Consider the following 43808-nt stretch of genomic DNA (forward strand, 5'->3'; position numbering starts at 1 on the left):
TCTGATCCATTCGGGCATAGACCCTGCACATGAGCTTGGCTGGCCTCCACCCTTTCGATAGGCCGTACGAAGGACTGCTTGGGGCACAGACCCTGTGAGACATGAGAGGGTAAACCACGAAAGTGTTTGGTGGAGATCCGAGGTGCGTACCAAAATCTAGAAGACGGTGCTACACCGTCTGGTTTGGTACACCCTCAAACGGGTCCGCCCACTCACATCACACATTTTGCGGTCTGGGTACGCAAGGAGTCAAATGCGAAATCGTGCGATTGAGTGAGAAAAACGAAGAAAAACCTACTTTCCCTGAGAGAGGATGTTCATGCGAGGACTCACGTCCGGCGCGGTCAAGATGTAGCTCCACCGATTCAAACCACTGCGCCGATGGCAGCACCCATCAACAAGGAGGCGATTGCAAAGTGCCGAGGAACAAACCCAATCTGTTGCTTTTGGGAATCGACAGCTTGCGCGCAGACCACATGAGCCTGTATGGCTACCAGCGGCTGACGACACCGCACATCGACCGCTTTGCCGAGGGCGGCGCCGTATTTGCACACCATTTTAGTCCGAGCATTCCGACAACACCCGGGTACGCGTCGATGCTCACCGGTATGGACTGTTTTGGAACGGACGTAGTGGCCCTGCGCCACGGCGGACCGCTGGGCAACCATGTGACAACGTTGGCAGAACTTCTGGCTTTGCACGGGTACAACACCACTTGCGTCGGATTCACCGGTAACCCGGCGGCGCGCGGTTTCCAGAAGTACCTCGACTACGAGGCCTGGATTCCCGACGAGAGTGGACGGTGTCCGAAAGCCGAGAACCTGAACGAGATCGCTATCCCGGAACTAAAGCGGTTGGCCGGGAACGACGAGCCGTTCTTCCTGTTCATCCGCCACATGGACCCGCACTCCCCGTACCTCCCACCACGACCGTTCGAACGGCTGTTTTACGGGGGAGACGAGTACGACCCGGACAACCATTCGCTGGAGCCGGTGTACAACTTCAAGCCGTTCGCGGACTTCTTCAAGTCCTGGATGCCGGAAGGCTGCACCGATAGTCGTTACATCGACGCCCAGTACGACGGTGCGATTGCGTACATGGACGCATGCATCCAAAACATTTTCAGTGCGCTAGCCGAGCTTGGCATTGAGGAGGACACGCTCGTCGTGGTTACCGCTGATCATGGAGAGACCCTCAACGAACACGACTGCTACTACGACCACCATGGCCTGTACGAGTGCACTCTCAAGGTGCCCCTCGTGTTCCGTTGGCCGGGGAAGATCCCGGCGGGCCAGCGCTACAACACCACCTCGCTGATACAGGACATCATGCCTACCATCGTTGATTTGCTCGACATCGATACGGACATCGCCTTTAACGGACGGAGCCTAGCGCCTTTATTCCGGGGAGAGGCGAGAATTCCGGACACCGAGTTTTATATCACGGAGTGCACTTGGATGCGCAAGCACGGCTGGCGGACACCGGAGTGGAAGCTGATTCGGGCGTTGGAGCCAGACTTCCACTTCAAGCCCGAGGTCGAGTTGTACAACTTGCTGAAAGACCCACTGGAGCTGCATAACCTTGCCGACGAGGAACCGGAGATACGGGCCGTTCTCGAGGCGAGGATGAATGATCACATCGCCAGGCGCGAGCGGGAGACCGGTCGCACCAATCCGATGTACGTGAACCTGGGCTGGCACGGCCTCAAGCGCGGGCCGTTCACCTCGTCGCAGGAAGCGTACGACACACTGTACATCGGATCCATCAAGACGGCACAGTCGCTGCAGGCCAAGTCGAGGTAGCAATGACTTTGTTTTAGCCTGTCGCAAGCGGCGTAGAACGGAGGCGTTGCCCGGTGTCGGTACAGTCCAATTTTCTGCTGATTGTCGTGGATCAGCAACGATACGACTGCATCGGATACGCGGGGCGTTATCCGGTCCAGACACCCGCCATCGATCAGCTCGCTCGTGAAGGGATTTGGTTTTCATCGGTATACAGCCACATTCCGCTCTGCAGTCCGGCTCGGCAGTCGCTGATCACCGGCCGCCGGCCGGAAGCTTTCGGGAACTTGTGGAACTACGACAACGGGCTGAAGGTCGGGGCCCTCAATCCCGCAGAGTATGCGTGGCCGCGCGCGCTTGCGACGCTCGGGTACCGGACCGGTTACATTGGCAAGTGGAACGTCCACCCACACTATGCGCCGACCGAGTACGGGTACAGCGAGTACCTTGGTCTCGGCGAGTACGAGCGGTATCGAGGAGGAGAAACGATGAAGCTAGGTATCAACACAGTGCTGTTCGGAGGATACGACCTTGCAACAGCTGTTCGCTACATCAAATTCACCGGGTACCAGGGCGTTGAGTTGGCGTCCATTCCGGGAATGGTCGAACACCTTACAGATACGGCTACGGACGCAAACGTGCGGGAGATCCGCCAACTGGTGGAGGACGCGGGCCTGGAACTGTACGCCGTCGAGGCAGCGACTGACATCTTGGTGGCAGAAAACCGGGAGCGGTCGCGGCAGGTGTTTGAACGAGCCCAGAAGCTTGGCATTCCGGTGGTCACCATCGGCAGCAGCGGCGTTTCCGACGACGAGGCGAAGTTCGAGGCGTCGCTTCGCGCCATCGAGGACCTGGCTCAGGCTGCGGGGGACCTTGGGGTCAAATTTGCGCTGAAAATCCACTATGGGCAAAGCGTGTACAATACCCAAACCGCGCTTCGCTTAATGGAGGAAGTTCGGCATCCGGCCCTCGGGCTGAACTACGACCCGACGCACATCGGCCGTGTCGGCGACGATCCGGTTGCGGCGCTCTTGGCCCTTAAGGACCACATCATTCACATTCACATTCGCGACACGTTGATCGAACAGTTGAAAATCGCGCCGCCGCCGCTGCAGGTACCCGGTCGCGGTACGACGCCGCTTACGGAAATTGTGCGGACCGTGGTGGAAATCGGGTACCAGGGCGCGGTGGACCTCGAGATCATCGGTGCCAACCGTCTGGAACTGCCGGAAGTCGTCGCCATCGCCGCAGAGAGCCGCGGATATCTGTCACGTCTGTTCGAGGAAGTAGAAGCGCAAGTAGAAGCACAAGTCTAGTAAAAATGGAACGGTGGGGGATCTATGACACTCAAAGTGGCCGTCGTTGGGGTCGGGAACATCGGTTCGATTCATGCGCGCGTCTATCACGAGAATCCGAAGACAGAGTTGGTCGCGGTGTGCGACGGCATCCGCGAGCGAGCGGACGCGGCTGCGGCGAAGTATGGAGCGCGGGCGTTCTACAGCGTAGAGGAGATGATTGCGAGCGGCATTCACCTCGACGCCGTGAGCGTCGCCACCAAGGGCGTGGAGAACGGGAGCGAACACTTCACGCCGACGATGCAGCTTTTACGGGCCGGCATCCCAGTGCTCGGCGAGAAGCCGATTTCCAACCGGATCGACGAAGCTGAGCAGATGGTAGAGTTCGCGAAGAAAAACCGGATTCCATACGCCATCAATCTGAATCACCGCTTTACCCCGGCCGCGGTGCGGGCCAAGGAATGGGTGGACGCGGGTCGACTAGGCAAGTTGCACATGATCAACATGCGGATGTGGATCAACAACCCGGTGGAGACTTCACCGTGGTTCCATCTGCGGGCCCTGCACCCGCACTCTTTTGACGTGATGCGCTACTATTGCGGCGACGTGGCTCGGGTGGCCGCCTTCATGATGAAAGGTGAAGGGCGGAGCATCTGGTCGAACACGCAGGTTTTGCTGGAGTTCAAGAGCGGGGTCATCGGCCACCTGGTCGGCAGCTACGACGCGGGAGCGAGTTACGGTCTGGAACAGTGTGAAGTGGTCGGGGCGAAGGGCCGGTTTGTGCTCGAGGACGCCTGCGAGGTGTTGACTTTTTACCCACGCTACAGCATCGAGACGGAGACATACCGCTACTTAGGGGGCATGCGCTCGTTTAATGAGACGTTCAAGAGCCGCATCGATGCCTGGATTGAACAACTGGATCAAGGTGTCTCCTCTGAAGAGGTGGACGGCTCGGCGGCGGATGCGCTGGCGGCTCAATACATCATTGAGGCGGCCATCCGCTCGTTTGAAACGGGCACGATTGTCGAGTTGTAACGGTTGTCCGAAAGAGGGGCCAGGTCGTCGACGTCCGACCGGTCACTTCGCACGGCTATGGAGGGAACCCCTTGTGAAAATCATCTTTGTGTCATTGGACACCACGCGGGCCGACCGACTGGGGTGTTACGGCTACCCGAAACCCACCACACCACACCTTGACCGCATCGCGTCGGAGGGGGTGTTGTTTGAGTCTGCCTACGCGGCCGATATCCCAACGGAAGTGGCGCACACCGACATCTTTACCGGAAAAGTGGGCCTCACCACCGGCGTCGTCGCACACGGAGCGAGTTTGCACCGCTTGCCAAAGCACACACCCTGGCTGCCTGCCTTGTTGCGCGACGCCGGGTTTTTAACCGGCGCGGTCGACAACCTGTACCAGCTTAAGGAGTGGTTTGCCCGCGGCTATCGTTATTACATCAACTCGGCTGGCCCACAGCGGTGGATTGACAGGCGGACAGTCAACGACCTGGCCATGCGGTGGATTCGCGAGCACCGGTCGGACGATTTCTTTCTTTTCCTTCATTACTGGGACCCGCATACGCCCTATCTGCCGCCGGATGGATACGTGGAGCGGTTTTACGACGGGCACGATCCGTACGACCCGGCAAACCACAGCATGGACGCGGCGTACAACCACCGCGCGTACCCGTTTTTTAAGCACCATCACTACCGTCTCCTTGGACCGGTCACGGACGCCGAGTATGTGAGTGCCCTGTACGACGCCGAACTGCGCTACCTGGATGGCCTGCTGCAGGAACTGGACACGTGTTTGGTGGAGGAGGGTTTGTTCGAGGACACTCTTCTGGTTCTGTTCGGAGACCACGGGGAGAGTCTCACCGAACACGACATCTTCTGGGACCACTGCGGCCTGTATGAGACCACGGTCCACGTGCCGCTAATGCTGCGCTGGCCCGGGCGAATCCCGGCTGGTCGGCGCGTCAAGGGCTTCGTGCAGCAGGTCGACCTAATGCCGACGATACTCGAGGCCGCGGGTGTCCCGGTACCCACTGACCTCGACGGGCGGAGCCTTTGGCCGAGCATCGAGGGGCGGGCGGATGGCATCTGGGACACTGTGTTTCTCAGTGAGTGCGCCTGGCAAGCCAGCCGCGGGATGCGTACGGGGGAGTACAAGTTCATCCGGACGCTCGACGCGGGTCCCTTTGTCCGACCGCCGCGCGAACTGTACAACCTGCAGAGCGACCCGGGCGAAGAACACAACCTGGCCGATTCGCTGCCCGATGTCGCCTCAGAACTGGAGGGGTTGTTGGACGCGTGGGTGGCCGAGAAGCTCGCGGGGCGCGCCGATCCGATGGAGATTGTCCTGCGCGAACAAGGCCTTCCCTTTCGCCGCCGGATCGAACAGATTCTCCTTGACGTCGGCCTGACATGGGAGGAGTGGTCGGCCGCACCCGACAGGGACCGCTTCGACGGAGCGTATGCAAAGGCGAGGAGGCAGTGACCGACATGAAGCACAGGGGAGTGACGGTTTGGTTGACCGGGTTGAGTGGCGCCGGCAAGACAACCCTCAGCCAGTGCCTGGCGCACAAACTGAGGCTTTGCGGCTGCAAGGTGGAGGTACTGGACGGGGACGCGGTCCGCAAGACGTTGACGAAAGGACTTGGGTTTAGCCGCGAGGACCGCGTCGAAAACGTCCGCCGCATCGCCTACGTGGCGCACCTGCTCACACGCAACGGGGTCATCGTGCTGGTGTCAGCCATATCGCCCTATCGGGTAGCGCGGGACGAGGCGCGGCAGCTGATTGGCGACTTTGTCGAGGTGTATGTCAACGCCCCGCTTAAGGTCTGCGAACAGCGAGACGTGAAAGGGCTGTACAAACGGGCGCGTGCCGGCGAGATCGCCCACTACACCGGCGTTGACGATCCGTACGAGCCTCCGCTTCACCCGGACGTGGAGTGCAGGACTCACTTGGAATGTGTCGAAGAGAGTGCCGAGAAGGTGCTGGCCAAAGTGCGCGCTCTCGGATACCTTGAGGGAGTGCACGAAACGGTGTCCTGTCAAGAACCGTAGGATAGACCAGGGGGCGGGGCGTTCTGGCGATGCCGATGCACGAGTGGCTTGGTTTTCCGAACAAAATATCTGGTGCAACTCACGCATAAACAAACACAAACAAAGAATATGTGGTATAATAGGACACATATCACGTAGGGATCCGTGCATCGGCAGGCTTCTCTGTTGGCTCGTGGGGTTTCTCGTAGGCTTTATAGACACGTCGCCACTCAAGGGAGTGTTGAACGACGATGATGAGTGATCACAATTCCAGCAAGAACAAGGACGGAATGGTTAGGGTCTCTGAAAACACGTTGGATTCCATCAAATCCAGACTCAAAGCGCTCATAATCGAAACCCCATCCTGGGGATATGCCAACAGCGGGACTCGCTTTAAGGTGTTCAAGCAACCCGGGGTCCCGCGCGATCCGTACGAGAAGCTGGAAGATGCGGCTCTCGTTCATCGATTGACCGGTGCCTGTCCAAAGGTGGCCATCCACATCCCGTGGGATAAAGTGGATGACTACCAGGGCCTTAAATCGTATGCCGAGGATTTGGGCTTGCAGATTGGTGCCGTCAATCCGAACCTGTTCCAGGATGACGAATACGCGCTCGGAAGTCTCTGTCACCCGCGCAAAGAGGTGAGAGACAAAGCCATCGGCCACATGCTCGAGTGCGTGGACATTATGAAGGCCGTCAATTCGGATGTCCTGAGTCTGTGGCTGGCCGACGGCACAAATTATCCTGGGCAGGACGACTTTCGCAAGCGCAAACACTATTTAATGGAAGCTCTCCAACAAGTGTACTCCGAATTGCCGGAAGGCGCGCGGCTGCTCATCGAATACAAGTTTTTCGAACCTGCCTTCTACCATACCGACCTTCCGGACTGGGGAACGGCCTATAGCTTGAGCCTGAAGCTGGGCGACAAGGCACAGGTCTTGGTGGACCTGGGGCATCATCCGCAGGGTACAAACATCCCCTACATTGTGGCAACGTTGTTGGACGAGGGCAAACTGGGTGGCTTCCACTTCAACAATCGCAAATACGCGGACGATGACCTGATGGTTGGCGCGATTGATCCCTATGAACTCTTTCTCATTTGTCTGGAGTTGGTCAGTGCGGCCGAGGACCCCAGGACGGCAGCTGGCGCAGCGCAGGTGGCGTACATGATTGACCAGTCTCACAACATTGAACCGAAAATTTCGGCGATGTTGCGCTCGGTGGAAAACATCCAGACCGCGTTTGCTAAAGCACTGTTGGTACCGCGGGACGAGCTCGCGGCAGCGCAGGCGGAAGGCGACGTGATTCGCGCGGAGAAGATTGTCTCGGATGCCTTTCAGACGGACGTCCGGCCGCTGTTGGTGGAGGTTCGGGAGGAACTAGGTGTTCCGGCCGATCCGCTGGCCGCCTACCTGGAGAGTGGTGAAGCAGAGAAGCGGCTGCAGCGGGGGACCGGGGGGCAAGGGTGGACGTGAGGGCCAGGTGGCGCGGATTTGCGGCGGATTTGGGAGCGAGCAACGGACGTACAGTGCTCGGCGAGTTTGACGGGAAGGTGCTCTCACTGCGGGAACTGACGCGGTTTGCCAACCATCCCGTGACGCTGGGGGATACGGTGTACTGGGACTTCCCCAGATTGTTCCACGAGGTTTGGCAAGGCCTCTTGAAAACGAGGCTTACGGGTGGGGTGCGGACGCTTGGCATTGACACCTGGGCGGTTGATTTCGGTCTGTTGGATAAACACGGTGAGCTTCTGGCCAATCCCCGTCATTACCGCAATCCGCACTTCGCCCAGGCGATGACTCGTGTATTGGCGCATACGTCGAGACAGGAACTGTTCCAGCGCACTGGAATTCAAATCCTACCTATAAATACCATATTCCAATTGGCCTATTTGGCAATTGAGCGTCCGCAGCTTCTGGCCGCAAGCCAGCATGCGGTGTTGTTGCCGGACCTGTTCACCTACTACTTGACCGGGGAGTTGGCGAGTGAATTCACGAATGCCACGACGACACAGCTATTGCGTCAAGGAACAGCGATGTGGGATGCGGAACTGCTCAAGGCGGTCGGGCTTCCATCCGGACTGTTCCCGCCGGTGGTGCATCCCTTGCACCGACTCGGCCAGCTGCGTTCTGAACTTCGCGAGCAGCTCGGGACGGATACCATTGAAGTCGTCAATGTGGCCGAACACGACACCGCCTCGGCGATTCTCGCACTGCCGTGCGAATCGGAGAACGTGGCATACATCTCGAGCGGAACCTGGTCGTTGGTGGGAACGCTGGTCGGGCGGCCGCTCATCACGGAGCAGACCGAACGCTTCAACTTTACCAACGAAGGCGGCGTGGGTAACTACCGGCTGTTGAAAAATGTGATGGGGTTGTGGTTGCTGCAGGAGGTGCGGCGCATCTGGCAAACGGAGGGCCGGGAGGTTTCGTTCGCCGAGATGGCAGCCTTGGCCGAGACAGCCCCTCCGATGACGTGCGTGATAAATCCGGACGCAGACGTGTTTCTCGCTCCGGACCACATGGTGCGCGCCATACGCGCCTACGCGGTACAATCCGGGCAGCAGCCCCCGGCGACGGAAGCGGCACTCCTGCGCTGTATCCTCGAGAGCCTGGCGCTCAAGTACCGTTACGTATTGGAACACCTGGAGCAGGTGACCGGGCGCCGCTTTGACGCGATTCACGTAGTCGGTGGCGGGGTACACAACGCCACCCTCTGCCAATGGACCGCAGATGCTACCGGGAAGACGGTGATTGCGGGACCGGCCGAAGCGACGGTGGTCGGCAATCTTTGTGCGCAGCTGGTGGCGGACGAGGAATTGAGCGGTCTCAACGAGGTTCCCGCGTTAATCCAGCGTTCGTTTCAACAGACAATTTACACGCCTAGCGCCGAAGACGGACGCTGGGACAGCGGGTATGAACGGTTATTGGCGCTGGTGAATGAGGAAAACGCTATGCCGACCAGCACCCCATTGGGACAGGCTGGCAGGACGAACCGTTAACAGGTAGTCCGGAAAGGTCTTTCCGGACACGCAGTTGAAAGGAGATCATCTTTCATGACGGCAACCTTTGTTCAGACTTCCTTGCGGGAATTAGTAGAACGATCCAATCGGTTGGGGTCGGATCGATCCGTTTGCAACTGGGGCGGTGGCAACACGTCGATGAAAACGGAGGAGACCGACTTCCGCGGGCGTTCAGTGAAGGTCCTGTGGGTGAAAGGGAGCGGATCGGACTTGGCCGAGGCGACGGAAAAAAACTTCACCGCGCTGCGCCTGGATGACGTCCTGCCGCTTTTGGAGCGGGACGCGTTGAGCGACGAAGAGATGGTCGAGTACCTGTCCCATTGCATGTTGGACGCGCGCCATCCGCGTTCTTCCATTGAAACGTTGCTACACGCGTTTCTGCCGTTCCCTCACATTGACCATACTCATCCGGACAGCATCATTTCGTTTTGTTGCGCGGATAACGGCCGTCAGCTCGCAGAGGAGCTGTTCGGCTCGCGCATGGTCTGGGTGCCTTACGTACGGCCCGGGTTTCAACTCTCCAAGATGATTGCCGAGGCGGTGGCCGCAAACCCCAACTGCGAGCTGGTGCTCATGGAGAAGCACGGTCTCATTACGTGGGGCAATACGTCCGAGGAGTGCTATGAGAACACCTTGCGGGTGATTCGCGAGGCGGCGGATTTCATCGCAGCCCGGATAAACCCGGAAACGGTGTTTGGTGGCGCTCGGCACGAGGCGCTGCCAGAATCGCGGCGAAAAGCCGTGGTCGCCGAGGTACTCCCTGTGGTGCGCGGGCTCGTCTCCGAATCGCAGCGGATGATCCTCACGTATGACGACGGCGAGGACTTACTGCAGTTTGTGAACAGCCAGGACGCCCCCGCGTTGTCGCAGGTGGGCGCGGCGTGTCCGGATCACCTCGTGCACACTAAGCGCGTGCCGCTGTTTGTCGACTGGCGGCCGGACGAGGAGACGGTGGAGCAACTCCTGGACAGGCTGCGCGAGGGTATCGCTGCCTACCGCGCCGCCTACACCGTATACTTTGAGCGCAATACGGACGGTCAACAGTCCATGGCCGATCCGTTCCCGCGCGTCATTTTGATTCCTGGCCTCGGCGTCATCGGCACAGGGAAGACGAAGAAAATGGCGAACGTCGCGGTGGCGCTGTATCGTCGTGCGGTGGCGGTGATGAAAGGGGCGACCGCCCTCGGCCGGTTTGTGTCACTCGATGAACACGAGTCGTTCCGTGTTGAATATTGGCCGCTGGAACTGTATAAGCTTTCGCTCGCTCCGCCGGAAAAGGAGTTGTCTCGCCAAGTGGCATTGGTCACTGGCGGTGCCGGCGGCATCGGCAGCGCGACCGCCGAGCGCCTGGCGGCGGCAGGAGCCCACGTCGTGATTGCCGACATCAACGTGGAGCGCGCGAACGAGGTGGCGGAGGAGCTGGCGAGTCAGTTTGGGGAAGGCACGGTCACGTCCGTTTACTTGGATGTGACGCGCGAGAAAGCGGTGGAGGACGCCCTGCGGGAAGCGGTTTTAGAATACGGTGGACTCGACCTGTTGGTCTCGAATGCGGGCTTGGCCAGTTCCGCTCCGGTGACGGAAACCAGTCTTGCGGAGTGGAACCGGAACCTATCGGTACTGGGCACTGGCTATTTCTTGACCTCGCGGGCCGCGTTTGCGATTATGAAGCAACAAGGGACAGGCGGCAGCATTATCTTTGTAGCTTCCAAAAACTCGGTGTACGCGGGCAAGGATGCGGCTGCTTACAGCAGTGCCAAGGCGCTCGAGATCCACCTCGCTCGCTGCCTGGCGGTCGAAGGCGGCCCGTATGGGATTCGCGTCAATTGCGTGCTCCCTGACGCTGTCTTGCAAGGTTCCCAGATTTGGAACTCAAGCTGGCGTGAGGAGCGCGCTGCGGCGTATGGAATTTCCCCTGATGAATTGGAAGAGTATTATAAGAATCGAACCCTCCTGCACGTCAACGTGGTGCCGGAAGACATCGCCGAAGCGATTGTGTTTTTCGCCTCGGCCCGCGCGGCGAAGACCACCGGGTGCATGTTGACCGTGGACGGCGGCGTGGCGGCAGCCTTCACCCGGTAATGCAGGATGAAAACTCCCAATGGTAAGTCGGTGATGAGTTCAATGTTGATGGCAGACCGGCACCGCAAAATTGTGGAACTGGTGGAGCGCGAGGGAAGTGTGCGCGTCTCCGAACTCAGCGAGCTGTTCCAGGTGACCGAAGAGACGATACGGCGGGATTTGGATAAGCTGGAAGCCGAGGGCAAGATCCTACGCACGCATGGTGGCGCGGTGCGCAGTGACGAGCCTGGGTTGGAGATCCCGGTCTCGGAGCGGGAAATCGAACGGATTGAGCAAAAGCGGGCCATCGCCGCGAAGGCGATAGAGTGGGTTGAGCCAGGAGATCAAATTATCCTGGACGCCAGTACGACCGCGTGGCAGATGGCGAAGATTTTGCCCGACATCCCGCTAATTGTGGTTACCAATTCGGTCAAGGTGATCATGGAGTTGGCCGGCAAGGACAACATTCAGGTCATTTCGGTGGGCGGAAACCTGGCCGCCAGGTCGCTCTCGTTTGTCGGTCCCTTGGCCGAACGTTCGCTGGACAACTACCACGTGCGCAAGCTGTTTATGTCGTGCGGCGGCTGCCATCTGGACTATGGCATCAGTGAGGCGACGGAAGAACAGGCACGAGTCAAGGCGAAGATGATTGCCAATGCGGATGATGTCATCCTGTTGGTGGATTCGAGCAAGTTTCAAAGGCGTGCGTTCACCCAGATTGCGCCGGTCGAGACGGCGGACGTGGTGATTACCGACGCCGAGGTGGACCCGGGTATCGTGGAACGGATGGAAGGCTTGTCCATCTCGGTGCACATTGTTCAGGAATAGGTTGTGGGCTGTAGGGACGATTACCCCCACCGGAAGGTGGGGGTTTTTTGTTGGATAAAGAGCCTTTAGAAAATCCATAGTGAACGTATACACAAAGGTAACAGAACCTTCACGAACGACAGCTAATCTGAGCATGCGCGGATTTTCGACCGTCGTGCGGACGAGCTGGTCCGGTGCCCGCGCCCAAGCTTCCCGTACGAAATGGGGGAAATGGCTCATGCTCTATTTGCTGGACCTTGCGCTTCTATATGCATCGGTTGTCTTGTCGTTTCTCCTTCGCTTTGGTACGCACTGGCCGACGGCGAACTGGGAGGCTGCTCTGCACCTGTTGCCGTACCTGTTAGGGCTGGCGGCACTACTGAGCTACCTGCTCGACCTGAACGGTGGGCCGCGCCGCAAGCGTATGGGCGAAATTGTCCCGATTCTCGTGTTTTTGAACGGGGCCTTATTTGTCCTCTGTCTGGCCCTCTCATTTTGGACTCGCCAGTTTGCGCTCCCGCGCAGCATCGCGGTCACCGCGTGTCTGGTCAATCTCCTGCTCGGCGTGCTCCTGCGCGGCGCTTGGCAGCGGATCAAACAGCGGTCCTTGCCCCGCCGGGCGGTGTTGGTGTGTCGCTCGGCGGGCGAGGGACAGGCCTTGCGGCGGCAGCTCCAGTCGGTGTCGACACCGCTGTTCCAGGAGCTGCGGATTGCGGCGGCGGGAGCCGAGCACCTGCGCCCACTCGAGGCCGACACGGTCATTCTCAGTCCGAACCTGCGTTGGGAGGACCGACAACAGATGGCGCTCACGGCGCTTGAATCCGGGCAAGAGGTCAAGGTCATGCCGTCGGCTGCGGACCTGATGCTGAGCCGATGCTCCGTGGAGCAACTCGGCGATACGCTGTTGTTGTCGATGCATCCGCTCGGCATCTCGGCGGCAGATGCCCTGGTCAAGCGCGTGATTGACGTATTGGGTGCGCTCGTTCTGATGCTCGCCACTGCCCCCATCTCCCTCCTGTTATTTCTGCTCATTCCGCTCACGTCCCCCGGCCCCGCGCTGTATCGGCAAGACCGCGTGGGCCAGAACGGGCGGGTCTTCACCATTTACAAGTTCCGCACCATGATTCCGGAGGCGGAACGCACAACCGGCCCGGTCCTGGCCGCCGCGGGCGATCCGCGCGTCACCCCGTTTGGCCGCATCTTGCGTGCCACTCGTCTGGATGAGCTGCCACAGCTGTTCAACGTCCTTAAAGGGGACATGAGCCTGGTCGGCCCCCGTCCCGAACGTCCGGAGTTCGTCCGCCAATTCGAAATCCGCATTGCGGGGTACGGTCTGCGGCATGTGGTTCGGCCGGGACTGACCGGACTGGCCCAGGTGCTTGGCGAGTACTCCACCGATGCGGCCGAAAAGCTGCGTTATGACCTGTGGTACGTGCGCCACTATTCGCCCGCACTCGATTTGAAAATCCTGCTCCAGACCGTGTTTGTTGTCCTGCGTCCAAGTCGGGCGCGTGGGGTTAAGACGAACCCCATCCCACTGGACGCCAGTGTCAAGTCGTAACGAAAACGATGCAAAGGTTGAGGAGGCGCCTACATGCTACAAACGACTACTGCGGCTCAACAGCTGCTGGAGCGCATTCACAGCCGCACGGCCATCGTGGCGGTCGTCGGTCTCGGCTACGTGGGTCTGCCGTTGGCGGTGGAAAAGGCGAAAGCCGGGTACACGGTCATTGGGCTCGACCGGAACCCGCGCCGTGTAACCGCGGTTAGCCGAGGCGAGAGTTATATCGACGACGTCTCGACGCTCGAACTGGAACCTTTGGTGACAGCTGGACAGCTGCGGGCGGGTCAGGATTTCGACGTCCTCGTGGATGCGGACGTGATTGTCATCTGCGTCCCGACGCCATTGACGAAAAACCTTACCCCTGATTTGCAGTACGTTCGGCACGTGACGGAGGAAGTTGCGCAGCGACTGCGACCGGGGCAGTTGGTTTCGCTGGAATCCACCACTTATCCGGGGACGACGGCCGAGGTGATGCTGCCCATCTTGTGCCGGAGCGGACTCCTTCCCGACCAGGACTTTTTCTTGGCCCATTCCCCTGAGCGGGTGGACCCCGGAAACAAGCTGTTCACCACCAAGAACACTACTAAGGTGGTGGGGGCGATTGGGGAAACCTCGTTGCGTGTGGCGTCCGCCTTTTATGAAACCACCATCGACCGGGTGATTGCGGTCAGCAGCAGTCAAGCGGCCGAGTTGACCAAGGTGTTTGAAAACACGTTTCGAGCGGTCAACATCGCGTTGGTCAACGAGTTAACGATGCTTTGTGACCGACTCGGGTTATCCGTTTGGGAGGTGTTGGATGCTGCGTTCACCAAGCCGTTCGGCATTATGCCGTTCTATCCTGGTCCGGGCGTGGGTGGCCACTGCATCCCTATCGATCCTCACTACTTGGAATGGAAGGCGAAAGAGGTCAACTTCCACACGCACTTTATTTCCCTGGCGGGCGAGATCAACCGCAGGATGCCTGAGTTCGTCAAGGACAAGGCGGTGCGTGTTTTGAACGACGCGGGATTGGCCATTTCGGGTGCCCATGTGCTGTTGGTCGGTCTCGCGTACAAAAAGAACGTCTCCGATGTTCGCGAGTCCCCCGCGTTGGAGGTCATGCAGCTCCTGCATCAGGCCGGGGCAGAAATCGCCTATCACGATCCGTTCGTCCCCGAATGTGTGACGCCCATCGGTTTGCGAAAGTCCGTTCCGCTAACCGATTCGGTGCTTGCTCGCCAGGACCTAGTCGTCATTACGACCAACCATGACGAGGTGGATTATCGGCGCGTGGTCGAGCTGTCCCAGCGCGTCCTCGACACCCGCAATGCCACGCGGGACGTGCCGGAGAGAGATGGAAAGGTGTGGTTGTTGTGACTCAGGTGGCGGTCATTGGTGCGGGGCAGTGGGGCCGGAATCTCGTACGTACGTATGCCAAGCTCGGGGTGCTAGCGGTGGTGGCTGATGTGGACGAGACGGCGCGCGCCCTGCTCAGCCAGGAACACTCGGAGGTGTCGTGGTGTACGGATTTCCGACAGATTTTGCAGAGTGACATCCCGGCGGTGGCCATTGCGACGCCGGCCGCCACGCACTATTCACTCGCCCGCGAAGCGCTGCTGGCGCACAAGGATGTGTTTGTCGAAAAGCCGTTGACCCTGTCGGTCAGTGAGGCGCGGCGTCTGGTGGAGATCGCACGGCGGACAGGGCGGGTGCTGATGGTGGGCCATCTGCTCCTGTTTCAGCCGGGGATTCAGAGGTTGAAGCAGTTGATTGATGAGGGGAGGGTGGGCGTTGTCCGCAGCATCCATCAGGAGCGGGTCAAGTTGGGCCGTGTGCGCACCGTTGAGGATGTGACGTGGAGTCTTGGCGTGCACGACCTGGCCGTGCAGCACTTTCTCATCGGTACGGCGCCAGAGCGGGTGCGCGTGGTGGCACAAAACGTGCTGCCGTCCGGGGTTGCGGATGACGCCTATCTACACCTGGGATACCCTGGCGGGACGTGGAGCCATCTGCATGTTTCCTGGCTGTGGCCCATCTCACGACGGAGTCTGACCGTGATTGGCAGTGAGGGCATGTTGGTGTTCGACGAGATCGCCCAAACCTTGACGTATCACCACAAGGGGGTTCATCCCAATCTCGAGGTGTACGACGAGGGAGAGGAGATGGTCCTCTCTTCCAGCGAATCGGCGTTGGAGTTGGAGTGCCGTCACTTTCTCGAGTGTGTCGAAACGCGCCGGAAGCCGATTGCGGACGGGAAGCAGGGGTTGGCGGTGGTCCAGGTGCTGGAGGCTGTGGCGGAACAGCTACGGGTCAGGCGTCGTGTGCGGAGAGGGGGATACCGGTGAACGAGTCTCTGTATGATGTCCACCCCTCCGCCTGGGTCGACGAAGGGGCAACGATTGGGGAAGGAACGCGCATCTGGCATTTTTGCCACATATCCAGCCGCGCGCACATCGGTCGGGACTGCAATCTCGGACAGAACGTGTTTGTCGCAGATAACGTCGTCATCGGCAACCGCGTGAAGATCCAGAACAACGTGTCGGTCTACGAGGGCGTTACCCTCGAGGACGAGGTGTTTTGCGGTCCAAGTGTGGTCTTTACCAATGTCCGCACACCGCGCAGCGGCGTGCCGAGATCGGCCCATGAGTATGAAAAGACCCTGGTCAAGCAAGGGGCGACGCTTGGGGCCAATGCGACCATTGTCTGCGGCGTCACCATCGGCAAGGCGGCCTTAGTCGCGGCTGGTGCGGTCGTTACCCACGACGTTCCCGACTACGCACGGGTGGCCGGCGTTCCGGCGCGTCTGGTGGGTTGGCAGTGTTGGTGCGGCGAAAAGCTCACCTTTACCGCAGGCGAGGCCCGTTGTCAGTGCGGGCGGGTGTACCGCCGGAGTCAAGACGGTGTAAACGCGATTGTTACTCAGGACGGTCTCGCCAGGCATGAAATACCGACCGTACAGGCGAAGGGAGCGACTCTTTGATGACCGTTCAGACCCCCTTACGGATTCCAATTTTTCATCCGGGAACCGAGTGGAACGCCTTGTCCGCGGAAGTGCTGGCGGCCGTCGAGCGTGTGCTCCGGGACGGACAGTTCATCCTCGGCCCAAATGTGCGTGCCTTTGAAGAGGAAGTAGCCGCCTACCTCGGCGTGCGTCATGCGGTCAGCGTCAACTCCGGAACGGATGCCCTGGTCATCGCCCTGCGTGCGGCTGGGATTGGCCCCGGGGATGAAGTCATCACGACGCCGTTCACGTTTTTTGCCACGGTGGAGGCGATACACCACGTGGGCGCCTCGCCCGTGTTTGTGGATATCAATCCGGATACGTTTAACATCTGCCCAGAGGCTGTGGAGTCTGCGGTCACGGAGCGGACCAAGGCACTGCTGGTGGTGCATCTGTTTGGTCGCTCGTGTGCCATGGATGGCTTACAACGGGTGGCTGAGTCGTATGGGCTCCGGTTGGTGGAGGACTGTGCGCAGGCGTTTGGTGCCACTTACCGCGGCCGTAAGGTCGGAACGATGGGTGACGCCGGGTGTTTCTCGTTTTTTCCTTCCAAAAATCTGGGGGCGATTGGGGATGGCGGCCTGATTGCCACGAACGACGACCGTCTGGCTGAATTTGCTCGCATGCTGCGCACGCATGGGGGACGGGACAAATACCGGAACGAAATGGTCGGTTACAACTCGCGGTTGGACGAGGTGCAGGCTGCGGTTTTGCGCGTCAAGCTGCCGTATGTGGACGCTTGGAACGAGCGGCGGCGGCAGATAGCGCAGGTGTATAACGCAGCTTTTGCGGGTCTTGACGGGGTGAACACCCCGGAGGGCGCTCCGGAGTTGGAGCATGTGTATCACCAATACACGCTCCGCTTCCCGGCCGCGGTGCGCGACGCTGTCCAGCAACGGTTGGCTGAAGCCGGTGTCGACAGTAAAGTGTACTACCCAGTGCCTGTGCACCGACTGCCGCTGTATGGCGAGGGCCAGCCTGCGCAGCCGGAAGCGGAGCGAGCGGCGGCGGAGGTGTTGTCCCTGCCGATGTGGCCGGGGCTGGGAAAGGAACAGCAGGAGCGTGTCATTCAAGCCGTGAGCGAGGTGTACCAATGGGCCATGTCGCGTTGGGTGTGAGGACGAGGGGGCTGAAGGCGTCCTTCTTGCGCGAGACAACCCTGCTGGTGGGCGGTACCGCGCTGGCGCAAGGGATGGCCATTCTCGCCACACCACTACTCACACGGGTGTACGGACCTGCCGATTTTGGCGTCTACGCCACGTACACGAGCCTGCTGTCGATTCTCGCCGTTCCGGTGTGTCTGCGCTATGAACAGGCGATTGTGCTGCCCGAAGACGATGTGGAATCGCTGCGCGTGTTGGTGATTTCCTTGTTGGCAACCCTTGGGTTTTCGCTGCTGGTGTTGGCCCTGACCGGGTGGTTTGGAGGTAGCCTGAGTCGGCGACTGCACGCTCCCACCCTGGGGAACCGCCTCTGGCTTTTGGCCGTGGCGCTGGCAGCCACCGGGCTCTACCGGGCGCTGAGCGCCTGGGCAAGCCGGCAGGCGCGCTTTCTCGCGGTGGCGCGGACAAAGGTGACCCAAGTCCTCGGCCAGTGCGCGATTCAGGTGGGCCTGGGCGCTGCCACACACAGTATAACTGGCTTACTGATTGGGGATGTGGTGGGTAGAGCGGGCGGATCGACCAGTTTGGCCATGGGATTGTGCCGGCGCAGCGTATGGCAGGGGCTCAGCTGGCGGGAACTGGGACGCACCGCCCGCCGCTACGCACGCTTTCCATTGGTGTCCACCTGGGCGAGCCTCTGCAACGCTCTCAGCCTGCAGCTGCCACCGCTTTTAATGGAAGGGTTGTTCAATCCCACGGTAGCCGGCTGGTACTCCTTGTCCTACCGCGTCCTGGCGGCGCCCTTGACGCTGATTGGCCAGGCGGTAGGACAGGTGTTTTACACCCGGGCGGCGCGCCTGACCGACGATAATTCCCAACTCGCACGCCTGACGAGCGGCGTGGCGGTGTACCTCTTGGCTGCGGGCATGCCGCTGTTTACGTGGCTCGCGGTAGCGGGCGAGCAGGTGTTTACGCTCGTGTTTGGATCCCACTGGAGCACCTCCGGCGTGTATGCGAGTTGGCTGTGTCCGTGGTTCCTAGTGTGGATGGTCAGCAATCCCCTAAGCAATCTGCTGTTCATTCGCAATTGGCAAGGCTTGAACCTGGCGGTCACTCTGGGGGAACTAACGACGCGGGTGGCCTCGGTATGGGTGGCGAGTGTGTGGGCGTCGCCGGAGTGGGCGATGCGCCTGCTCTCCGGCGCCGGTGTCGGTGTGGCCGTGTTGTCCCTCTGCCTGTTCCTGCGGGCCGCTCGCGCCTCGCGGGTCCAGATGTTGGCACGGATGTGTCTAGTGCTGATGACGGCACTGCCGTTTGTTCCTTTGTACCTGGTTGCACGAGCGTTCCCGATGCCGGGGTTTTGGCTGCTCTCCGTCGTGGGGATTGGCCTGCACTACGTCGCCTTGGGGCTGCTCCTGTTTTGGCAATCGGGCAAACGGTGGGGGTGGACAGCGTGAGAATCATTTATGTCACGTCCAGTTTTCCGTACGGTCCGGGGGAAGCGTTCCTGTTGCCGGAGCTCACCTACCTGCGGGATGCAGGGCATGACCTGTGGCTGATCCCGCTGTTTGCCAAGGGGGACGTGGTGCACAGCGGGGCGCAAGCCTTCCTTCCGCAGACACTCGTCTGGCCAAAAGCCAAAGCCCGGCTCCTGCTCCAGGGGTGGGTTTGGTTGCTGCAGAACCCGGGTCTGACCGTCACCACGGTTCAATCTGTACTCTCCAGCCGGACCTTTGGCATGCGCCTCCGGAACTTCTACTGCCTCCTGTTGGCCGCAGCTTTGGCCAGTGACTACGGCAGTTGGGAGGCCGACCTGATTCACGCCCACTGGCTGCATTACCCATCCAGTTTCGCCATGCTGCTCAGCACCCTCACTGGGCTGCCGTGGGTGGCGACCGGCCATCGCAACGACATCCTGGCCGACAACCTCCTCGGTGAGAAACTGGACTCCGCCGGCTTTGTGCGCTTCATCTCTGAATCAGGCCTAGAGGCGGCTCGCGCTCTCGCTCCAGAGGCAAACTTTCGCCACGCCTGCGTCTTGCACATGGGGGTGGATGTGGGACAAATGAGAACGCCAGGGGAAGGGCAAGTTCCGTCGGGACCGCCGGTTCTGTTATGTCCAGCCCGACTCAGCGAGGTCAAGGGCCAGCGCTACCTGCTGGAGGCGGCGCGCCAGGTGCTTCAACGCGGCCAGAGATTTTCCCTGTGGCTGGCAGGGGATGGGCCGATGCGAAACGAGTTGGAGACTCGCGCGAAAGAGTTGGGGCTCGCGGAGGTGGTTCGCTTCCTAGGCGTGGTCGACAACGAGACCCTCAAATCCTGGTATGTACAAGGCGTCGTGCAGGCGGTCGTCCTGCCCAGCCTGCATGAGGGGATCCCGGTCGCCTTGATGGAAGCGATGAGCTGTGGCGTACCCGTGATTGCCACGGCAGTGGGGGGGACGCCGGAGTTGGTGCGCGACGGGGCTGGCATCTTGGTGCCGCCTAAAGACGCGACGAGCTTGGCGGACGCGATGGAGCGCATACTGACGGACGCGCAGGCCTGTGCGGAGATGTCCGCGGCGGCCTCGCGCGTAGTGGCCGAATCGTTTTCGATTGAGCGAATTGGTCCGAAACTGGAGGAACTGCTCGGCCAGCACGTCCGGCTGACCAGTGGATTATACGGAGACCGTCTGGCCCCATCGGATGCGGCTGTAAGGCCAGCGAGAGAAGAGGTCTGATGTGTGATGTCCATGTGGAAAGTGCCTGTATCGACGAAGTCATCCGCCTTAGCAGGGCCACAGCCGCTGGCGTGGACCATAGTCGAGAACGGTTTTTTATTCTTGTTCCCGCTTACGGCTGCGCTCGGTCCCTACCTGTTGCCGCTGCATGTTCTGGGAATCAATGCCTATGGGTTTCGCGTTTTCGTGTTGCTTTGTGCGGTTGTGTCGGGTGTGGGCTGGTTAAGACGGCCGCGTCTGCCGCGTGCTCCGATTCTGATTGGCTACCTCAGTCTGGGTGCGCTGTGGGTCATTTGGGGTGGTCTGTCGCCCCTGTGGGCCGGTAAGGCGTCTCAACCACTGGCCTTGTTGGATGTGGTGCTCGGCTTTCTCGTTGCACTCCCGCTTGCACGTATTGCGAATCGTCCGGCTGAAGCGCAGCTGGTCAGTCTGCGCCGCGGTTGGGTTGCCGCCTATCTGGCAGCTTTGGCGGTGGCGGCTTGGGAACTGGTGAGCAATCACCATCTGCCCGGGTATTACGCAGAGCACGCCTCGCCATGGAAGCTTCACCACGTAGTCATCGCGACCTTTGAGAACCCCAACAACTACGCTGCGTTTATCACCCTTAGCCTACCCTTTCTGTGGTGGTCGTGGCGGTGCGGCGGCCGGGTCGCAAAGGGAGTCTACGGTGTCCTGCTGCTGACTGTGCCAGCCCTGCTCGCCCTGACGGCCGGGCGGCTTGGGATTATCGGTGCAGTCCTCGCATTGGCCTTGCTCACAGGGTTCCGCGTGCGCACCCTGCGCGGGCTGATCTGGGCCGCCTGCGGCTGGGGCGTGATGTACCTGGTATTTCAGGCTGGTCTCAGCTTCAGCGCCTCCGACGCGGAGAAAATCCGTCACACCTTAGGTACGCCCACATTCTCTGGTGCCGAACCCCTGGGTTCTATCGGCCAGCGTCTGAATCTGATTCGGAACGGAATTCACTTCACCCTTCTCTCTCACGGTTTGGGCTTTGGGCCGGGGAGCTTTGAGTACCTAATGAGCCACCACGTAGGTATCTACCCGACCGGCGGCATCATCAATCCGCACAACTTCTGGATGGAGGTGTTGAGCGAATACGGCGTGATTGTGTTCTGCGGCTTGCTGTTCTGTCTGGCGGCGGTCTTCCTGGCCGCCTGGCGGGTGCGCAGGGACACACCCAAAACACAGGTTAACATTCGTGCCGCCGCTGAGGTGGTTCTGGCCGGTCTGCCCGGATATGGCTTTGCCGCCATGGAACACAGTTCCTACATTAACCAGCCGGTCAACTGGGCGTTCCTCACTTCCATAATGGCCATGGCGGTTGTGTTACGCGGCTTGACCGCGTCGGCTGGGGAGAAGATCGAGGCAAGTCAGGAGGGGGACAGCCGTCCACGAGTGGTGCACCTGACCAGCGTCCATGGGGCCACAGACACCCGAATTTTCATCAAGGAGTGTCGCACCTTAGCTGCGGCTGGGTATGAGGTGGTCTATCTCGTACCCGGCGGCCAGGGAGGATGGCAGGATGGCGTGCACATTGTCTCGGTAGGCGACCGAATGAACCATCGGCTGCTGCGGATGACGGTGCAGGTGTGCCGAGTGCTGTGGTGGTGTCTGGCAAATTCCGCGGACCTCTACCATTTTCACGATCCAGAACTGCTTTGGGTGGGCTGGCTCCTCAAGGCGCTCCGGAGACGGGTTATTTACGACGTGCACGAGGACGTCCCGCAGCAGATTCTATCACGCCACTGGCTTCCCAGGTGGGTGAAAAAACCGCTCGCTTGGTGGATTGGGCGCTTGGAGCAAGCCACCGTGCGGAAGGTGGATGCGGTGGTTGCAGCCACCCCTTTTCTCGCCCAGCGCCTTAGGCCTGCTGCCCGGCGCTGCGTGGTGGTGCGAAATTATCCGAGGATTGAGGAATTGAAGCCAGCAGCACTGGAGAAACGGGCGATCCGTACGCCGGACAAAGCCTTGGTCACCTACGTGGGCGACCTGACGGCGCCGCGCGGGGTGTGTGAGATGGTGGCGGCGATGGAGAAGGTGAATACCAGATGTGAAGCCGTATTAGCCCTGGCCGGTCACGTTTCTCCCCCAGAGTTGCTCACCCGTCTCAGCCAGACGGCTGCTTGGCAATACGTCGACTACCAAGGCTGGCTTTCTCGATCCGAGGTGCGAAATCTGTTGCATCGCTCGGATGTCGGGTTGGTGCTGATTCACCCTGAGCCTCGCTATCAGCAGGCGTATCCGGTGAAGCTGTTCGAGTACATGGCGGCGGGCGTGCCAGTGGTGGCCTCCAATTTTCCAGTCTGGCGCGAGATTGTGGAAGGCAGTCAGTGCGGGCTGTGTGTCAATCCACTCGATGTTGACGCCATCGCGGAGGCTGTCTGCTGGATCTTGGAGCATCCCCAGGCGGCTCGGGCCATGGGCCAAAACGGGCAGGCGGCGGTTTGCTCTCGCTACAGCTGGGACTCCGAGGCAGAGGCGCTGCTGGCATTGTATGGCGACCTGCTGGGCCTCCCTGCGGCGAAAAATTTCCCTGTCGAAGACGCACCCGTCTGGGCGTCGGCCAGCGCGCTGAAATAGCAGGTCCGGAAAAGCAAGTCCGGACCAACCTCTGAAAGGGTGACGTACGTGAGTACCGGGTTTTGGCTGACCGTGCTGCTGATCGTTTTTCCATACACCGGATACCCGTGCTTGCTGTGGGCGCTGACAAAATGTATGCGGACACCGCAGAAATCGCGAACACCTGACTCCGTCGGGCCTGCGGCGTCCTTGCCGTCGGTGAGCCTCATTATCTCGGCGTACAACGAGGCCGACGTCATTGAGGACAAACTGCGTAACACGCTCGCCATGGATTATCCCAACCTGGAGGTGGTCGTGGTTTCGGACGGATCGACCGATGACACGGAGGACATTGTCGCTCGGTTTGCGGACGCTGGTGTGCGGCTTGTGGGCCTGCCTCAGAATCAGGGGAAAACCGCGGCACAAAACTGCGCGGTAGAGGTCTGCCGCGGGGATATCCTGGTTTTTTCTGACGCCAACTCCATGTACGCTCCAGACGCCATCTCGGAGCTGGTAAGGCCGTTTGCCGACGCCAATGTGGGCTGTGTTTGCGGCGAGCTTCGGTATACGTCGCCAAGTTCGGGCGGATCGGCCGCGGAGGAAGGCGTCTACTGGCGGTTCGAGCGCTGGATAAAGCGACTGGAGGGCCGCCTGGGATTGCTGTTAGGGGCAAACGGCTCCATTTATGCCGTCCGGCGTGCATGCTACGTTCCCCTTCCGGCTGACATCATCAGTGACCTGGTGGAGCCGCTCTTCGTCTTAGCGCAGGGTAGGCGCGTGGTCTACGTCCCGAGCGCATATGCCATGGAGTCGACGTCCAGCACAATGGGGGTCGAGTTTCGCCGCAAACGCCGCATTGTCACCCGCAGTCTGCGCGGGGCGTGGTATGCAAGGCGCATTCTTTCGCCCTGGCGGCACCCACTGTTGACGCTCTTGTTCCTCAGCCATAAAGGGTTGCGCTGGCTGGCGCCCGCCTTGTTGGTGGCTGCGTTCTGGTTGAACGCCCGTTTGGCCCTTAAGTCAGAGACTTACGCGGTGTTACTCACCATGCAACTCGTGTTCTACCTGTTGGCTGGGATTGGCGTGTTGGCGCCGCGGCTGAAGAGTCGGCTGGTCACGCTGCCGACCTACTTCTGCGTCGTGCATACGGCCGCGTTATTAGGGCTGTGGCACGCTATCTGCGGCGGCAAGGTGGTCACCTGGAAGCCGTCGCGCTAAGGCCTGCACGCTGCCGTGTCTCAGGCGTGGGAACTTCATTCACTACGAGGTGAGAAACGTGAAGGTGATTGTGATTGGCGCGGGGTACGTCGGTTTGGTCACGGCCGTTTGCCTCGCGGAGCTGGGGCATCAGGTGACGGTCCACGATACGGATGCGGATAAAATCAGCCGCTTGCAGGCCGGGCGAACGCCGTTTTACGAGCCTGGACTGGAGCAAGCACTGCAGACGCAGGTGAATCTGGGACGGCTGGAGTTTGTTGGTACCGTGAGAGCGGACTGTGACTGGCAGGTGGCGCTGGTGGCGGTGGGTACACCCGCAGACGCGGACGGCGGGGCTGATCTGCGGGCGGTGTTTGCCGCGGCTGCGACCTTGGCCCGCACCTTGCCACTCGGGGCGGTGGTCGCGTTGAAAAGCACAGTGCCGGTGGGGACGGCCAACCGGATTGGCAGGTGGCTTGCCATTCACGGACGCGAGGATTTGCGAGTCGCTTCTGTACCGGAGTTCCTTCGGGAAGGCTCGGCCCTTGCCGACGCTCGCCAGCCCAATCGCCTCGTTATCGGCGTAGAGGACGAGGGTGCGTTGACGGTGTTGCGAGAACTGTATGCCGGGGTTGACGCCCCGGTGGTTTACTGCGACTGCGCCAGCGCGGAAATGACGAAGTATGCGTCCAACGCCTTCCTGGCGACGAAAATCTCGTTCATTAACGAGATTGCCAACATCTGCGAACGGACGGGAGCGGACGTCCGGCGTGTAGCTGAGGGCATGGGACTTGATCCACGCATCGGACCGGATTTTCTCCGCGCCGGGCTGGGCTACGGCGGGTCCTGCTTTCCCAAAGACACGCAGGCGTTGGTGCGCATCGCCGGGGATGTGGACTATGACTTTCAACTCCTCAAGGCGGTAGTCCGCCGCAATCAGGAGCAACGAACCGAGCCGGTGCGGCAGTTGACGGAGTGGCTGGGGGATTTGTCCGGGAGGCAGGTGGTGTTGTTGGGCGTAGCCTTCAAGCCCCACACCGATGATGTCCGCGAGTCTCCAGCGCTGGACCTAGTCGCCTGGTTGTGGCAGCGCGGCGCCAGAATGCGTTTGGTCGATCCGGTGGTCCGCCGCGTCCTTTTGCCGGAGCTGGGTGTGGTCAAGGTGATGTCGGATGCCTACACAGCGCTTTCTGGCGCGGATGCGGCCGTGCTGGTGACGGAATGGCCAGAGTTTGTCCAACTGGATTGGCTGCGGGTGCGACAGGCGATGCGGCAGCCGTTTCTATTCGATGGCCGTAACGTATTAAATCCGCAACAGATGTTGGCTATGGGCTTCACCTTCCGTAATTTTGGCTGCCGTACACTGCGCCTGGCCGGCCAACTGAAGTGACGGTTGACGGAAGCGGCGGTCCAGTAGCCAAGAGAAGCGATGGCCGACCAAAGATCCGAGCCTGTAGCCGGTTTTATCCCTCAACGAGGGCGGATTGTTATGTTGTGCAAAAAATATCATACTATTGTATAGTGGGACATGATTGCGATAATACAGGGGGAGTGATACCATCTCTAGTAAATAAGTAGCAATCTTTGATAGACCTCTTGCCGGATTCGCTCCTCGACGTCAAAGGAGGAATGGCCAAGTTGGAAGGCACGAAGTGTTCCATCACGGTGTCGGTAAACGGGACGTCCTATACGCGGGAAGTGGAGCCGCGTCTGCTGTTGGTCCACTTTTTGCGTGACGAGCTGGGGTTGACCGGGACACACGTGGGCTGCGATACCAGCCAGTGTGGCGCATGCACGGTGCTCTTGGAGGGGAAGGCGGTCAAGTCGTGCACCGTACTGGCGGTGCAGGCCGACGGATTGAACGTGACGACGATTGAGGGGCTGGGGAAAATCGACCAGCTCCACCCGGTGCAGGAAGGTTTTTGGGAGAAGCACGGGCTACAGTGCGGATTTTGCACGCCCGGCGTGATTATGACGGCAGCCGGGCTGTTGGCGGACAACCCACACCCAAGTGAAGCGGAGATCCGCGAAGGATTGGAAGGGGTTATCTGTCGCTGCACAGGGTATCAGAACATCGTCCGGGCTGTGCAGTACGCGGCAGAGCGGACGACCGCGTCGCAACCTCAGCCGGAGGTGCAGGTGGCTGCAACGCGGGTGGAGGAAAGCGGTTCCACTCGCGATTCGGAAGGGGGGACAAAGGGATGAGCACCGTCTTTGGACAGGTGGTTAAACGCCGCGAGGACCCACGCTTTATCACGGGACGCGGACAGTACACGGACGATGTGCAACTGCCTGGTATGCTGTACGCGGCGATTCTGCGCAGTCCGCACGCACACGCCCGCATCATCAGCATCGACGTCGAGGCGGCCAAGCGGGCGCCGGGGGTGGTCGCTGTCTACACAGGTCGCGACCTGGCGGACAAGATGGGGACCGTCCCGACGGCCTGGATTCCCCCCGAGTCGAACCTGAAGACCCCGCCCCATTTTGCCTTGGCGGTCGATCGCGTCCGTTACGTGGGGGACGGAGTGGCCATGGTGGTGGCCGATAGCCGCTACGCCGCGCGAGACGCACTCGACCTCATCTCCGTCCAGTACGAGGTACTCCCGGCGGTGGTGGATCAGGTTGCCGCGATGCGTGAAGGTGCGCCTGTTCTGCACGAGGAAGCGCCTGACAACGTCGCCTTCCACTGGCAGGTTGGGAATGCCACGGACGAGGTGTTCGACCAGGCGGAGGTGGTCGTGCGACACAAAATTCGCCAGCAGCGCCTGGTTCCCAATCCGATGGAACCACGGGCTTCGGTGGCTCAATACAACCAAGCGACCGGCGAACTGACCGTCTGGGTCACTTCGCAGAACCCGCACATCCACCGCTTCATTCTGTCCGGCATCCTAGGCATTCCAGAACACAGGCTGCGCGTAGTGGCGACCGATGTCGGGGGCGGCTTTGGCGCCAAGATTGCCGTCTATCCAGACGAGGCGCTAGTGGGATTTGCGGCCATCGATCTCGGGCGTCCGGTCAAGTGGACGGAAGACCGGCGGGAACACTTTGTGGCCACCACTCACGGTCGGGATCACGTGGAGGAGTTGGAACTGGCCGGGACAAAAGACGGGCGCATTCAAGCCCTTCGCGTGCGAGCCTATGCCAACATGGGGGCGTATCTGTCGACGGCGGCCCCGGGGGTGCCGACGATTTTGTTCGGCCTGATTGTCCCGGGTCCCTACACCATTCCGTACGTGGGCGTGGACGTGTACGGAGTCTTTACCAACACCACGCCGACCGATGCGTACCGTGGCGCTGGACGACCAGAGGCGACATACCTGATCGAGCGCATGGTCGATTTGTACGCGCGGGAAATTGGCATGGACCCGGTGGAGGTGCGCCGGCGCAACCTGATTCCGGCCGACGAGTTTCCGTACCACTCGCCGACCGGTCTGGAGTATGACAGCGGCAACTATCAGCTGGCCCTGGGGCGGGCGCTCGACATGGCCGATTACGACGGATTCCGCCGTAAGCAGAAGGAACTGCGGGCGAAAGGACGCTACATCGGTGTGGGCATCACCACGTACGTGGAAATCTGCGGCTTAGGCCCATCTCAGGTCGCCGGAGCGGTCGGATTTCAGGGCGGCCTATGGGACAGTTCTACGGTCCGCGTTCACCCGACCGGAAAGGTCACCGTGTTTACGGGCGCTTCTCCGCACGGACAAGGAGAGGAGACCACGTTCGCCCAAATCGTCAGCGACCGGCTGGGGGTGCCGGTGGAAGATGTGGAGGTGGTGCATGGGGACACCGCACGCATCTCCATGGGATGGGGAACGTACGGATCGCGCACGACCCCGGTGGCCGGCAGCGCACTGGCAGTAGCGCTCGACCGGGTGATTGACAAGGCGCGCAAGATTGCCGCGCACCTGTTGGAAGTGGACGCCGAGGACGTAGAGTGGGCAGACGGGCGCTTCCATGCGAAAGGGGCACCCAGCCGCAGCGTCAGCTTCCAGGATGTCGCCCTGCAGGCCCACCTGGCCTGGAACTTGCCGCAAGGCGTGGAGCCCTCGCTCGAGGCGCAAGCGTTTTACGATCCGGCCAACTTTACGTACTCTTTTGGCACTCACATCTGCATGGTTGAGGTCGATCCGGATACGGGGGATGTGCGAATTGACCGGTATATCGCCGTAGACGACTGCGGGCGGGTCATCAACCCGATGATTGCAGAAGGCCAGGTGCATGGCGGCATCGTGCAGGGCATCGGGCAGGCGCTCTGGGAAGGGGCGGTCTATGACGAACAAGGTCAGTTGGTGACCGGCACCTTTATGGATTACGCGATGCCAAAGGCGCGCTTTTTTCCCAACTTTGAGACGGCCTTCACCGAAACCCCAGCTCCGCACAATCCGCTCGGGGTAAAAGGGATTGGCGAAACGGGGACGATTGCTGCGACACCGACGGTCGTTAACGCTGTGTTGGACGCTTTGACGCCGTTCGGGGTGCGGGAGATTCCGATGCCGCTGACGTCGGAGCGTGTCTGGCGGGCGATTCAGGAAGGGGGGCGTGAGGAATGATTCCACAGACGTTCGCCTACCGGCGGGCCGGTTCCGTGGCTGAGACGATTGCCATTCTGCAGGAAGACAGAGGAGCCAAGCTGTTGGCAGGCGGTCACAGCCTGCTGCCGTTGATGAAGATGCGCCTGGCTAATCCCGAGACCCTGGTCGACATCAGCGGGGTGCGCGAACTGCGCGGTGTGGAAAAGGTCGGTGACGAAATCGTCATCGGGGCGCTGACCACCCACGCCGAGGCCGCGAAAGACCCATTGATTCAACGTCACCTGCCGGCCTTGGCTGAGGCAGCGGCACAGGTGGGCGACCTACAGGTGCGAAACCGCGGTACTGTCGGCGGGAACCTCGCCCATGCCGATCCGTCCTCCGATTTGCCGGCGGTGGCTCTGGCCTACGAGGCTCGGCTGACGGTGATTGGACCAGAAGGGAGAGAAGCCATCGCGGCCGAAGATTTCTTCCTTGGTCCGATGGTCACCGCGTTGCCGGAGGGACACGTGGTTTCCTCGGTGGCAGTTCCTATTCCGGCTGCCAACACCAAGAGCGCTTATCTGAAGTGCCCGCATCCGGCCTCCGGGTATGCGGTGGTCGGCGTGGCTGCTGCGGTGGCGGTGAGCGAAGACGGAACGGTGGAGCACGCTCGCGTCGGGGTGACCGGAGCCGGGGATTGTGCCTACCGTGCCTACGCGGTGGAAGAGGCCCTTTTTGGGCAGACGGTATCCTTGGAGCTCATCCAGGAGGCCGCGAGACACGCGGCTGAGGATGGCTCCATCGGATCGGACATCTACGCCTCGGAGGACTACCGGCGCCACCTGTGCGCGGTGTATACGGAGCGGGTGCTGCGGAAGGTGTTGCTGTGAATCATTCGTTTCAGGGTCCAGAGGACGTCGAGCGGGCGTTTGCAGAGGCGGGATACATCACGGATGAGGCGCTGGCAACTAGCGTGTTTCTCGCCCTGACGCTCAACCGTCCACTGTTCTTGGAAGGAGAGGCGGGGGTCGGCAAGACGGAGGTGGCGAAGGTGGCGGCCGCCGTCCTCGACCGCCCGCTCGTCCGTCTTCAGTGCTACGAAGGAATGGATAAGGCGAGCGCCCTCTATGAGTGGAATTACCCTTTGCAGCTGTTACACATTCGACTGTGGGAGCGCGAGGCCACGGACGCCAAGGGGCGCGAGGCGCTTGAGCAGGAGCTGTTTGGACCTCGCTTTTTGCTTCGCCGCCCGCTTTTGCAGGCTGTCAATCCGGACGGTCCAGCGCCGGTCTTGCTGATTGACGAAGTGGATCGCAGCGATGCGGAGTTTGAGGCGTTTTTGTTGGAGGTGCTGGCCGAGTTCCAGGTGACGATTCCAGAACTCGGTACCCTGCGTGCGGAGGAGGAGCCGTTGGTCGTCCTCACTTCCAATCGGACTCGTGAATTGCACGATGCCCTCAAACGTCGATGCCTGTACCATTGGTTGGATTACCCGTCTTTCGACAAAGAGGTACGCATCGTCCGCCAGCGGGTACCGGGCATCGGCGACCAGCTGGCTGCCAGCATCACGGCGTTCGTCCAGCGGTTGCGCCAGGAGCCTTTGTTCAAGGCGCCTGGGGTGGCCGAGACCCTGGAGTGGGCGGAGGCCCTGCAGGCGCTCGGCACAGTCCGTCTTGGTCCAGACCAGGTGACGGCGACACTCGGGTGTCTGGTCAAGTATCGGGACGACTTAGACCTCCTTCTGGGTGAGCGCGGCGGTGACCCTTCGCCCATTCACCGTCTATTGCGGGAGTCGGGGGCGACAGGATGACCGAAGAGAACCTGATTGCGTTTTTACGAGCGCTGCGGTCGTTCGGATTTCAGGTGGGTGCAGAGGAAGAGACTCTGGTCATGCGCGCCTTGGCGGCGGTGGGTTGGGAGCGCCCAGAGGTCTGCGCGGCTGCGGTGCGCGCCGTGGTCGCTAAAGGGGCCGACCAATTCTGGGTCTTCGACACTCTCTGGCGGCAGTTTCTTTTCACGCTGCGACGGCCAGAGTCGTCGTGGGTGGCCCGGAATACCCTGGCTGCCAACGTCGCTCGCCTGCGCGCCCAGCGTTGGACGCAGCCGCAGGTCATCTGGCGCGGTCGGTCAGCCCAAGAAAAAAGGGATGCGGTTGTGGATGAGGGCCAGGCCCAAACGGATATCGAGGTGGCGTGGCGAAGCGGGGCGAGCCGGGAAGAACGGCTGCGCCAGACCGACTTTGCCCGCTTGACGGCGGCGGAGCTGCGGGAATTGGCGCACCTGGCGCAAGGGTTTGCAGCCCCGGTGCGGCGCAGTCGACGTTGGCGAGCGTCTCGCCAGCGACAGGCGGTTGACCTGGCAAGAACGGTCCGCCGGAGTTTGGCTGCGGGGGAGGTCCTGCGGTTTGCGTATCAAAGCCGTGCTGACGTGGCACGGCCCGTGCTTCTCCTCTGTGATGTTAGCGGATCGATGGAGCCGTACAGCCGAGCCCTGTTGACGTTTGCCCACGTGTTGTTGTTGCGGCGTGCTCGTGTCGAAGTCTTCGTGTTCTCAACCCGTTTGTCCCGCATTACCCGTGAGCTGCGGCAGCAGAGTGCAGACAGGGCCATAACCGATGCGCTGCGGCGGATCCCAGACTTTGCTGGCGGCACCCGCCTGACAGACGCCCTGGCTGAGTTTCGTAGTCGATATGCCCGACGTATGCTGCAAGCGGGGGCTTACATCCTGCTGGCCACAGACGGCTTTGAGGCGGGTGGGGGCGAATGTGCCGCGCAGCTCATGCCCGGCATCACTAGTCCCAGCCTTCCCAGTCGCGGCGGTGCCCCGAGTTCTGGCGGCACCCAGGGTCACGACGGCGCCTCCAGTATCGTTACCTCGCTGGAGGCCGAGCTAACCTGGTTAGCGCGTTGGACACCCTGGTTTATCTGGCTGAATCCACTCGCCTCCGACCCGCGCTACCGAGCGGTGACGCTGGCAGCCGGCGTGTTGGCGCGCGTGGCCGATGAGGTGTTGCCAGCGGGCAACTGGGCGGACTTGGAGTCGGCCTGGCGGAGTTTACTGGAGCATTCGAGCAGACCGGGTCAACCGAAGGCAGCGGAGAGGAGAAGGCGGCATGTTTGATATTGTCCGGGAACTGAAAAAGGCGCTGGCCGCCGGGAAGAAGGCGGCCATTACCACCATTGTGGACACAGCCGGATCGGTCTATCGGCGGGAAGGCGCCCGCGCGGTCATCCACGAAGACGGGGCGATTGCGGGCATGGTCAGCGGCGGCTGTGTCGAATCCGATTTGTCCGAGTACGCCCGCGAGGTCTGGGAGAAGGGCGTTGGCATGCGCGTTCCGTACGACTTCCGGGCCGAGAACGACCTGATTTGGGGGCTTGGCGTGGGGTGCAACGGGGCGTTGACGACGTGGATTTTCCCGTTTGATCCCATTGGCCATCGAGACGTTGCAAAGGCAATCGTAGAAGAATTCGAGCGTCGGCGTACCACCCACACCCTGTATCGGGTGGGATGGGTAGTGGAGTCTGCGGACCCTGCCCGTTTTCCGGAAGGCGCCGTAGTTGAACTGGCAGAGCCCCTTCCGTGGGGGCTGGTGGAACGAGAGCTCGACGGGTGCCAGGTACTCCTATTCGTAGAAGAAGTGGTGCCCAGGCCGCAGCTCGTGGTGTACGGAGCCGGGCCGGATGCCGTACCGTTGGTCGAACAGGCACGTGTCCTTGACTGGTCGATTCACGTGTACGACCATCGGCCGCAGATGGCGACCAAGATGCGATTTCCAGCGGCGGACAAGGTGCAGGTGATTGACCGCACGGAATATGGGACGCAGGATTTTCCGACCAACGAAACATTTGTGGTGGTGATGACGCACAATTACGAGTTGGACCGAAACCTGTTAGAGCACTTGCTGCCGCAGCCGTTGCCGTACCTCGGATTGTTGGGCCCGCGCGCGCTTGGAACGGATGCTGGAAGACCTACGTCAGGGCGGTAAGGTGTTTACAGAGGAACAATTGGCCAAGGTCCATTCTCCGATTGGTCTGGACATCGGCGCCGATACGCCGGAGGAGATTGCTCTGTGCGTGACCGCAGAGGTGTTGGCGGTTCGGAACCATCGTAATGGCGGATTTCTCAAACAGCGGATTGCGTCCCTGCACGACCGAGCCACGGCCGGGTTGCTTGTGGAAACTAAGGTCGCGACCGGCACCAGGGGAGACCCCCGGCCGCTCGACGAGTGGGGTCACTAAGCCGTATGGAAGGAGGCTTGTTGTTTCCCGGGCCGGTCACCGAGTCTGCGGCGGCCCCGGGACAGTCGGCGTATCCGCCGCATCGGCTTTAGCCACAGGGTTTCGTTTTGGGACGGCTCACCGCTTGCAGGAGTTGAATATACGCCTCTGGAGTATCCACATCCTGTCCCCATAACGGATTGGGGACGTCGAGCCACGCGACGCGGGATGGGTGGCGCATGAGAATGGATTTAGCGCCCGTATCCCCCGTCAGCTGGAATAACTCTGGAAACAGGGAGCGATCAAACAGCACTGGGTGCCCGGGCACCCCGGCGTAGCGTGCCCGTACGATGCGAGTCCCCTTCGCCCAATCCGCCCGGTAGCGCTGACAAAGGTCCTGGATGACGAATGCCGGCAACAGGGGTTGATCGGCGAGTAAAATCATCGCCGCATCGCATACCTGGGCGACCTGGGTCAACCCGGTTACGAGGGAGGAGCTCATGCCATCGGCGAAGTTTGGATTGACGACGATGTTCGTGTCTGGAATCCCCTCGACGCGCTCACGCACTTCCTCCGCGTGCGGCCCAACCACAACCACTAATGGAGATAATCCCCCTGCCTTTGCGGCCTCGACGACGCGCCGTACAAATGGCTTCCCGTCGAGGTCAAGGAGTGGCTTGGGACGCCCCATACGGGTTGAGCGTCCGGCAGCGAGGATGATGCCGGCAATTCGTTTCGGACGTTGCTTCTCATCCATCCGTATCACCCTCCGATATGGGACATTTCCACCTTGCGGCGGACCGTCTTCGCGGTTGCGTCGGTCCGTAGCTCCGAATACCTATCCGTCCGCTTGCCCCAGACCTGTCCGATAGCTTCCAATAACTCTTCGTCCGTGGCGCCCGCGCGCATCAAACTGCGAATATCAAAGCCACGCGCGGCAAATAGGCACGTATACAGACGGCCTTCCGCAGAGAGGCGTAATCGCGTACACTGCCCGCAAAACGGGCGCGTCACGGAGGAGATGACACCGATTTCGCCCTGCCCGTCCACATACCGATAGCGGGTGGCGACTTCACCTGGCGTCCTTGGCGGAACTGGCTCCAGGGGCCAGCGCTGGTCAATCCGTTCGAGGATTTCTGAGGCCGGTACGACATCGTCCATTTTCCACCCGTTTGAATTGCCCACATCCATATACTCAATGAACCTGAGAATACAGCCGCTACCGCGAAAGTAGTCCGCCATCGGCAGGATGCTGTCTTCGTTCCTTCCCCGGCGCACGACCATGTTGACCTTTACTGGTGCCAGGCCGGCCGCCTGGGCATTGTCAATGGCTGCAAGCACCTTGGCGACTGGAAAGTGGACGTCGTTCATGTTCATGAAGACTGCGTCGTCCAGGGAGTCGAGACTGATGGTGATTCGTTTTAAACCCGCGTCTTTTAACGCCCTGGCTCTTTCCTTGGACAGGAGCGATCCGTTCGTCGTCATCGCGATGTCGTCGACCCCTTCCACTCCGGCCAGTTGGGCGATAAGGTCTTCAAGGCCCCGGCGCAGGAGCGGTTCGCCGCCGGTTAGGCGAAACTTATGTACGCCCAGTCGAGCGGCCAGGCCCGCGAAACGGGCGATTTCTTCAAAGGTCAGCAGGTCACTACGCTGGAGGAACGCGAAGTCCGGTCCGAATACCTCTTTCGGCATGCAGTAGCGGCAACGGAAGTTACACCGATCTGTCACAGAAATGCGTAAATCTCGTAGAGGGCGCTTTAAGGCATCGGTAAGTGACACGCGAATCCCTCCTTTGGCGGGCGAGTGAACGGGCGAATGGGCGCAATGCGGCCGTACCATGCAGACCGACACCGGCACGTGTACCGTTCAACTTCCTTATTTATATTATAGATCACGAGGTAGGGCGGATTGGTGACAAAGTCATTGATCCCACGGCGAAAGCCCGGGGCTGGCCGGTGTAGTATGCACAACCTTACGTAGGAGGAGACGATCATTGACCAGTGAACAGCATGTAAAAGACGTGACGGCCACGACACAACCCAAGGTATTGGCACTGGGGGAGTTGTTGATTGATTTCACCCCCGTTCATTCGGAACAAGCGGTTCCGGTTTTTGCGGCGAATCCGGGGGGCGCTCCAGCCAACGTATGCGCAGCCTTGGTGAAGTTTGGCGTTCCCGCGGGATTCATCGGCAAGGTGGGGGATGACGCGTTCGGTCGCCAACTGGAGTCCACCCTGCAGACGGTGGGTGTCGACACAGCCGGCCTCGTCCTTTCGAAAAGTGTACCGACGACCCTGGCCTTTGTCCATCTGGCCGCGGACGGCGAGCGCTCCTTCCATTTTTATCGCCATCCTGGCGCAGATACACAGCTCAACGTCGAGGACGTGGACCTGGAGCGGGTGGCTCGCACGCCAGCCTTTCACTTCGGATCGGTCTCGTTGACGGACAATCCGGCTCGCTCGGCTACCTTCACGGCCGCGGATATAGCCAAACAAGCTGGCCGCCTGGTCTCATTTGACGTCAATTTACGGCCGATGCTCTGGTCGGACTTGGCTGCCGCAAAAGCGGAGATTCAACGCGGGTTAGAGTTTGCACACGTGGTCAAGTTGTCGGAGGAGGAGCTTGCCTTCCTTTGTCCAGAGGTTGCCGAGGAATTGCCAGCGCTCGTTGAGTACCTAGCGCGCTCCCGAACAAAGCTTGTGCCCGGTGCGGATACACTGGCGCCGGTGCCCATCCGTTGGGTGAAGGCCATCGAAGCCCTAACCGAGAAGCACCTTGTGTCTGTCTTGCTCGTCACCCTGGGGGCGCATGGAAGCCTCGTGTATGCCCCAGAATGGCGCGCGGAGGTGGTCTATGTGGCAAGTCTCCCTGTCCAAGCCGTGGATACCACCGGAGCCGGCGACGCGTTTATGGCTGCGGTCTTATCCCGCCTGGCGCAGATAGACTTCCGATTGGACAAGCTGAGCTCGGTCGATTGGCCTGCTGTCGTTCGCTTCGCGAATGCTGCCGGCGCCCTCACCGCCACCCGGCACGGCGCCATTCCGGCGCTGCCTACGGTGGATGAGGTTGCGGCATTGTTGGCAGACTGCGCCGGCTACAAGGTGTAAAACCCGGCGGAGACAACCACGGATTGGCCCTCTGCGCAGCCTATTATGCACAGCCTGCCAACGCCTTACGACATGCGGGCCAGGGCCAACTGTTGCAATTCTTCGCGGCAGTCGTGACAAATCATCCGTCCGTGGAACGATTCAATCGACTCGTCCAGGTTGCCGCAGAAGATGCAGGCCGGTTCATACCGCTTGAGAATGATTCGGTCCCTGTCGGTATAAATGGCGAGTGGGTCTTTGATCTCGATGCCGAATGTGCGGCGGAGTTCAGCCGGAATGGCAATCCGCCCGAGCTGATCAACTTTGCGGACAATCCCTGTCGTTTTCATGTCCGTTGCCTCCAATCTTGCGTTCAGTGCTTACATTCATCCCTATATAGTCCGTCCCCGGATTCGGAAATGTGGGGGTAAGTGTGCACGGATTCCCACAAGCACTGTCCGTTTCCAGAAAAATGAGGAGAGCACGATGCCGGTATGTATAGCCGACAACGCAGCCGGACATACTGATGAGTGTAAGGGAGGCTGATGTGCGATGCTACCGCAGGCCTTAATACTGATCCAGTCAGTTTGAGGCAGGTTGCGACGAACAGAAGCGGTACCTTACAGGGAGAGCGGTCGTGTTGGCCGCTCTCTTTCATGTTTTACCGCTTGACAAGCTGGACTCAAATCGCCTACGGTCAAGAAGATAAGGAGGCTTGTCCGTGGGTGAGAAGCCAAACATCCTCGTCTATGCCGAAAAGTTGGCGGACATATATCAGGAACTGCTCATCGCTGCAGGCGTTCCGGCCCTAGCCGCACGTAGCCCAGAGGAGGCAATGCCCCTGTTGCCGGAGGCGAACATCGTGTTGGGATGGAAGGTCCCTTGCGAACTGTGGCCGCTCGCAACCCGAGTTCGCTGGATTCATGCGGCTGGCGCCGGTGTCGACGATCTGGTAAACTGTCCGCATCTTCCAGAAGGCGTCCTCATCACGCGGGCGGTCGACCAATTTGGCGCCTCTATTAGCGAATACGTATTCTCCTACTTGCTCTACCTTCAGAAACCGCTGCGACGGTGGCGTACGAATCAGCGTAAGCGCCTGTGGCAGCCCTGTCCCATAGGGGACTTAGCTGGGCGCTGTATGGGGGTAGCCGGAACCGGCTCCATTGGACAAGCCCTGATTCGGCGGGCCGTTGCATTTGATATGCGGGTGAAAGGACTCAACCGTACTGGCCATCCGGTTCCGGGGGTGGAACGGGTATATGCGTTGAATGAATGGCACTCGTTTGTTGAGGATGTCGACGTACTCGTTCTCACCCTCCCGTTAACGAAAGAGACTTATCACGTGGTGGACGAGACCGTTTTGCAACGGTTGCCCGAGGGGGCGATTCTCGTCAATGTCGGCAGGGGGGCGCTGATTGACACCAAAGCGCTTATCCCGTACCTTCAGACTCGGAGGTTTACTGCCGTATTGGACGTATTTGAGGAGGAACCCTTGCCACCTCACCATCCGTTGTGGAAGTTTGAAAACGTATGGATAACTCCGCACCAATCCGGGCCCAGCGACCCAAAACGGATCGTCAAACAATTTGTGGAAAATCTACGGCGCTATCGGGCAGGAATGCCCTTGTTGGGGTTGGTAGATAAGCAGCGCGGGTATTAAAATGCATCGCCGGACAACCTCTTGAACCTGACGCCAAGTTTATCTTGAGGAGGAACATCAGTGGCTAATCCGGAGTTCCAATCATTACAGCCGCTGCATTCGTTATTGAGTTCCGCGGTGGCTTTGCCGTTTGCGAAGGCCGTGCGGGAACTAGGGTGTGCGGATTTACCGCAGGCACCGTTTGTCGATGAGATTCAGCCGTATTTGGACACGGCTGCCTTTGACCGGCCGAATACTGCAGAGACGCGCCTGGCGGTGTGGCGCGCGGTGCAAAACGGTCGAGTGTTGGCGGTCGAATCGCTGCCCGACGGGGGCATGTTGTTCCATGTCCAGGCACGTCTGCAGGGCGGTCTGGGCATGGATGTACGCTTGCGCTATCGGGCCGATACTTGGCGCGTTCAATCCGTGACATCCATTCACCGCATTCCGTTTCAACGGACGAGATCGTTCATGTATTTGGTCTCGGCGGCATCTGTCGTCGTGGCGGGATTGCTTGGGTTCTCTTTAGCAGTCGGGTTGCATGCCGGCAGCTCACCCGCACAGCCGGCGTTGACCAAAAACGGGGTCGAAAGTTGGGCCAAGGCGCATGGTTACCAGTTGGTGAAACCCGCGGCCGGCCCCGTGTCGTCCACTCCCGTAGCCAAGTCGAACGGGACATCCGCGGCGCACAAGTCGGTCACTCCGGCCAGCGGGGATAAGACCACGGCGAAAACCGGGGCGGCAGCCAGTACCAGTCCCAAAAAACCTGCCGTGAAGACCTATACGTACACGCTGCACCTGGGGACACCTGTGCACGATTTGTCCGTATTCTTGGAGCAGCACCACCTGGTCAAGAGCGCCATTGCGTTTGACATGGAGATGAAAAATACGCACGCGGATGCAGACCTGCGGCCAGGAACGTATACGTTTCGTTCAAACATGAGCGAATCGGACCTGATTCGCGTCTTAAAGGCAGGGCCTAAGTCGTAACGCACGGGAGGGGGAGGAAGAAACGGTCATGACGCTAAGGCTGGATCACATTGTGCATGCGGTGCATGACCCCCACCAAGCGGCGAAAACCTTTGCCGAGCGGTTGCTGGTCCCAACCTCCACGGGGGGACGCCACGAGGCGTGGGGGACCTACAACACGTTGGCCCCACTCGCGGCGGCGTATCTCGAATGGGCCAGCGTGTTTGATGCCGGTTTGGCGGCCGATAATGAATTTGGCCGCTGGCTGCTGTATGACCTTGAGCGTGGGGAAGGGGTAAGTCAACTCGCCGTCACAGCGAAGGACCTAGACGCGGTGGCGGATAGATGGCGGCGGGCTGGGTTGCCGTTTATCGGCCCTGTGCCCGGGCGCCGAGTCCGGCCGGACGGCAGTATGCTCAGCTGGCGGTTGCTGTTTCCTGCCCGCGAGTCGGGCGAGGCGTTTCCCTTGCCGTTCCTCATCGAGTGGGATGAGGGGCAGGCACCCGTAGCGACACCTATGTCCGCACGGGACGTGGCTCCCCTCCACCTTGTCAACCTGCACGCGTGGGTTCACAGCCCGGACCACACGTATACCCGGATGGCGGCCTATTACGACGGACTATGGACGCCGCCCGTGTGGATGGAGCACAAGGGTGTGCGGGTTCTTGTTTGGGACTTGGGGGCAGCCAAGCTGTGGCTGTGGCCAGAGGGGACGAGTGCGGTCAAGGCGGAGGTTCCTCGTGTCTTAGAACGGGGCGAGCGTGTCGTGGCGGCCGACTTTGTCCGGTCGGCTGAGCAGCGCGAATGGGATGGACAGTCCCTTTTCCATGGGCAGCCGTGCCTGCACGGTCTCTACGTCAGCGTGTTGCAGCCGCAGGAAGGTAAATCGTGAAGCGTGTGCCAAACCCTTTTTCGCTGTGCACCTCAATTTGTCCGCCCATGTCGCGGATGATCCGGTAGCTGATGGTCAGGCCGAGGCCGGTTCCGGAGGTCTTCGTGGAATAGTACGGATTGCCGAGGCGTTCGATTTCTTCCGGCGTCATACCGACCCCTGCGTCTGCAATCACCAGCGCCACCCGGTTGTGTTCCCGGTGTCCGTAAATGCGTAAGGTTTCTCCTTTCGGCATCGCTTCAATCCCATTTTTCGCGATATTCATCAGGGCCTGGTCAAACCGTTTGGGGTCCCCCCAAACGTACAGGTCGGGTTCGCATAACTCGACGATATCAATGCCCCGCAATACCGCGTACGGTGCCATCATGTCGACCAGGTGGCGAACCCGTTCGACCACATCAATCCGCGTCTTTTCTTGCGCGGTCGGCTTGGCCAGCGATAGATACTCGGCGATGATGTCTTCGGCCCGATGCAGCTCCTGAATGCTGGTTTCCACATACATCTTCTGTTTCTCGAGTGGAATACCGTCGTCCCGTAAGAGCATTTGCAAGAACCCGCGCACGACGGTCAATGGATTGCGAATTTCGTGCGCGATGGAGGCGGCCAATTGCCCCATCACCTGGGACTGTTCAATGTCTTGAACGTGCTTTTGCATATGTCGAAACTCGTTATGCTGCTCAATGATGGTGACGGCAATCCAAGCCAGCACGGCGTGTGCCATAAGGTAAATGACATCAAAGGACAATCGTTGCGGTGAAAAGATGCCTGGCTCCGAATCGGCCATTTGAAATAAGGCGGTGGTCAAGAGGACAGCGAAGGCGGCTGTACTGGCCATTACAACTGCAGTCACCATCCGCGCCCGGCGGTTTTGCTTGCGAAAGTTGGGAATAACGACGTACAAGGCAGGCAGCACATAGATGTAGCTGATGAGAACAGGGTACGCGGCCGATCCGTCCAGGAGCGCCTGGTACGCATACATGACGACGGTCAACGCGACGGCGGCCCATTGGCCCAGGAACAGACTGGCAATCAGCCATGGCACCGCGCGCAGGTCATATACGTGATGTCCAATCGATTCGGGAAATGTCATACATAACATGATGGAGACGGCAGCGCTGATGGCGGCAACGATTTTTATGTGAATATTGGTGATGTTGGCCCGTTGATTGACGATGCTCTGGCATACGTACAACGGGACCAGGATGTTCGCGATATTTAAAAGCAGGTCTTTCACATCGGTCAACCCACTCAACTCCACCTACAACATCCCTTGTTTCTGCATTCCCTCTCCCCAAACGCATGCGGTCTGTATGGTCTTTACGGTCTGTAGTGGGTCCACAAGAGACAACAAAAACCGGTGCGGTCATGCAAAAATGAGTGCCACCCATGCAAAAATGAGTGCCACCACGCACACCCAATGAAGTATTGTACACTAACGCCAGTCCTCTGGGGCAAGTCGATCAGGATACATGAAAGAAGCAGGAAAAGCGGCAACGACCTAGTCACAGGTGGCTGCCGCTTGGACGTCAGGTTTCAGGGTGACGCCACATCTCGGTGGACATCCTGCGGTGGGGATTTATGCCGAGCGGACGATGGTCTGATTGCGCTCCGGACCGACGGACACGTAGCGAATCGGAACGCCGACCAGTTCCTCAATCCGGGCGACAAACCGCTGCGCCGCCTCCGGCAGTTCTTCGAACCGACGGCAGTCCGACAGGTCTTCTGTCCATCCCTCGTGCCACTCGTACACCGGGGTAACCTGCTCCAGTTGATAGGCGGGCAGAGGGGTATCGTAGCGTTTCCCGTTCCATTCGTAGGCCACACAAAGGGCGACCTGATCCAACCCCGATAGTACATCCAACTTCATCATGGCCAACTCCGTATACCCGTTAATCCAAGCCCCGTAGCGGAGTGTGGGGATGTCGAGCCAGCCGCAGTCGCGCCGACGCCCGGTGGTTGCGCCGTATTCATGGCCTTGTTCCTGGAGGTGTGTGCCATACTCATCCGCAAGGGCGGTTGGGAACGGGCCCGCACCCACCGCGGTGGTGTACGCCTTGGTAATTCCGGTCACGCGTGTAACCGCCTGCGGCGGTAGGCCGGCGCCGGCAGGAATGCCGCCAGCGATAGGAGAAGACGACGTAACAAACGGGTACACCCCCCAGTCCAGGTCCCGCATGATGCCGAGCTGCCCTTCCAAGAGAACGTATTTGCCGGATTGAACCGCATCTTGAATCAAAGGCATCGTATTCTGGATGTACGGCAGCAGATATTCTCGCGCCTCGGCCAACTCATCCCAGAGGGTTTGAAAAGGCTGGGCGAATTCTTTCATGCCCGGCATCCGTTCCAATTTAGCGGCGTACGCTTGTTCGACGCGGCGGCGAAAATGTTCTAGATCTCGCATCTCGCCAATCTGAATACCAAACCGTCCGGCCTTATCCTGATAGGCAGGGCCGATGCCCTGCAACGTGGTGCCGACCTTGCGGGAACGGGCGTATTCTTCATACTGGTCCTGCCAGACGTGATACGGAAGCACCAGATGCGCGCGTTCGGAGATGACGAGGTTGCCCGTAGCGATGCCCGCTTCATTCAGCGACGCAAGTTCTTTCACCAGGTTCATCGGGTGAATGACCACACCGGTTCCCAGCACAGCTTTCGTCTTCGGGTTGAAGATGCCAGATGGGACCAGGTGCAGCGCAAACCGGCCATGTTCGTTGACAATCGTGTGGCCCGCGTTGCCGCCCCCCTGATAGCGGATGACCATGTTGGCATCAACCGCGAAGTAATCAACCATCTTTCCTTTGCCTTCGTCGCCGTATTGGGCGCCCACCACTGCGTGCACCATTTGCGTCGCCTCCACGTTAAAAAGATAAAGCATCTCGGACCGTGTTCGCCGGCCTCGTTATCCACGCGTGCACATATGCACTTCTCAGTTTACGATGCGCGTTGTTATGTGTAAAATTGATTTGTTGTATACTTTTTATACGGATTCTGCATAAAGGTCCAACGATGTGCGGATAACCTCTACAAGCGATGTGGATTGCGAGGGATGCCTGTGGACACCTGGCTTCGCACCTTGGTGACGGTGGTCGAATCGTCGACGCTTGTGCAGGCGGCCGAGTCGTTGCACCTTACCCAACCAACCGTCACCCGGCAACTGCAGCAACTGGAGCAACAGCTCGGCGTGCGGCTGTTTGACCGGCTGGGGAGACGCCTCGTCCTCAACCGCGCGGGCGAGGTGGTCTACCACTACGCGAAGAGCCAACAAAGCCTCTACGACAAGATGCAGGCGGAACTCGGTGCACTGGCCGATCCGTACGTGGGCACGGTCTATCTCGGGGCAGGACTGACGCCGTCCATCTATCTTTTGCCGCCGCTGTTGGCGGAATACCGCCGGCGCCACCCGCAGGTTCGGTTTCAAGTGACGAGCGGATCGTCTAAGGAAATCGCTGCGGCCCTAGAGCGGCGCGAAATTGACTTCGGCGTTGTGACGACGGTGGATGAAGGCATGACCGATCTTTGGACGATCCCGCTCTTGCGCGATGAATTGTTGCTGGTTGCGGCGCCGGGTCATCCCTTGGCCGAGCGGGGCGCGGCATCGGCGGCGGAGTGGATGCAAGAGCCACTGGTGTTGATGCGCAAAGGATCGGGTCTGCGGCGCATCCTCGACAATCTGGCGACCGAACACGGTCTGACTCTGCAGGTAGCGATGGAAACGGACAGTCTCGAAAGCATCAATCGCTTGGTCCAACTGGGGGTGGGTCTGTCCTGTCTACCCAGGTCCTGTGTCCAGGACGATATAGCAGCCGGGCGGTTGGCGGCCATTCGCACGCTGGATGGGGAGCTTGGCGCGCGCACCATCACCCTTATCGGTCGTCGCGAAGGAACTCTGTCTGCCTGCGCCGGGCGGTTTATCCGCGTGTTGTCGGAGTGGTGGAAGTCGGACGCACACTGAGGTGTCCCCTTTCCGGACATGAACTTGTGTTTCGACAATTTGTGTTTCGACAGGGAGACCTTCTGATTTCCGAAATTCTGCAGATATCCTCAATCCATGAGCAGTCCTGTAACGAAGTAATTTGAGGTTTGCGGCATGAAAAAACCTCCTGGTATCGTGGTAGTTGCCCAAACCAACCATCGACCAGGAGGGTGAAGCAACAATGGCTAAGAATGTGAACGCCAAGATTCAGCGCATCACGGAGGGGACTCTCATCGTCGGTATCGATATCGCCAAACACACGCACGTCGCACGTTGCGTGGATTGGCGAGGCATCGAACTGGGCAAGCCCCTCGCCTTCGAGAATACCATCTCTGGATTCGAAGGTCTAGAGCAGTGGCTAGCGGCACTCAAACATTCTCTTGCCAAAG

Annotated in this window: 34 protein-coding genes and 2 pseudogenes; 31 read left to right on the forward strand and 5 right to left on the reverse strand. The window is 60.1% G+C overall.

Annotated features, from left to right (window positions below; translation table 11 throughout):
* Positions 1-416: 416 nt before the first annotated feature.
* The 25 genes and pseudogenes from H522_RS0114205 (at position 417) to H522_RS0114325 (ending at position 32882) form a co-directional block, all read left to right on the forward strand.
* Positions 417-1802, forward strand: coding sequence for a sulfatase family protein (locus H522_RS0114205; protein ID WP_026962854.1), 1386 nt, complete (start codon positions 417-419; stop codon positions 1800-1802).
* Between the two features lie 53 nt (positions 1803-1855).
* Complete coding sequence (locus tag H522_RS20695) at positions 1856-3097, forward strand: TIM barrel protein (protein ID WP_051344299.1); 1242 nt, start codon at positions 1856-1858, stop codon at positions 3095-3097.
* Positions 3098-3121: 24 nt separating this feature from the next.
* On the forward strand, positions 3122-4111 hold the full coding sequence (locus H522_RS0114215; RefSeq protein ID WP_026962855.1) for a Gfo/Idh/MocA family protein: 990 nt from the start codon (positions 3122-3124) through the stop codon (positions 4109-4111).
* A 73-nt stretch (positions 4112-4184) separates the two neighbouring features.
* A complete protein-coding gene (locus tag H522_RS19575) occupies positions 4185-5573 on the forward strand; it encodes a sulfatase family protein (protein ID WP_051344300.1) in 1389 nt (462 codons plus the stop codon).
* Positions 5574-5578: 5 nt separating this feature from the next.
* Complete coding sequence (gene cysC, locus H522_RS19580; RefSeq protein ID WP_051344301.1) at positions 5579-6142, forward strand: adenylyl-sulfate kinase; 564 nt, start codon at positions 5579-5581, stop codon at positions 6140-6142.
* Positions 6143-6375: 233 nt separating this feature from the next.
* Positions 6376-7596 (forward strand): L-rhamnose isomerase, encoded by a 1221-nt coding sequence (gene rhaI, locus H522_RS0114230; RefSeq protein ID WP_155836467.1) that lies wholly within the window; start codon positions 6376-6378, stop codon positions 7594-7596.
* Positions 7593-9122, forward strand: a complete 1530-nt coding sequence (locus tag H522_RS19585; protein WP_081412170.1) for a rhamnulokinase — start codon at positions 7593-7595, stop codon at positions 9120-9122. Before rhaI ends, H522_RS19585 begins: the two co-directional genes overlap by 4 nt.
* A 54-nt stretch (positions 9123-9176) precedes the next feature.
* On the forward strand, positions 9177-11222 hold the full coding sequence (locus H522_RS0114240) for a bifunctional rhamnulose-1-phosphate aldolase/short-chain dehydrogenase (RefSeq protein WP_026962857.1): 2046 nt from the start codon (positions 9177-9179) through the stop codon (positions 11220-11222).
* Positions 11223-11264: 42 nt separating this feature from the next.
* Positions 11265-12029, forward strand: coding sequence for a DeoR/GlpR family DNA-binding transcription regulator (locus tag H522_RS0114245; protein WP_026962858.1), 765 nt, complete (start codon positions 11265-11267; stop codon positions 12027-12029).
* Between the two features lie 217 nt (positions 12030-12246).
* A complete protein-coding gene (locus H522_RS19590) occupies positions 12247-13569 on the forward strand; it encodes a sugar transferase (protein WP_051344303.1) in 1323 nt (440 codons plus the stop codon).
* Between the two features lie 33 nt (positions 13570-13602).
* Positions 13603-14928, forward strand: a complete 1326-nt coding sequence (locus H522_RS0114255) for a nucleotide sugar dehydrogenase (RefSeq protein WP_026962859.1) — start codon at positions 13603-13605, stop codon at positions 14926-14928.
* Positions 14916-15896, forward strand: a complete 981-nt coding sequence (locus tag H522_RS19595) for a Gfo/Idh/MocA family protein (RefSeq protein ID WP_245578132.1) — start codon at positions 14916-14918, stop codon at positions 15894-15896. Before H522_RS0114255 ends, H522_RS19595 begins: the two co-directional genes overlap by 13 nt.
* A complete protein-coding gene (locus H522_RS19600) occupies positions 15893-16531 on the forward strand; it encodes an acyltransferase (protein ID WP_051344304.1) in 639 nt (212 codons plus the stop codon). The genes H522_RS19595 and H522_RS19600 overlap by 4 nt, the downstream gene beginning before the upstream one ends.
* Positions 16531-17670 (forward strand): DegT/DnrJ/EryC1/StrS family aminotransferase, encoded by a 1140-nt coding sequence (locus tag H522_RS19605; protein WP_035454133.1) that lies wholly within the window; start codon positions 16531-16533, stop codon positions 17668-17670. Before H522_RS19600 ends, H522_RS19605 begins: the two co-directional genes overlap by 1 nt.
* Before the next feature lie 26 nt (positions 17671-17696).
* Positions 17697-19112 (forward strand): lipopolysaccharide biosynthesis protein, encoded by a 1416-nt coding sequence (locus H522_RS19610; RefSeq protein WP_162143516.1) that lies wholly within the window; start codon positions 17697-17699, stop codon positions 19110-19112.
* The gene (locus H522_RS0114280) at positions 19109-20374 is read left to right on the forward strand and encodes a glycosyltransferase family 4 protein (protein WP_026962860.1); all 1266 of its coding nucleotides are present in this window, start codon (positions 19109-19111) and stop codon (positions 20372-20374) included. The genes H522_RS19610 and H522_RS0114280 overlap by 4 nt, the downstream gene beginning before the upstream one ends.
* Before the next feature lie 6 nt (positions 20375-20380).
* A complete protein-coding gene (locus tag H522_RS20700) occupies positions 20381-22954 on the forward strand; it encodes a glycosyltransferase (protein ID WP_155836464.1) in 2574 nt (857 codons plus the stop codon).
* Between the two features lie 48 nt (positions 22955-23002).
* On the forward strand, positions 23003-24151 hold the full coding sequence (locus tag H522_RS0114290; RefSeq protein ID WP_081412166.1) for a glycosyltransferase family 2 protein: 1149 nt from the start codon (positions 23003-23005) through the stop codon (positions 24149-24151).
* Positions 24152-24209: 58 nt separating this feature from the next.
* Positions 24210-25520 (forward strand): UDP-glucose dehydrogenase family protein, encoded by a 1311-nt coding sequence (locus tag H522_RS19620; RefSeq protein ID WP_051344307.1) that lies wholly within the window; start codon positions 24210-24212, stop codon positions 25518-25520.
* Between the two features lie 239 nt (positions 25521-25759).
* Complete coding sequence (locus H522_RS19625) at positions 25760-26335, forward strand: (2Fe-2S)-binding protein (protein WP_081412167.1); 576 nt, start codon at positions 25760-25762, stop codon at positions 26333-26335.
* Complete coding sequence (locus tag H522_RS0114305) at positions 26332-28680, forward strand: xanthine dehydrogenase family protein molybdopterin-binding subunit (protein ID WP_026962862.1); 2349 nt, start codon at positions 26332-26334, stop codon at positions 28678-28680. Before H522_RS19625 ends, H522_RS0114305 begins: the two co-directional genes overlap by 4 nt.
* Complete coding sequence (locus H522_RS0114310) at positions 28677-29531, forward strand: FAD binding domain-containing protein (RefSeq protein ID WP_026962863.1); 855 nt, start codon at positions 28677-28679, stop codon at positions 29529-29531. The genes H522_RS0114305 and H522_RS0114310 overlap by 4 nt, the downstream gene beginning before the upstream one ends.
* On the forward strand, positions 29528-30451 hold the full coding sequence (locus tag H522_RS19630; protein WP_035454135.1) for an AAA family ATPase: 924 nt from the start codon (positions 29528-29530) through the stop codon (positions 30449-30451). Before H522_RS0114310 ends, H522_RS19630 begins: the two co-directional genes overlap by 4 nt.
* Positions 30448-31761 (forward strand): VWA domain-containing protein, encoded by a 1314-nt coding sequence (locus H522_RS0114320; RefSeq protein WP_026962864.1) that lies wholly within the window; start codon positions 30448-30450, stop codon positions 31759-31761. Before H522_RS19630 ends, H522_RS0114320 begins: the two co-directional genes overlap by 4 nt.
* A pseudogene (locus H522_RS0114325) lies at positions 31754-32882 on the forward strand (XdhC family protein). The gene H522_RS0114320 and the pseudogene H522_RS0114325 overlap by 8 nt, the downstream one beginning before the upstream one ends.
* 88 nt (positions 32883-32970) lie before the next feature.
* On the opposite strand, the gene H522_RS0114335 reads toward H522_RS0114325, so the two are convergent.
* Complete coding sequence (locus H522_RS0114335; protein ID WP_035454137.1) at positions 32971-33618, reverse strand: nucleotidyltransferase family protein; 648 nt, start codon at positions 33616-33618, stop codon at positions 32971-32973.
* A gap of 5 nt (positions 33619-33623) precedes the next feature.
* Positions 33624-34646, reverse strand: a complete 1023-nt coding sequence (gene moaA / locus H522_RS0114340; RefSeq protein WP_245578133.1) for a GTP 3',8-cyclase MoaA — start codon at positions 34644-34646, stop codon at positions 33624-33626.
* Between the two features lie 208 nt (positions 34647-34854).
* Here moaA and H522_RS0114345 point away from each other — a divergent pair, with 208 nt between their 5' ends.
* Positions 34855-35967: a carbohydrate kinase family protein gene (locus H522_RS0114345; protein ID WP_051344308.1), complete on the forward strand. Its 1113-nt coding sequence runs from the start codon at positions 34855-34857 to the stop codon at positions 35965-35967.
* 65 nt (positions 35968-36032) lie between these two features.
* Here the strand turns inward: H522_RS0114345 and H522_RS0114350 are convergent, their stop codons facing one another.
* A complete protein-coding gene (locus H522_RS0114350; protein ID WP_026962870.1) occupies positions 36033-36296 on the reverse strand; it encodes an AbrB/MazE/SpoVT family DNA-binding domain-containing protein in 264 nt (87 codons plus the stop codon).
* A gap of 371 nt (positions 36297-36667) precedes the next feature.
* Here H522_RS0114350 and H522_RS0114355 point away from each other — a divergent pair, with 371 nt between their 5' ends.
* From H522_RS0114355 to H522_RS20705, 3 genes are read left to right on the forward strand one after another with little or no spacing between them, the layout of a single operon-like run.
* Positions 36668-37606 carry a D-2-hydroxyacid dehydrogenase gene (locus H522_RS0114355; RefSeq protein WP_035454139.1) on the forward strand — a complete coding sequence of 313 codons (939 nt, stop codon included), beginning with the start codon at positions 36668-36670 and terminating at the stop codon, positions 37604-37606.
* 60 nt (positions 37607-37666) lie between these two features.
* The gene (locus H522_RS0114360) at positions 37667-38575 is read left to right on the forward strand and encodes an MltG/YceG/YrrL family protein (protein WP_026962872.1); all 909 of its coding nucleotides are present in this window, start codon (positions 37667-37669) and stop codon (positions 38573-38575) included.
* Between the two features lie 28 nt (positions 38576-38603).
* Entirely contained in the window at positions 38604-39446 is an 843-nt protein-coding gene (locus tag H522_RS20705) for a VOC family protein (protein WP_051344309.1), read from the forward strand.
* Here the strand turns inward: H522_RS20705 and H522_RS0114370 are convergent.
* Positions 39412-40704, reverse strand: coding sequence for a sensor histidine kinase (locus H522_RS0114370; RefSeq protein ID WP_026962873.1), 1293 nt, complete (start codon positions 40702-40704; stop codon positions 39412-39414). The two genes, H522_RS20705 and H522_RS0114370, sit on opposite strands and share 35 nt — an antisense overlap.
* 318 nt (positions 40705-41022) lie before the next feature.
* On the reverse strand, positions 41023-42288 hold the full coding sequence (locus H522_RS0114375; RefSeq protein WP_035454142.1) for an adenylosuccinate synthase: 1266 nt from the start codon (positions 42286-42288) through the stop codon (positions 41023-41025).
* A gap of 210 nt (positions 42289-42498) precedes the next feature.
* Between H522_RS0114375 and H522_RS0114380 the strand changes: the two genes are divergently transcribed.
* Both H522_RS0114380 and H522_RS21880 read left to right on the forward strand, forming a co-directional pair.
* Positions 42499-43398, forward strand: a complete 900-nt coding sequence (locus H522_RS0114380; RefSeq protein WP_051344310.1) for a LysR family transcriptional regulator — start codon at positions 42499-42501, stop codon at positions 43396-43398.
* 202 nt (positions 43399-43600) lie between these two features.
* Positions 43601-43808 (forward strand): annotated as a pseudogene (locus H522_RS21880) (IS110 family transposase); the annotation flags it as partial.

This window comes from Alicyclobacillus herbarius DSM 13609 (assembly GCF_000430585.1).
In the GTDB taxonomy this organism is placed as follows: domain Bacteria; phylum Bacillota; class Bacilli; order Alicyclobacillales; family Alicyclobacillaceae; genus Alicyclobacillus_G; species Alicyclobacillus_G herbarius.

Excerpts from the sequence above, each read along its gene's own strand:
- H522_RS0114215 (WP_026962855.1), top strand. The coding sequence starts at position 3,122 with ATGACACTCAAAGTGGCCGTCGTTGGGGTCGGGAACATCGGTTCGATT.
- cysC (WP_051344301.1), top strand. The coding sequence starts at position 5,579 with ATGAAGCACAGGGGAGTGACGGTTTGGTTGACCGGGTTGAGTGGCGCC.
- rhaI (WP_155836467.1), top strand. The coding sequence starts at position 6,376 with ATGAGTGATCACAATTCCAGCAAGAACAAGGACGGAATGGTTAGGGTC.
- H522_RS0114240 (WP_026962857.1), top strand. The coding sequence starts at position 9,177 with ATGACGGCAACCTTTGTTCAGACTTCCTTGCGGGAATTAGTAGAACGA.
- H522_RS0114245 (WP_026962858.1), top strand. The coding sequence starts at position 11,265 with ATGTTGATGGCAGACCGGCACCGCAAAATTGTGGAACTGGTGGAGCGC.
- H522_RS19590 (WP_051344303.1), top strand. The coding sequence starts at position 12,247 with ATGCTCTATTTGCTGGACCTTGCGCTTCTATATGCATCGGTTGTCTTG.
- H522_RS0114255 (WP_026962859.1), top strand. The coding sequence starts at position 13,603 with ATGCTACAAACGACTACTGCGGCTCAACAGCTGCTGGAGCGCATTCAC.
- H522_RS19605 (WP_035454133.1), top strand. The coding sequence starts at position 16,531 with ATGACCGTTCAGACCCCCTTACGGATTCCAATTTTTCATCCGGGAACC.
- H522_RS20700 (WP_155836464.1), top strand. The coding sequence starts at position 20,381 with ATGTCCATGTGGAAAGTGCCTGTATCGACGAAGTCATCCGCCTTAGCA.
- H522_RS19625 (WP_081412167.1), top strand. The coding sequence starts at position 25,760 with ATGGCCAAGTTGGAAGGCACGAAGTGTTCCATCACGGTGTCGGTAAAC.
- H522_RS0114305 (WP_026962862.1), top strand. The coding sequence starts at position 26,332 with ATGAGCACCGTCTTTGGACAGGTGGTTAAACGCCGCGAGGACCCACGC.
- H522_RS0114310 (WP_026962863.1), top strand. The coding sequence starts at position 28,677 with ATGATTCCACAGACGTTCGCCTACCGGCGGGCCGGTTCCGTGGCTGAG.
- H522_RS0114320 (WP_026962864.1), top strand. The coding sequence starts at position 30,448 with ATGACCGAAGAGAACCTGATTGCGTTTTTACGAGCGCTGCGGTCGTTC.
- H522_RS0114335 (WP_035454137.1), bottom strand. The coding sequence starts at position 33,618 with ATGGATGAGAAGCAACGTCCGAAACGAATTGCCGGCATCATCCTCGCT.
- H522_RS0114350 (WP_026962870.1), bottom strand. The coding sequence starts at position 36,296 with ATGAAAACGACAGGGATTGTCCGCAAAGTTGATCAGCTCGGGCGGATT.
- H522_RS20705 (WP_051344309.1), top strand. The coding sequence starts at position 38,604 with ATGACGCTAAGGCTGGATCACATTGTGCATGCGGTGCATGACCCCCAC.
- H522_RS0114375 (WP_035454142.1), bottom strand. The coding sequence starts at position 42,288 with ATGGTGCACGCAGTGGTGGGCGCCCAATACGGCGACGAAGGCAAAGGA.